50 protein-coding genes, 3 tRNA genes, 2 pseudogenes and 1 riboswitch (1 of these 56 only partly in view) are annotated in these 55,707 nt (G+C 75.1%); of the genes and pseudogenes, 23 read left to right on the top strand and 32 right to left on the bottom strand.

The features are described from left to right. Nucleotides 1-293, top strand: the 3' end of a protein-coding gene (locus AB0K43_RS21785) for a TIGR02452 family protein (RefSeq protein ID WP_363642158.1). The gene continues 535 nt to the left of window position 1, outside the view; the window shows 293 of its 828 coding nt (coding positions 536-828); the start codon falls outside the window, past its left edge; it ends in the stop codon at nt 291-293. A 28-nt stretch (nt 294-321) separates the two neighbouring features. Here the strand turns inward: AB0K43_RS21785 and AB0K43_RS21780 are convergent, their stop codons facing one another. After that, the gene (locus tag AB0K43_RS21780; protein WP_363642156.1) at nt 322-618 is read right to left on the bottom strand and encodes a hypothetical protein; all 297 of its coding nucleotides are present in this window, start codon (nt 616-618) and stop codon (nt 322-324) included. A 139-nt stretch (nt 619-757) separates the two neighbouring features. Between AB0K43_RS21780 and AB0K43_RS21775 the strand changes: the two genes are divergently transcribed. Next, on the top strand, nt 758-1,879 hold the full coding sequence (locus AB0K43_RS21775) for a low temperature requirement protein A (RefSeq protein ID WP_363642154.1): 1,122 nt from the start codon (nt 758-760) through the stop codon (nt 1,877-1,879). Nucleotides 1,880-1,885: 6 nt separating this feature from the next. Here the strand turns inward: AB0K43_RS21775 and AB0K43_RS21770 are convergent, their stop codons facing one another. The 3 genes from AB0K43_RS21770 to AB0K43_RS21760 form a co-directional block, all read right to left on the bottom strand. Then, on the bottom strand, nt 1,886-2,830 hold the full coding sequence (locus tag AB0K43_RS21770) for a restriction endonuclease (RefSeq protein ID WP_363642152.1): 945 nt from the start codon (nt 2,828-2,830) through the stop codon (nt 1,886-1,888). Between the two features lie 126 nt (nt 2,831-2,956). Continuing rightward, the gene (locus tag AB0K43_RS21765) at nt 2,957-3,661 is read right to left on the bottom strand and encodes a tyrosine-protein phosphatase (RefSeq protein ID WP_363642150.1); all 705 of its coding nucleotides are present in this window, start codon (nt 3,659-3,661) and stop codon (nt 2,957-2,959) included. A gap of 133 nt (nt 3,662-3,794) precedes the next feature. Further along, nucleotides 3,795-4,541, bottom strand: coding sequence for an SDR family oxidoreductase (locus AB0K43_RS21760; protein WP_363642148.1), 747 nt, complete (start codon nt 4,539-4,541; stop codon nt 3,795-3,797). A 103-nt stretch (nt 4,542-4,644) separates the two neighbouring features. On the opposite strand from AB0K43_RS21760, the gene AB0K43_RS21755 reads away from it, so the two are divergent. Further along, on the top strand, nt 4,645-5,247 hold the full coding sequence (locus AB0K43_RS21755; protein WP_363642146.1) for a transglutaminase family protein: 603 nt from the start codon (nt 4,645-4,647) through the stop codon (nt 5,245-5,247). Between the two features lie 100 nt (nt 5,248-5,347). Here the strand turns inward: AB0K43_RS21755 and AB0K43_RS21750 are convergent, their stop codons facing one another. After that, nucleotides 5,348-6,583 (bottom strand): crosslink repair DNA glycosylase YcaQ family protein, encoded by a 1,236-nt coding sequence (locus AB0K43_RS21750; protein WP_363642144.1) that lies wholly within the window; start codon nt 6,581-6,583, stop codon nt 5,348-5,350. Between the two features lie 169 nt (nt 6,584-6,752). On the opposite strand from AB0K43_RS21750, the gene AB0K43_RS21745 reads away from it, so the two are divergent. Both AB0K43_RS21745 and AB0K43_RS21740 read left to right on the top strand, forming a co-directional pair. Next, a complete protein-coding gene (locus tag AB0K43_RS21745) occupies nt 6,753-7,445 on the top strand; it encodes a nucleotidyltransferase domain-containing protein (RefSeq protein WP_363642142.1) in 693 nt (230 codons plus the stop codon). A 92-nt stretch (nt 7,446-7,537) separates the two neighbouring features. Next, nucleotides 7,538-7,610, top strand: a tRNA-Lys gene (locus AB0K43_RS21740). An 89-nt stretch (nt 7,611-7,699) separates the two neighbouring features. On the opposite strand, the gene AB0K43_RS21735 is transcribed toward AB0K43_RS21740, so the two are convergent. Then, nucleotides 7,700-9,727 (bottom strand): hypothetical protein, encoded by a 2,028-nt coding sequence (locus tag AB0K43_RS21735; RefSeq protein ID WP_363642140.1) that lies wholly within the window; start codon nt 9,725-9,727, stop codon nt 7,700-7,702. Between the two features lie 284 nt (nt 9,728-10,011). Between AB0K43_RS21735 and AB0K43_RS21730 the strand changes: the two genes are divergently transcribed. The 7 genes from AB0K43_RS21730 (at nt 10,012) to AB0K43_RS21700 (ending at nt 18,362) form a co-directional block, all read left to right on the top strand. Beyond that, nucleotides 10,012-10,794: a VOC family protein gene (locus AB0K43_RS21730; RefSeq protein ID WP_363642138.1), complete on the top strand. Its 783-nt coding sequence runs from the start codon at nt 10,012-10,014 to the stop codon at nt 10,792-10,794. Between the two features lie 91 nt (nt 10,795-10,885). After that, on the top strand, nt 10,886-11,635 hold the full coding sequence (locus AB0K43_RS21725; protein WP_363642136.1) for a beta-phosphoglucomutase family hydrolase: 750 nt from the start codon (nt 10,886-10,888) through the stop codon (nt 11,633-11,635). Beyond that, nucleotides 11,632-14,037: a glycosyl hydrolase family 65 protein gene (locus AB0K43_RS21720; RefSeq protein ID WP_363642134.1), complete on the top strand. Its 2,406-nt coding sequence runs from the start codon at nt 11,632-11,634 to the stop codon at nt 14,035-14,037. Before AB0K43_RS21725 ends, AB0K43_RS21720 begins: the two co-directional genes overlap by 4 nt. Before the next feature lie 266 nt (nt 14,038-14,303). Next, the gene (locus AB0K43_RS21715) at nt 14,304-15,551 is read left to right on the top strand and encodes a peptidase S8 (RefSeq protein ID WP_363642132.1); all 1,248 of its coding nucleotides are present in this window, start codon (nt 14,304-14,306) and stop codon (nt 15,549-15,551) included. Between the two features lie 165 nt (nt 15,552-15,716). Next, on the top strand, nt 15,717-17,450 hold the full coding sequence (locus AB0K43_RS21710; protein ID WP_363642130.1) for a pyruvate dehydrogenase: 1,734 nt from the start codon (nt 15,717-15,719) through the stop codon (nt 17,448-17,450). A gap of 133 nt (nt 17,451-17,583) precedes the next feature. Continuing rightward, nucleotides 17,584-18,174, top strand: coding sequence for an XRE family transcriptional regulator (locus AB0K43_RS21705; protein WP_363642128.1), 591 nt, complete (start codon nt 17,584-17,586; stop codon nt 18,172-18,174). Nucleotides 18,175-18,224: 50 nt separating this feature from the next. Beyond that, nucleotides 18,225-18,362 (top strand): DUF6126 family protein, encoded by a 138-nt coding sequence (locus AB0K43_RS21700; protein ID WP_363642126.1) that lies wholly within the window; start codon nt 18,225-18,227, stop codon nt 18,360-18,362. Nucleotides 18,363-18,406: 44 nt separating this feature from the next. On the opposite strand, the gene AB0K43_RS21695 is transcribed toward AB0K43_RS21700, so the two are convergent. Together AB0K43_RS21695 and AB0K43_RS21690 are read right to left on the bottom strand one after the other, a co-directional pair. Further along, entirely contained in the window at nt 18,407-19,018 is a 612-nt protein-coding gene (locus AB0K43_RS21695) for an NAD(P)-binding domain-containing protein (protein ID WP_363642124.1), read from the bottom strand. Nucleotides 19,019-19,204: 186 nt separating this feature from the next. Further along, the gene (locus AB0K43_RS21690) at nt 19,205-20,626 is read right to left on the bottom strand and encodes a PLP-dependent aminotransferase family protein (RefSeq protein WP_363642122.1); all 1,422 of its coding nucleotides are present in this window, start codon (nt 20,624-20,626) and stop codon (nt 19,205-19,207) included. A gap of 49 nt (nt 20,627-20,675) precedes the next feature. On the opposite strand from AB0K43_RS21690, the gene AB0K43_RS21685 reads away from it, so the two are divergent. Both AB0K43_RS21685 and AB0K43_RS21680 read left to right on the top strand, forming a co-directional pair. Continuing rightward, on the top strand, nt 20,676-21,185 hold the full coding sequence (locus AB0K43_RS21685) for a carboxymuconolactone decarboxylase family protein (protein ID WP_363642120.1): 510 nt from the start codon (nt 20,676-20,678) through the stop codon (nt 21,183-21,185). Nucleotides 21,186-21,286: 101 nt separating this feature from the next. Further along, nucleotides 21,287-22,114, top strand: a complete 828-nt coding sequence (locus AB0K43_RS21680; RefSeq protein ID WP_363642118.1) for an isocitrate lyase/phosphoenolpyruvate mutase family protein — start codon at nt 21,287-21,289, stop codon at nt 22,112-22,114. 12 nt (nt 22,115-22,126) lie between these two features. Here the strand turns inward: AB0K43_RS21680 and AB0K43_RS21675 are convergent, their stop codons facing one another. The 12 genes from AB0K43_RS21675 to AB0K43_RS21620 form a co-directional block, all read right to left on the bottom strand. Beyond that, nucleotides 22,127-22,357, bottom strand: a complete 231-nt coding sequence (locus tag AB0K43_RS21675; RefSeq protein ID WP_363642116.1) for a hypothetical protein — start codon at nt 22,355-22,357, stop codon at nt 22,127-22,129. A gap of 46 nt (nt 22,358-22,403) precedes the next feature. After that, on the bottom strand, nt 22,404-23,516 hold the full coding sequence (locus AB0K43_RS21670) for a cytochrome P450 (protein WP_363642114.1): 1,113 nt from the start codon (nt 23,514-23,516) through the stop codon (nt 22,404-22,406). After that, a complete protein-coding gene (locus tag AB0K43_RS21665) occupies nt 23,480-24,907 on the bottom strand; it encodes a cytochrome P450 (RefSeq protein ID WP_363642112.1) in 1,428 nt (475 codons plus the stop codon). The genes AB0K43_RS21670 and AB0K43_RS21665 overlap by 37 nt, the downstream gene beginning before the upstream one ends. Then, nucleotides 24,904-25,527 (bottom strand): ATP/GTP-binding protein, encoded by a 624-nt coding sequence (locus AB0K43_RS21660; RefSeq protein ID WP_363642110.1) that lies wholly within the window; start codon nt 25,525-25,527, stop codon nt 24,904-24,906. The genes AB0K43_RS21665 and AB0K43_RS21660 overlap by 4 nt, the downstream gene beginning before the upstream one ends. Further along, complete coding sequence (locus AB0K43_RS21655; RefSeq protein WP_363642108.1) at nt 25,505-25,861, bottom strand: DUF742 domain-containing protein; 357 nt, start codon at nt 25,859-25,861, stop codon at nt 25,505-25,507. The genes AB0K43_RS21660 and AB0K43_RS21655 overlap by 23 nt, the downstream gene beginning before the upstream one ends. After that, on the bottom strand, nt 25,858-26,271 hold the full coding sequence (locus tag AB0K43_RS21650; RefSeq protein WP_363642106.1) for a roadblock/LC7 domain-containing protein: 414 nt from the start codon (nt 26,269-26,271) through the stop codon (nt 25,858-25,860). The genes AB0K43_RS21655 and AB0K43_RS21650 overlap by 4 nt, the downstream gene beginning before the upstream one ends. Next, nucleotides 26,255-27,616: an ATP-binding protein gene (locus tag AB0K43_RS21645; protein WP_363642226.1), complete on the bottom strand. Its 1,362-nt coding sequence runs from the start codon at nt 27,614-27,616 to the stop codon at nt 26,255-26,257. The genes AB0K43_RS21650 and AB0K43_RS21645 overlap by 17 nt, the downstream gene beginning before the upstream one ends. A 182-nt stretch (nt 27,617-27,798) precedes the next feature. Then, the gene (locus tag AB0K43_RS21640) at nt 27,799-30,015 is read right to left on the bottom strand and encodes a SpoIIE family protein phosphatase (RefSeq protein ID WP_363642105.1); all 2,217 of its coding nucleotides are present in this window, start codon (nt 30,013-30,015) and stop codon (nt 27,799-27,801) included. Nucleotides 30,016-30,130: 115 nt separating this feature from the next. Next, nucleotides 30,131-30,334, bottom strand: coding sequence for a hypothetical protein (locus AB0K43_RS21635; protein WP_363642104.1), 204 nt, complete (start codon nt 30,332-30,334; stop codon nt 30,131-30,133). A 285-nt stretch (nt 30,335-30,619) separates the two neighbouring features. Then, a complete protein-coding gene (locus AB0K43_RS21630) occupies nt 30,620-30,838 on the bottom strand; it encodes a hypothetical protein (protein WP_363642102.1) in 219 nt (72 codons plus the stop codon). Nucleotides 30,839-30,881: 43 nt separating this feature from the next. Then, nucleotides 30,882-31,457 (bottom strand): TetR-like C-terminal domain-containing protein, encoded by a 576-nt coding sequence (locus tag AB0K43_RS21625; protein WP_363642100.1) that lies wholly within the window; start codon nt 31,455-31,457, stop codon nt 30,882-30,884. Further along, nucleotides 31,457-32,302, bottom strand: a complete 846-nt coding sequence (locus tag AB0K43_RS21620; protein ID WP_363642098.1) for an alpha/beta hydrolase — start codon at nt 32,300-32,302, stop codon at nt 31,457-31,459. Before AB0K43_RS21620 ends, AB0K43_RS21625 begins: the two co-directional genes overlap by 1 nt. A gap of 184 nt (nt 32,303-32,486) precedes the next feature. Here AB0K43_RS21620 and AB0K43_RS21615 point away from each other — a divergent pair, with 184 nt between their 5' ends. Continuing rightward, a complete protein-coding gene (locus tag AB0K43_RS21615) occupies nt 32,487-32,699 on the top strand; it encodes a 4-oxalocrotonate tautomerase family protein (protein WP_363642096.1) in 213 nt (70 codons plus the stop codon). 36 nt (nt 32,700-32,735) lie between these two features. Here the strand turns inward: AB0K43_RS21615 and AB0K43_RS21610 are convergent, their stop codons facing one another. Beyond that, nucleotides 32,736-33,026, bottom strand: a complete 291-nt coding sequence (locus AB0K43_RS21610; RefSeq protein ID WP_363642094.1) for a YiaA/YiaB family inner membrane protein — start codon at nt 33,024-33,026, stop codon at nt 32,736-32,738. Between the two features lie 234 nt (nt 33,027-33,260). Beyond that, nucleotides 33,261-33,406, top strand: a riboswitch (cyclic di-AMP (ydaO/yuaA leader). 11 nt (nt 33,407-33,417) lie between these two features. Between AB0K43_RS21610 and AB0K43_RS21605 the strand changes: the two genes are divergently transcribed. Continuing rightward, entirely contained in the window at nt 33,418-34,230 is an 813-nt protein-coding gene (locus AB0K43_RS21605; protein ID WP_363642092.1) for a M23 family metallopeptidase, read from the top strand. Here the strand turns inward: AB0K43_RS21605 and AB0K43_RS21600 are convergent. Beyond that, the gene (locus AB0K43_RS21600) at nt 34,220-35,179 is read right to left on the bottom strand and encodes a hypothetical protein (protein WP_363642090.1); all 960 of its coding nucleotides are present in this window, start codon (nt 35,177-35,179) and stop codon (nt 34,220-34,222) included. The genes AB0K43_RS21605 and AB0K43_RS21600 overlap by 11 nt on opposite strands. 178 nt (nt 35,180-35,357) lie before the next feature. On the opposite strand from AB0K43_RS21600, the gene AB0K43_RS21595 reads away from it, so the two are divergent. Together AB0K43_RS21595 and AB0K43_RS21590 are read left to right on the top strand one after the other, a co-directional pair. Then, complete coding sequence (locus tag AB0K43_RS21595) at nt 35,358-36,077, top strand: sensor domain-containing protein (protein ID WP_363642088.1); 720 nt, start codon at nt 35,358-35,360, stop codon at nt 36,075-36,077. Nucleotides 36,078-36,173: 96 nt separating this feature from the next. Next, nucleotides 36,174-36,911 (top strand): hypothetical protein, encoded by a 738-nt coding sequence (locus AB0K43_RS21590; RefSeq protein ID WP_363642086.1) that lies wholly within the window; start codon nt 36,174-36,176, stop codon nt 36,909-36,911. Here the strand turns inward: AB0K43_RS21590 and AB0K43_RS21585 are convergent. The 8 genes and pseudogenes from AB0K43_RS21585 to AB0K43_RS21550 all read right to left on the bottom strand — a co-directional run bounded on the left by AB0K43_RS21585 (nt 36,871) and on the right by AB0K43_RS21550 (nt 44,722). Continuing rightward, a complete protein-coding gene (locus AB0K43_RS21585; protein WP_363642084.1) occupies nt 36,871-37,851 on the bottom strand; it encodes a hypothetical protein in 981 nt (326 codons plus the stop codon). The two genes, AB0K43_RS21590 and AB0K43_RS21585, sit on opposite strands and share 41 nt — an antisense overlap. A 464-nt stretch (nt 37,852-38,315) precedes the next feature. Continuing rightward, a tRNA-Met gene (locus AB0K43_RS21580) sits at nt 38,316-38,389 on the bottom strand. 122 nt (nt 38,390-38,511) lie between these two features. Beyond that, nucleotides 38,512-38,585, bottom strand: a tRNA-Met gene (locus tag AB0K43_RS21575). Between the two features lie 26 nt (nt 38,586-38,611). Next, nucleotides 38,612-39,889 (bottom strand): PrsW family intramembrane metalloprotease, encoded by a 1,278-nt coding sequence (locus AB0K43_RS21570; protein ID WP_363642082.1) that lies wholly within the window; start codon nt 39,887-39,889, stop codon nt 38,612-38,614. 130 nt (nt 39,890-40,019) lie between these two features. After that, nucleotides 40,020-40,772 carry a tRNA (guanosine(46)-N7)-methyltransferase TrmB gene (trmB, locus tag AB0K43_RS21565; protein WP_363642224.1) on the bottom strand — a complete coding sequence of 251 codons (753 nt, stop codon included), beginning with the start codon at nt 40,770-40,772 and terminating at the stop codon, nt 40,020-40,022. A 227-nt stretch (nt 40,773-40,999) separates the two neighbouring features. After that, nucleotides 41,000-42,235 carry an L-2-hydroxyglutarate oxidase gene (gene lhgO / locus AB0K43_RS21560; RefSeq protein WP_363642080.1) on the bottom strand — a complete coding sequence of 412 codons (1,236 nt, stop codon included), beginning with the start codon at nt 42,233-42,235 and terminating at the stop codon, nt 41,000-41,002. Between the two features lie 101 nt (nt 42,236-42,336). Next, a pseudogene (locus AB0K43_RS21555) lies at nt 42,337-42,970 on the bottom strand (TROVE domain-containing protein); the annotation flags it as partial. A 330-nt stretch (nt 42,971-43,300) separates the two neighbouring features. Continuing rightward, nucleotides 43,301-44,722, bottom strand: a complete 1,422-nt coding sequence (locus AB0K43_RS21550; RefSeq protein WP_363642078.1) for an MFS transporter — start codon at nt 44,720-44,722, stop codon at nt 43,301-43,303. Nucleotides 44,723-45,418: 696 nt separating this feature from the next. On the opposite strand from AB0K43_RS21550, the gene AB0K43_RS21545 reads away from it, so the two are divergent. The 3 genes from AB0K43_RS21545 (at nt 45,419) to AB0K43_RS21535 (ending at nt 49,006) form a co-directional block, all read left to right on the top strand. After that, complete coding sequence (locus AB0K43_RS21545; RefSeq protein ID WP_363642076.1) at nt 45,419-47,551, top strand: asparagine synthase-related protein; 2,133 nt, start codon at nt 45,419-45,421, stop codon at nt 47,549-47,551. 130 nt (nt 47,552-47,681) lie between these two features. After that, nucleotides 47,682-48,176 (top strand): universal stress protein, encoded by a 495-nt coding sequence (locus AB0K43_RS21540; protein ID WP_363642074.1) that lies wholly within the window; start codon nt 47,682-47,684, stop codon nt 48,174-48,176. Nucleotides 48,177-48,313: 137 nt separating this feature from the next. Then, nucleotides 48,314-49,006, top strand: a complete 693-nt coding sequence (locus AB0K43_RS21535) for a DsbA family oxidoreductase (protein ID WP_363642072.1) — start codon at nt 48,314-48,316, stop codon at nt 49,004-49,006. A gap of 21 nt (nt 49,007-49,027) precedes the next feature. On the opposite strand, the gene AB0K43_RS21530 is transcribed toward AB0K43_RS21535, so the two are convergent. Both AB0K43_RS21530 and AB0K43_RS21525 read right to left on the bottom strand, forming a co-directional pair. Then, nucleotides 49,028-51,046 (bottom strand): sigma-70 family RNA polymerase sigma factor, encoded by a 2,019-nt coding sequence (locus tag AB0K43_RS21530; RefSeq protein ID WP_363642070.1) that lies wholly within the window; start codon nt 51,044-51,046, stop codon nt 49,028-49,030. Nucleotides 51,047-51,288: 242 nt separating this feature from the next. Continuing rightward, nucleotides 51,289-52,161 (bottom strand): helix-turn-helix domain-containing protein, encoded by an 873-nt coding sequence (locus AB0K43_RS21525; RefSeq protein WP_363642068.1) that lies wholly within the window; start codon nt 52,159-52,161, stop codon nt 51,289-51,291. Between the two features lie 326 nt (nt 52,162-52,487). Between AB0K43_RS21525 and AB0K43_RS21520 the strand changes: the two genes are divergently transcribed. Further along, complete coding sequence (locus AB0K43_RS21520; RefSeq protein WP_363642222.1) at nt 52,488-53,873, top strand: FAD-dependent oxidoreductase; 1,386 nt, start codon at nt 52,488-52,490, stop codon at nt 53,871-53,873. 203 nt (nt 53,874-54,076) lie between these two features. Next, nucleotides 54,077-55,297: pseudogene (locus AB0K43_RS21515) on the top strand (SpoIIE family protein phosphatase); the annotation flags it as partial. Nucleotides 55,298-55,707 lie beyond the last annotated feature (410 nt).

The following is a 55,707-nucleotide window of genomic DNA, read 5'->3' as shown; positions in this document are numbered from 1 at the left end:
TGGCGCTGCGTTCGCCGGAGCAGCCGGTCGACGTCCGGGGGGTGCTGGCCGAGCGGGCCGCCCGGGTGCTGGCGGTCGCGGCGCGGCACGGTGCCCGGGAGCTGGTGCTCGGGGCCTGGGGGTGCGGCGTCTTCCGCAACGATCCGGCGGATGTGGCCGAGGCCTTCGAGACCGCGCTGGCCGAGTACGGGGCGGCCTTCGACCGGGTGGTGTTCGCGGTCTGGGACCGGACGCCGGTGTCCGCGAACCGGGCCGCGTTCGAGCAGCGCTTCGCCGCCCGCCGGGCGGGCTGAGGGCCTCCCGGCGGCCGCCTCCCGGCGGTCAGTCCCCGGTGGCGACGGCGGACGCGGCGGCGACCACGCCGGTCACGGCGAACACGGCCGGCCAGGCGCCGATCCGCTTCGCCAGCGGGTGCGAGCCGCCGAAGGCCGCGACGTACAGGCCGGTCAGCGCGGCCGCCGTGGGCGTGCCGGCCAGCCGCTGCCAGCGGACCGCCGCCGCGCCGCCGGCGGCCGCCAGCACCACACCGCCCAGCTCCCGCCGACCGCTCCAGCGAGCCGTACCGTACCCGCCGATCAGGCCGGCTGCGGCGACCGCCGCGGTGGGGATCCTCACCATCGTGCACTCCTCCCGGGACGGCCCTGCTCCTCGGGCCCTCCCCGACCGTAACCCACCCGACCCACGCCACGGCGGCGGCCTGCGGCCGGTTGCCGGGAAGGTGGTGCTCCGGCGGGCCCGCTGATCCATACTCACCCGTGTGACCGCGACCGCCGACCTCGAGCACCCGGCCGAACTCGACCTGCGGGTGAGCCCGCTGGAGTTGTTCTTCGACCTCGTCTTCGTCTGCACGATCACCCAGCTCACGGCCAGCCTCGCGGACCACCTCACGGTCGGTGGCCTGGCGCGGGTCCTGGTGATGCTGGCGGTGATCTGGTGGATGTACGACGCCTTCATCTGGCTCGCCAACGCGATGCCGCCGACCACCCACACCCGGCGCGGGCTGCTGCTGGTGGCCATGGCGGGCTTCCTCGTCGTCGCGCTGAGCATCCCGCACGCCTTCGAGGGCAGCGGGGTGGCGTTCGGGCTGGCCTACCTGCTGGTCATCGCCGTGCACACCGGCATGTTCGCGGCGGCCGAGGTGCCGCTGCGGTCGGTGCTGCGGATGGGGGCGCTCAACCTGCTCAACGCGGCCCTGGTCGTCACCGGCGGCTACCTCGAAGGATCGACCCAACTGCTGTTCTGGGCGGCCTCGGTGGGGCTGCAGTTCGTGATCCCGTACCTGGTCGACCTGCCGCAGTTCCAGCTCCGCGCCCCGCATTTCGTCGAGCGGCACGGGCTGGTGGTGATCGTCGCGTTCGGCGAGTCCGTGATCGCGATCGGGGTGGGGGCCGGGCACACCGAGCTGTCGGTGCCGGTGGTGGGGGCGGCGCTGCTCTCGCTCGGGGTCTGCGTGGCGCTCTGGTGGGCCTACTTCGGCCGCGACGACGACGAGCGGGCAGGCCACTTCATGGCCGACCTCCCGGACGCCCGCCGCAACCAACTGGCCATCCGGCTCTACAACATCGGGCACTACCTGCTGCTGCTCGGCATCCTGCTGCTGGCCACCGGCGCCAAGTCCGCGGTGGCCGACCCGACCGCCCCCGTCGGACCGGCGCCGGCCACCGCGCTGGCCGCCGGCGTCTGCCTCTACCTCCTCGCCAACGCATCCGTCCGCCACACCCTCGCCCTGACCCCGAACACCCCACGCCTGCTCGCAGCCGCCGCCGTCCCGGCCGCCATCCCCCTGGGCACCCACCTCTCGGCACTCGCCCAGCTCGCGGCGACGGCCGCGATCCTGGCAGCGGCCATCGGCTACGAGGAGCGCCGGGCGCTGCGCTAGCTCGCCCTAGCCGGCGGCGGCCTGTGCCGTCGGACTGCTCGTGGTGTGAGCGGTGCTGTGATAGGTGTTCTGATCCGGCCAGATGACCGTGACGCCAGCGCTGGCGCAGAGGTGAAGGAGATCGGGCCGCGGTTGCTGTGGCAGCAGCAGGGCCATGGACGGTACGGGGTCGATGAACCGGCGGTAGTCCAGGAGCTGGCCGATGCCCATCCGGACGGCCTCGCGGGTGATGGTGGCCTTGGCTTCGACCAGTTGGCCGTCGGTGCTGTTGAAGAGGTCGGTGTAGTGGGGGTAGCGCTCGCCGGGCGGAGTGATCTTCTTCCGGGTCACCTGCTTGCCAGCCTGCTCAAGGAACTCGCGATAGCGCTGGACGAGCGGCGCCTCCCGGCGCACCAGCTCCTGCTCGCGCTCCGGGTGGACCACGACTGTGCGCTCGGTGTGGTGGGCCTCGACCGTCACGTCTTCGACCCGGGGTTCGTGCGACGGGGTGTGGTCGATGAGCGGGAACGAGGCCTTGAACTCCCCGAGCGGGGCGAGTCGGAAGAAGATGATGCTGCGCAAGGCTCCAGCGTCCGCGCCCGGCGATTCGGCCAGGTAGTACGGCTCTTGCTCGGCCAGCCTGAATTGACCGAGGTATTCGCGCGGGGCGGATCGATGGCCGAAGAACAGGTGCAGTGTCCTGCCCTGCGCCTGGTGGTTGAGGATGGCTGCGTTCCGAGGGTTGGCCAGTGACTGGTCGCCGGTGGTTCCCTCACCGCAGTAGTGGTAATGCCCGTCGGTGCCCCAGCCGTCTGGATATCCGTGCTCGGCCGCCGCGGCTGGCTTGCTGAACAGCATCATCACGGTGCCTTCAGGGGCGTAGGAGATGCCGGCCTGACGGTTGCCTCCGTAAGCGTCGTGGAGTTCTCGGCGCCAGTAGGACGAGCCGACGATCAGCGGGAGTGAGGGCATCAAGTCTCCAGAGCGGGCTTACCGGTACAGGATTTCCGGATCATCACACAAGAAGCCCTCGGTGTCCGGAGGTTTTGCGCCACCGGCTGGACGTCACGCTCACCTGTCGACCAAGCCCTTCCCCGGTCAAGCGGTGAGCAGTCGCCGGACGGTGTCGAGGTCCTCGGGGGTTGCTCCGTGGGCGAGGAGGTAGTCGGTGATCGAGCCGTGCAGTTCGCGGATGCGGTCCAGTGCCGTGTGCAGGCGGTCGGCCTCGGCGGGGTGGGAGATGTGCTGCTCGCCGTACTCGTCGAGGTAGGGGACCGGGCCGCGGTCGAGGCCGAGGCCGGGGTTGGAGCGGAGGTAGTCGGCGGTGATGTCGGCCTCGGGCAGGCCGGCCAGGTGCTGGATCACGGCGATGGTGAGGCCGGTGCGGTCCTTGCCGACGGCGCAGTGGACCAGGACGGGGCCGCCGCCGGCGGCCAGTCGCCGTACGGTGGCCGCGACGGCCCCGCCGCCGACCTCGGCCATCAGCCGGTAGGTGGCGAACTGGTCGCTCGGCCAAGGGTGTTCGCGGTCGAAGCGCTCCGGGAGCAGCGGGTGGTGGAGGTAGGCGTGGTCCAGGCCGTGGTGCCGGTCGGGGGCGGCGGTGGATTCGGCGCGGGTGCGTAGGTCGATGACGGTGCGGATGCCCAGCGGCTTGAGCCGGCGGGCGCCCTCGGGGGTGAGGCCGGAGAGGGCGGCCGAGCGGTAGAGCAGGCCGGGGCGGAGCACGCCGCAGGCGGCGTCGCGGAAGTTCCGTACGTCGGGGATGTCCAGGAGGGCGGCGGCGTCGAACTCACGGGCGGTCATGGCGGTCACGCTAGCGCGGGCGGCGGGCGCCCCACAGGGCCGTGGGCACGGTCGTTGCCCAGCTGTGCCCCGGCGTCCACGTGCCCGCCACCCGCGCCACCCGTGTTCCTGCCCGCGTTCCCGCCGGAGGGCCTCAGCGGCCGCCCGCGAGGTCGAGGAAGGTGCCGGTGGCGTACGAGGCGGCGGGCGACAGCAGGAAGAGGATGCCCTCGGCGACCTCCTCCGGCCGCCCGCCGCGCCCCATCGGCAGCTGCGGCCCCACCCGGTCCACCCGGCCGGGCTCGCCGCCCAGGGCGTGGATGTCGGTGTGGATCAGCCCGGGCCGCACCGCGTTCACCCGGATGCCCTCGGCCGCGACCTCCAGGGCCAGCCCCAGCGTCATGCTGTCCACGGCGCCCTTGGAGGCGGCGTAGTCCACGTACTCGTTGGGCGAACCGAGCCGGGCGGCGGCGGAGGAGACGTTGACGATGGCGCCGCCCTGGCCGCCGTGCCGGGTGGACATCCGCCGCACGGCGGCGCCGGCGCACAGGAACGGTCCGGTGATGTTGGCTGCCCAGATCCGGGCCAGCCGGTCCTCGTCCAGCTCCTCCAGCCTGGCCTGCCGCTCCAGCGTGCCGGCGTTGTTCACCAGCGCGGTGAGCGTGCCCAGTTGCTCGTCCACGGTGCGGAACAGCCGCTCCACCTCCGCGCTGCGGCTGACGTCGGCCCGCACCGCGATCGCCGTCCCGCCCGCGCCGCGGATGTCCGCCACCACCGCGAGGGCGGCGGCCTCGTCGCTGCGGTAGTTGACGCACACCCGGTAGCCGCGCTGCCCGGCGAGCCGGGCGGTGGCGGCGCCGATGCCCCGGCTGCCGCCGGTGACCAGGACGATCTCGGCCATGCTGCTCCCCCTCCGGACGCCCGGCCCGGGACCTCGCGTCCCGGTCCGGCCCGCATGCTGGAATTGCCGGCCGCCGGCCCGGGCCCGGGCCGATGATGCCGTGATGACCACCGTACCGATCCCCCTGCGGCCCGCCTCCGCGGACCTGGCCGACTACCTGGCGGCCGACGACGTGATCGACCACCACCACCCGCGGATCCGCGCACTGGCGCGGCACCTGCGCGGCGACAGCGCCGAGCGGAGCGCCCGGGCCGCGTTCGAGCACGTCCGCGACCGGGTGGCGCACTCCGCCGACCTCGGCCGGTGGAGCGCCGCCTACCGTGCTTCCGACGTGCTCGCCGCTGGCAACGCGATCTGCCACGGCAAGGCCCACCTGCTGACCGCCCTGCTGCGGGCCCAGGGCATCCCGGCCGGTCTGTGCTACCAGCGGCTGGAGGTGCTGCACGGGCTGATCGCCGTGCACTGGCCGGACGCGGCGGGCGGTGGCCGGTGGGTGCGGCTGGATCCGCGCGGCAACAAGCCCGGGGTGGACGCCCGGTTCGCCACCGATCCGGCCGAGGAGCGGCTGGCCTGGCCGGTCGACCCGGCCAGGGGCGAGTTCGACTACGCCACCGTCCACCCGGCCACCCCGCCCGCGCTGCTCGCCGCCCTCGCCACGGCCCGCCCGGACCGCACCGGCTACGGGTACCTGCCGACCGAGCTCTGACCGGGCGCGGTGCCCGAGCCCGAGCTCTGACCGGGCGCGGTGCCCGAGCCCGAGCTCTGACCGGGCGCGGAGCCCGAGCCCGAGCTGCGACCCGACGGCGTCATCCCCGGTCGGCGGCCGCCCGCATCGCGGCGATCTTCGGGGCGCGGCTCCTCGGCGAGTCCAGGCTGAAGCCGCGCGCGTCGCCCAACTCCTCCCGGACGAAGGCCTCGGTGCGCCCGATCGCCTCCCGCAGCGCGGCGTCGGGCGGGACGAACAGCTGGTGCACGATCTCGCGCTGCTCGCTGTCGTACTCCCAGAAGCCCACGATCCGGCCGCGGTCGACCACGATGTGGGTCTGCGGGTCCGCCTCGGAGCCGAACACCCGGCCGCCCTTGGCCGCGGGGACGGAGCGCCGCGCGTCGGCCGGGTCGACCAGGCGGGACAGGTCGCGGTGCAGCAGGTGGATCCCGTCGATGCCGGCGAGCAGGGCGTACTGCGGGTCGGCCGGGGCGGTGAACCCCTGGAACTCCTCGGCCAGTTCGACCGGCAGCAGCAGATCGGTGCCGGGCAGCGGCGTCAGCTCCAGCGGCGCCAGGGCGGCCTTGGCGGTGGCCGCGGTGAACCCGGAGAACCAGCGGAAGTGCTTGACGGAGGCCGGCGCCGCCCAGGCGAAGTAGCGCTGCGCGAGCTCGGCCGCCGAGCCCTTCACCGGCTGGTCCCAGTCGACGTACCCGTAACGCTGCTGGTCCAGGCGGCCGTTGACCGGCACCCGGCGGATCTGTCCGCGGGCCTGCAGCAGCCCGAGGGCGAGCGGCAGGGTGGTGGACGTGCCGCGCTTCTTGCCGGCCTCGCCCAGGCCGCGGACGGCGCCACCGACCGCCTCCCTGATCGCGGGCGGGTCCAACGGCCGGTCCGGGGAGAGTGCGTCGGTGATGGCCAGGCAGAGCTTCTCCACCTCGTCCCTGGTCACCCCGAGGTGCTTGGCCGCCGAGGTGATGTCCGCCTCGGGCGCGCCCGCGCCGGCCGCCAGCCCGAGCGCGAAGTCGACGGCGGGCAGCAGGTAGGTGCAGCCCCGGGCCGAGGGCAGCTCGTGCACCTCCAGCGCCGCCACGGCCGCGTCCACCGCCGCCCGGCCCAGGCCGGCCCGCGCGAACAGCCCCAGGTACGGCGCCGCGCCGCCGACCGACCGGGCCCAGCCGCTCGCGGCCAGCACCTCACCGGCGGACGCGCCCTGGTGCGCGCCGTCCAGCCACTGCCGGTGCGCCCACCAGGCCCGGAGCTTGGCCGCCAGAGCCGGGTCGAGCACCGCCTCGCGCCCGGGGCCCCGGTCCCCGGAGGTCCCACTGTTTGCCATGCGCCCAGTATCGGCGCTCGGGCCCGTCGGCGGCACGCACCGACCGGCCGACAATTCGTTCGACCCGGCCCGCGTGGCCGGGGGAGACTACCGGGTGTCCGTAGCCCGTTGCGGACCGTCCGGACCGTCCGGACCGTCCGGACCGTCCGGACCGCCGAGGAGGCGACCCATGCACGTCCTGCTCCAGGGCATCGTCGGCTCCACCGCGTACGGACTGGCGCACGCCGGCTCCGACCTCGACCGGCTCGGGCTCTTCGCCGCGCCCACCACCGACCTGCACGGCCTGCACGGCCCCGCCGAGTCGCACGTCAGCACCGCCCCCGACCGCACCCTGCACGAGGCCGCCAAGTGGTGCCGCCTCGCGCTCGGTTGCAATCCGACCGCTTCCGAGCTGGTCTGGCTGCCCGAGGACCTCTACGAGGTGCGCACGCCGCTCGGCGAGGAGTTGATCGCGATGCGGCGCTCGTTCCTCGGCGCTCGCGCCGTCCGGCGCTCCTATCTCGGTTACGCCACCCAGCAGTTCAGGAAACTCTCCAACCGCGACCGCTCGGATGCCGCGGGCCTGGCCCGGGCCGCCAAGCACGCCCGGCACCTGGTCCGGCTGGTGGAGCAGGGGCTCGCCCTGCACGAGACCGGCGAGGTGGTGGTGCGGCTGGCCGACCCCGAGCGGGTGCGTGCCCTGGGCGAGCGCTTCGCGGTCCACCCCGAGCAGGCCGCCGGGCTGCTCGCCGAGGCCGAGACCCGCTTCGACCGGCCCGGCGTGCTGCCCGAGGCACCCGACGAGGCACCCGCCGAAGCCTGGCTGCGACGGGTCCGGGCGGCCCACTACAGCCCCGCCGAGGCCCTCGCCGCGGGCCGGTGACGCGGCCGGGGAATCCATTGGCCAACCGGGCGCGATCACCGGGTAGGATCGCCCCGCGGTGCCGTACCCCCAGGGGGTGCGCGCCGGTCAGCGGGCCGCTAGCTCAATTGGCAGAGCTGCGGACTTTTAATCCGTAGGTTCAGGGTTCGAGCCCCTGGCGGCCCACCGACAACGGGACCGGCCCCCACCGTGCGAGGAGTTCGCGCGGTGGGGGCCGGTCCCGTTCGGTGCCCCCAGGCGGTGGGCCGGGGCGGTCAGTTGCCGAAGTAGCCGAAGATGTCGGCGATCACGTGGGTGGTGCTGTTGACGTAGAGGTTCACCTTGCCGTCGGCGCCGACCGGCACGATCACCTGGTTGGCGATGGTCTGGCCGGCCACCCAGTTGACGTTGGAGCCGGCGGGCGGGCGCGGGGTGCCGTCGGCCCAGGCCTCCAGGAAGCCCGCGCCGCTGTTGTCGGTGACGGTGAGGTTCAGCACCACGGAGGTGATGCCGCTCGGGACGCCGTTCGCGCCGGCGACCTGGAGCGGGAGCGTGCTGCCGCCGGTCACCGGCTTGCCGGTGGTGCGGGTGTCCAGCAGCCGGGCCGGGCCGGTGCTGCTGAACCTGGCGCCGGCGGCGTCGGCGGTGAAGTAGCCGAAGACGTCGGCGACCACGTCGGTGGTGCCGTTGACCTTGATGCTGACGCTGCCGTCGGCACCGACCGGGACGATCGCCAGGCCGGAGATCAGCGCACCGGTGGAGGACCAGTTGACGTTGGAGACGGTCGGCGGGGTGGTGCCCGCCGGGTAGGCCTCCAGGTAGCCCTCGCTGTTGGCGGTGAAGGCGGTGGTCAGGTTGAGCACCACGGCGGTGGCACCGGCCGGGACGCCGTTCTGCCCGTTGATCTTCAGGTCGATGGTGCGGTAGCTGATCGGACCGGCGGTCGGGGTGCCGAGGGCCGTCCGGGTGTCCAGCACGCGGGTGGGCGTCCTGCCGGTGAAGGTCGCGCCGCTGTCGTCGCGGGTGTAGTAGCCCTGGACGTCGGCGATCACCTGGGTGGTGGAGTTGGTAAAGAAGTCCAGCGCCCCGTCGACCGGCACCGGCACGGTGACCAGGTTGGAGATGGTCTGCCCGGCCCGGTCCCAGTTCAGGTTGGAGGTGGTGGGTCGGGCCGTCGCGTCACCCCAGACGGTCACGTGCCCACCGCCCGTGGTGCCGGTGACGGTGACGTTCAGGACCACCGCGCTCACCCCCGAGGACGGGATCCCGGCCAGTCCGGCCACCGGCAGCGTGACGGTGCCGCCGGCCTGCACGGCGCCCGCCGAGGGGCGGCCGAGACCGGAACGGGTGTCGAGCAGCCGGGTCGGCGTGGTGGAGTGGAAGGTGGCCGGGGTGGCCGGGGCGCTCACCGCCGCGGGCTGCTGCTGGACGTCGATCAGGCCGCCCGGGGTGAGGGTGTCGGCCTTGGTGGCGAGCACCAGGCGGTGGCCGACCGTGGTCTGGAAGTCGGTGCCCGGGTTGGCGTTGTAGAACAGCCCGAGCCCGTCCGAGGTCCACTTCGGGCGATCGTGGTTGACGGCGCCGGAGGTCACCTGGGTGGCCGTGCCGGAGCCGTCGGAGGCCTGGACGAAGAGCTGGGTGTTGCCGGCGACGGTCCGCACGAAGGCGACCGTGGCGCCGTCGGGCGACAGGTGCGGCCGGCCGCCGTTGGCGATCAGCAGGCCGGCGGTGTGGTTGCCGTGGTCGGTCCAGATGTCCGAGGAGCCGTTGGCCCCGTGCTGGAACAGCACCGTGCCGGTCGGCGAGACGGTGGGGGAGCTGTCGGAGTCGCCGGTGGAGGCGGCGAACCACGGCTGGAGGTTGCTCTCCCCCTGGTGGTCCATCGGGTTCCAGTCCGCGGGCGACCACTTCAGCTGGAACGCGGGAACGCTGGAGTACGAGGAGGCGATGACCTTCGTCCCGTCCGGGGTGAAGACCGGCTGCCCCTCGATACCGTACGAGATCGGCCGCGGGTCCGTCAGGTCGGGCGCGTAGGTGCCCATCCCGCCCTCCCCGGTCTGCAGGACGATCCGCTTCCCGTCCGGTGACCAGCCGGGGTTCGACCCCTGGTCGGTCCCGCCGCCCATGCTGGTCGCCTCGATGTAGCGCGAGCCGTCCGGGTTCTCGGTCGCGGTCGAGGCGCCGCCGTCGGGGTGGACCTTCGTCCCCACGAGCAGCCCGGCCGACTCGGCGCCCGGGGCGGCGGGAGCCGCCGGAGCGGCCTGGGCCACCGGGGCGGCGAGCGTGGCGAGCGCGACGGACACCGACAGAGCCACTGCAACCGGACCAATCCGGTGCAATCGTGGGCGATTCATTTCAACTCGCTTCGCTCATACGTGCGTTGACGAGCGAGATCCTACGGGTGGTCAGGACCGGGCCGACCCGCACCCCTCCGTCGACGCACGACCCCGGCACAGCGGGCCCGCGGCGGGCCCGGGACCTGCCCACGATCGGCCCGCCCACCGTCGCCACTCGGCCCCGCTCCGGTGGCGGGATCGGGGCCGGGCGGCGATGGTGGGCCGCGGGGGACCACCACCTGGGAGGCGCTATGCCCGAAGTCACCGCCCCGTACAAGCCCGGCACCCCTTGCTGGGTCGACCTGATGGCCAAGGACCAGCAGGCGGCGCTCGACTTCTACCGTGACCTGTTCGGCTGGCAGGGCGAGGTCGGCCCGGCCGAGTTCGGCGGCTACGCGATCTGCACCTTGAACGGCAAGCCGGTGGCCGGCATCGGCCCGGCGATGGCCCCCGAGGGCATGCCGGAACCCCCGGTCGCCTGGACCACCTACCTGTCCTCCGACGACGCGGACGCGACCCTGGCCGCGGTCAGCGCCGCCGGCGGCACCGCGCTGGTGCCGGTGATGGACGTCGGCACGGTCGGCCGGATGCTGGTGGTGGCGGACCCGACCGGCGCCGTGTTCGGCGTCTGGCAGCCGGTCGACTTCGCCGGCGCCCAGGTGGTCAACGAGCCCGGCGCGCTGGTCTGGAACGAGCTGAACACCGCCGATCCGCAGGCCGCCAAGGACTTCTACTCCACCGCCTTCGGGGTGCGGCTGCCGCTGATGGAGGGCGCCACCCACTACTGGTCGCTGGAGGTGGACGGGAAGGCGGTCGGCGGCGTGCAGAAGCTCGGCGGCGCGATGCCGCCCGGCACCCCCTCGCACTGGCTGACCTACTTCGCGGTGGACGACACCGACAGCACGGTGGACGCGCTGGTCCGGGCCGGCGGCACGGTCCTGATGCCGCCCACCGACTCCCCGTGGGGCCGCAACGCGATCGTCCAGGACCCGCAGGGTGCGGTCTTCGCGGTTATCCGGGTCCCGGCCGGGTAGCCGAGCCGGGGACCAGGGCCGCCCGTTCGCGACGCGCCAGCCGCGACGCCAATGGGCGGCCGCTCCATGTGTGCGAGCGAGGATGACAGACATGCTGGGACTCCCCGACCACATCCGCGCCTTCCTCTTCGACCTGGACGGTGTGCTCACCCAGACCGCCAAGGTGCACGCGGCCGCCTGGAAGGACATGTTCGACACCTTCCTGCGCGCCGAGGCCGCCCGGTCCGGGACACCCTTCGTACCCTTCGACCCGGTGGTCGACTACGACCGCTACGTCGACGGCCGGCCACGCCTGGACGGCACCCGGGGCTTCCTGGAATCCCGGAAGATCGACCTGCCCGAGGGCACCGACCGGGACCGGCCCGGCGAGCGCACCGTCCACGGCCTGAGCAGCGCCAAGAACGACACCGTGCTGCGCATGATCAAGGAGCAGGGGGTCCAGCCCTACCCCGGCTCGGTCGCCTACCTGCACCGGCTGCAGGTGCTCGGCCTGCCCCGCGCCGTGGTCTCCTCCAGCGCCAACTGCCGGGACGTGCTGCGCGCGGCCGGGATCGACGGCCTGTTCGAGGTGGTGGTGGACGGCGTGGTGGCCACCCGGGACCACCTGGCCGGCAAGCCCGCCCCGGACACCTACCTGGCCGCCGCGCGGGAGCTGGGCGTGCCGCCCGAGCACGCCGCCGTGTTCGAGGACGCGCTCGCCGGGGTCGCCTCCGGGCGGGCCGGCGGGTTCGGTGCCGTGGTCGGTCTGGACCGCACCGGCCAGGTCCGGGAGCTGCGCGAGCACGGCGCCGACCTGGTGGTGGCCGATCTGGCCGAGCTGATCGAGGGGGATCCGGCATGACCGGCGCGGACGCCTTCACCGTCGACCCGTGGGGGGTCGCCGAGCACGGCCTGGACCTGGACGCCCAGGCCCGGGCCGAGTCGGTGTTCGCCCTCTCCAACGGGCACATCGGCCTGCGCGGCAACCTCGACGAGGGCGAGCCGCACGGCCTGCCCGGCACCTACCTGAACGGCGTGTTCGAGCTGCGCCCGCTGCCGTACGCGGAGAGCGGCTACGGCTACCCGGAGTCCGGCCAGAGCGTCATCAACGTCACCAACGGCAAGGTCATCCGGCTGCTGGTCGACGACGAGCCGTTCGACCTGCGCTACGGCGAACTCCGCGGCCACCAGCGGAGCCTGGACTTCCGGGACGGCCTGCTGCGGCGCCGGGCCGAGTGGACCTCGCCGGCCGGGCGGACGGTCAAGGTGACCTCGGTGCGGCTGGTCTCGCTGACCCAGCGGGCCATCGCCGCCGTCGACTACACGGTCGAGGCGGTGGACGGGCCGGTCCGGATCGTGGTCCAGTCCGAGCTGGTCGCCAACGAGCAACTCCCGGGCGGGGAGCGGGATCCGCGCGCCGCCGCGGTGCTGGAGCAGCCGCTCACCGCGGAGCTGCACCACGCCGCCGCCACCAAGGCGGTGCTGGTGCACCGGACCAGGTACAGCGGCCTGCGGGTGGCGGCCGGTATCGACCACGCGATCGAGGGGCCGGACCAGGTGGACACCACCGCCGAGTCCACCGACGACCAGGGCCGGATCAGCGTCACCACCGTGCTGGAGGCGGGCGAGCGGCTGCGGCTGGTGAAGTTCATCGCGTACGGCTGGTCGGCGACCCGCTCGCTGCCCGCCGTCCGGGACCAGGTCGAGGCCGCGCTGACGGCCGCCCGGCACACCGGCTGGGACGGCCTGGTGGCCGAGCAGCGGCGCTACCTGGAGCGGTTCTGGGCCAGCAACGACATCGAGATCGAGGGCGACGTCGAGCTCCAGCAGGCGGCCAGGTTCGCGCTGTTCCACGTCCTGCAGGCGGGCGCCCGCAGCGAGGAACGGGCGATCCCCGCGAAGGGGTTGACCGGCCCCGGGTACGACGGGCACAGCTTCTGGGACACCGAGATGTTCGTCCTGCCGGTGCTCACCTACTGCCTGCCGGGCGCGGTCGGCCAGGCGCTGCGCTGGCGGCACACCACCCTGCCGATGGCCCGCGACCGCGCGGCCCAACTCGGCCTTCAGGGCGCGGTCTTCCCCTGGCGGACCATCCGCGGCGAGGAGTGCTCCGGGTACTGGCCGGCCGGCACCGCGGCGTTCCACATCGGCGCCGACATCGCGGCCGCCGTGGTCCGCTACGTCCGGGCCACCGGGGACGTCGAGTTCGAGCGCGCCTACGGGCTGGAGCTGCTGGTGGAGACCGCCCGGATGTGGCGCTCGCTCGGGCACCACGACCCGGTCGGCCGGTTCCGGATCGAGGGGGTCACCGGCCCGGACGAGTACAGCGCGGTGGCCGACAACAACGTCTTCACCAACCTGATGGCGCAGTCCAACCTCCGGCACGCCGCCGAGGCGGCCAACCGGCACCCGCTGCAGGCCGCCGAACTCGGGGTGGACACCGAGGAGGCCGCGGCCTGGCGGGACGCGGCCGCGGCGATGTTCATCCCGTACGACGAGAAGCTCGGGGTGCACCCGCAGGCCGACGGCTTCACCGACCACCAGCTCTGGGACTTCGAGGGCACCCCGCGCGAGAAGTACCCGCTGCTGCTGCACTACCCGTACTTCGACCTGTACCGCAAGCAGGTGGTCAAGCAGGCCGACCTGGTGCTGGCCATGCAGGTCCGCGGGGACGCCTTCACCGAGGAGCAGAAGGCCCGCAACTTCGCGTACTACGAGCGCCTGACCGTCCGGGACTCCTCGCTCTCCGCCTGCACCCAGGCGGTGATCGCGGCCGAGGTCGGCCAGCTCGACCTGGCCTACGACTACACCGCCGAGGCCGCCCTGATGGACCTGCGCGACCTCGGCGGCAACACCCGGGACGGCCTGCACATGGCCTCGCTGGCGGGCGCCTGCATCGCGCTGGTGGCGGGCTTCGGCGGCCTGCGCGACCACTCCGAGCACCTGTCCTTCCGCCCTCGGCTGCCGGCCGGGCTGCAGCGCCTGGCGTTCACCCTGCGGATCAGGGAGAGCCTGCTGAGGGTCGACATCACCCACGCCACCACCGTCTACACGGTGCGCGAGGGCGGCCCGCTGACCCTGTTGCACGACGGCGAGCCGGTGCGCCTGGCCGCCAAGGGCGAGGCCACCCGGCGCACGGCGGTCATCGAGGCGCCCGAGCGCTGCTCCCAGCCGCCCGGCCGGGAGCCCGCCCGGCGTGCCGCGCACGCCGGGGTGCAGGGCGTCGTCCAGTCCGGCGGGGTGGAGCACCTGCCCGCCGAGTGACCGCCCGCCGAACCGGACCTTCCCCCGAGCCCTTTACCGTCGCCAACCGGCGGTAAAGGGCTCGTCCAATTTTCTGACGGACCGTTGTTCGACGTGAGCATGTCCGTCTAGCGTCGGCGTCAGTTCCCCTGTCCTGCCCGGTGCGAAGCGGCGGCCCCGAACCGTCCCGCCGCTTCCCGCCCGCCCCGCCGCGCCCCGGACCACCCAGCCCGCGCGCGGCCGGTTCCGCACGGCCCCCGGTCGACCCAGCCACAGGAGGCAGTCCGTTGCGCACCCCCACGCCCCGCACCCGTCGGTCCGTCCTGGCCGCCGCCGGCACCGCGGCGCTCGCGCTGTCCGCGTTCGCCGCCGCCGCGCCCGCCGGCGCCGCCGCCACCCCCACCACCTACTCCCAGGGTGCGACCTCCTGGGTCCGCTCCTGCGCCACCCTGGCCAAGGGCGACACCATGGCCTGCCACGCGCTCAGGGTCACCAGCACCGCCGAGCCGGTGCGGGCGCAGGGCGTCTCCCCGGGCCTGCTGCCGGCCGGCTTCGGCCCGAGCGACCTGCTCGGCGCCTACAAGCTGCCGGCGGGCGGCGGCGCCGGTCTGACGATCGCCATCGTGGACGCCTACGACGACCCGGCCGCCGAGGCGGACCTGGGCGTCTACCGCAGCCAGTACGGCCTGCCGGCCTGCACCACCGCCAACGGCTGCTTCAAGAAGGTGGACCAGAACGGCGGCACCAGCTACCCGGCCAAGAACAGCGGCTGGGCCGGCGAGATCTCGCTCGACCTCGACATGGTCTCGGCGATCGCCCCCAAGGCGAAGATCATCCTGGTCGAGGCCAAGAGCGCCACCATGGCCAACCTCGGAACGAGCGTCAACACCGCGGTCCGGCTGGGTGCCAAGTTCGTCTCCAACAGCTACGGCGGCGGCGAGTCCTCCGCCGACACCTCCTACGACAGCTCCTACTTCAACCACCCGGGCGTGGCCATCACCGTCTCCTCGGGCGACTCCGCGTACGGCGCGCAGTACCCCGCCGCCTCGCGGTACGTCACCGCGGTCGGCGGCACCGCGCTCAAGCGGGACTCCAGCAGCCGCGGCTGGAGCGAGTCGGTCTGGCTCACCAGCTCCTCGGAGGGCGGCGGCTCCGGCTGCTCGGCCTACGACGCCAAGCCCAGCTGGCAGAAGGACACCGGCTGCGCCCGGCGGACCATAGCCGACGTGGCCGCGGTCGCCGACCCGGCCACCGGGGTGGCGGTCTACCAGACCTACGGCGGCAGCGGCTGGGCGGTCTACGGCGGCACCAGCGCCTCCGCGCCGATCATCGCGGGCGTGTACGCGCTCGGCGGCGCCCCGTCCGCGGGCAGCAGCCCGGCCTCCTTCGCGTACGCCCACACCGGCTCGCTGTTCGACGTGACCACCGGCTCCAACGGCAGTTGCTCGCCGGCCTACCTGTGCAAGGCGGGTGCGGGCTACGACGGCCCGACCGGCCTCGGCACCCCGAACGGGACGGCGGCCTTCCACGGCTGACGTCCTGACGAGGGCCCGCCCGCCGGGTGCGGAAGTGCGCGGGCGGGCCCGCCGCCATCCGGAACGGCCGGGTATGGGCACTTTGTCCGGTTCGTCGTGCTAGGCATGGTCCTGAAGGGATCCGGCCGCCGGGCCGCGACGAGCCGAGCCGAGACGAGGTACCCCGTGGGCAGTGTGGCCGAGCAGATGGTGGAGGTGCTCCGGCAGGCCGGCGTGGAGCGGGTCTACGGCGTGGTGGGCGACAGCCTCAACCCGGTGGTGGACGCGATCCGGCGGGCCGAGGGCATCGCCTGGGTGCACGTGCGAAACGAGGAGGCGGGCGCCTTCGCCGCGGCGGCCGAGGCCGAACTGACCGGCCGGCTCGCGGTCTGCGCCGGCTCCTGCGGGCCCGGCAACACCCACCTGATCCAGGGCCTCTACGACGCCCAGCGCAGCGGGGTGCCGGTGCTGGCGCTGGCCTCCCACATCCCGTCCGGGCAGATCGGCACCGGCTTCTTCCAGGAGACCCACCCGGAGCGGGTGTTCACCGACTGCAGCACCTTCTGCGAGCTGGTCTCCACCCCGGCGCAGCTGCCCCGGCTGCTGCGGGTCGCGGTGCAGCACGCGCTCGGCGCCCCCGGGGTCTCCGTGCTGGTCTTCCCCGGCGACATCGCGGCGCTGCCCGCCGCCGGGCCCACCGGCCGGGGCACCTTCCTCACCGAGCAGGCGGTCGCCGCCCCGCCCTGGGCCCAGGTCCGGGCGCTGGCCGAGGCGCTCAACCGGGCCGCCACGGTGGCGGTGTTCGCCGGCGCGGGCACCCGGGGCGCGCACGAGGAGGTGATGAAGCTGGCGGCGACCGTGCACGCCCCGATCGGGCACTCGCTGCGGGGCAAGGAGTGGATCCAGTACGACAACCCGTACGACGTGGGGATGAGCGGCCTGCTCGGCTACGGCGCCTGCCACGAGGCTCTGCAGGAGGCCGAGCTGGTCCTGCTGCTGGGCACCGACTTCCCGTACGACTCCTTCCTGCCGCAGGCCCGCACCGTGCAGGTGGACCACGACGCGACCCGGCTCGGCCGGCGGACCCCGCTGGAGCTGGCGGTGCACGGCGACGTGGCGGCCACCCTGCGGGCGGTGCTGCCGCTGCTGGAGCAGAAGCCGGACCGCACCTTCCTGGACACGATGCTGGACCGGCACGTCAAGGCGCTGGAGAAGGTGGTCGGCGCCTACACCAGGGACATCGAGCACCACCGGCCGATCCACCCCGAGTACGTGGCCGCGGTGCTGGACGAACTGGCCGCCGAGGACGCGGTGTTCACCGTCGACACCGGCATGAACAACGTCTGGGCCGCCCGCTACCTGACCCCGAACGGGCGGCGCCGGGTGATCGGCTCCTTCCTGCACGGCTCGATGGCGAACGCGCTGCCGCACGCGATCGGCGCGCAACTCGCCTTCCCCGGGCGGCAGGTGGTCTCGCTCTCCGGTGACGGCGGGATCGGCATGCTGCTCGGCGAGCTGCTCACGGTGGCCAAGCACCGGCTGCCGGTGAAGACGGTGGTCTTCAACAACGGCGCCCTGGGCATGATCAAGCTGGAGATGCTGGTCAGCGGCTATCCGGAGACGGAGACCGACAACGGCGACGTGGACTACGCGGCGATCGCCCGGGCCTGCGGCATCCCGGCCAAGCGGGTCACCGACCCGGCCGCCGTGGCGGACGCCCTGCGGGAGGCGCTGGAGCGCCCCGGCCCCGCCCTGCTCGACGTGGTGACCGATCCCAACGCGCTGTCCATCCCGCCGCACATCACCGCCGCCCAGCTCAAGGGCTTCGCGCTGGCCGCCGGGCGGACCGTGCTGTCCGGCGGCGTCGGCCGGATGATCGACCTGGCCCGCAGCAACCTGCGCAACATCCCCCGGCCGTAGCGCGCGCGGCGCCAGGGGGCGTGCGCCACCGGAGGCGCGGGGAAGCCGTGGTGCCGCGAGGTGCGTGGTGGCCAGGTTTGCCTCTGGGGCAAGTTTCTTGCCTCAGGGGCATCGCCGGGTGTGCACTGGACGCATGACAGAAGACCCGGAGGTCGCGGGCCTCGGCGCCCGACTGCGCGAGCACCGGCTGGCCGGCCGGCTCACCCTGGAGGCGGCCGCCGCCCGGGTGGGCCTGTCCCCAGCTTACGTGTCACGGCTGGAGAGCGGGCAGCGCCAGCCCTCGCTGCCGGTCCTGCTCGGGCTGGCGCGCGCGTACGGGACCAGCGTCGCCGGGCTGCTCGGCGAGCAGCCCGGCGACGCAGACCCGGTGATCCGCGGCGCCGCCATCGAGCCCGGCCGGGCCGGCGGCTGGGGCTACCGCCGGGCCGGCGCCCCGGGCCGGGCGATGCAGGCGCTGCACGTCCAGGTCCCGCCGAGCCTGCAGGACGCCGTGGTGCGGGTGCACCCCGGGGAGGAGTGGCTGTACGTCACCCGCGGCCGGCTGCGGCTGACCCTCGGCGAGAGCGTCCACCTGCTGGCGGAGGGGGACAGCGCCCACTTCGACTCGCTCACCCCGCACTGCATCGCCGCCGATTCCCCGGACGGGGTCGAACTGCTCTTCCTGCACACCCTGTTGCAGGCCCCGGTCGGCGAACTCTGCCTCGGCGACCCGCCCCGGCTCTGACACCGCCCGAACCCGCCCGACCCACCTGAGCCCACCAGAGAGGTAAGGCCATGTCCAAGCTCACCACCGACGCCGGACGGCGCACCGACCGCCGGGTCTGGATCCGCGCCACCATCTACATGGCGGCCACCCACGCCTTCGCGGGCTTCGTGATCCTGCTGTTCGAGATCGGCAACCGCGGCCGCTGACCGGCGCCGCCCGCTCGGCCCCGCTCGGCCCCGCTCGGCCCCGCTCAGTCCCGGGCGTCGGAGCCGGGCGCGTCGGAATCGGTGAGCAGCCGGAAGCCCGAGTGCCGGCCGTGCCCCTGTGCCACCGCCAGCCGGAACCAGATCCACAGCGCCCGGTCCACCAGCTCGTACTGGTCCGGGCCGAGGTAGACCGGCCGCAGGCCGACCGCCGAGATCAGCTCCTCGACCGCCGCGCGGTCCTCCTCGGCCGCCGAGAACAGGTGGTCCGAGGCCGTCCCGCCGATCAGCGGGTCCGCGAACACCTCGACGCCTTGGCTGCTGAACGCCCGGGCGTACCGGGCGCCGGGGGCCCGCTCGGCCACCTCGGCGGCACTGTTCTGCACCGGGGCGGCCAGCCGGTTGGCCGCGTCGACCACCAGCCGGCCGTCCAGCGCCGGGCCGTGCTCGGCGAGGAACTCGTCGACGGCGGTGCCCGGTTGGGCCAGGACCACGGTGTCGGCACCGGCCAGCGCCTCGGCCACCGTGACGACCTTGACCGGGGCGTCGGCCACGGCGCCCGGATCCCGTGAGCCGAGCACCGTCTCCAGGCCCGCGGCGCCGAACGCCCGGGCCAGGGTGGAGCCGATCTTTCCGGTGCCGATGACGGCGACTGCCATGGTGATCCCCTCTCGTCCCACCGGGCCACCCGGCCCGGGAACCATCCCAAGGCCCCACCCCCGCACGGGAATTCCCGCCGCCGCCGAGACTGTCAGGTCGGCCGCGGCCCGCTCATCGCCGGCCGCTCGCAGGCACCCACAGCCGCCCACAGCCGCTCACGACCGCGCGCGGCCCCTCACAGCCGCTCACAGCCGCACCAGCGTGCACAGCGCGTCCAGCGCCGCCGGGAAGGCCCGGTCGGACGGCGTCCCGTACCCGACCACCAGGGCCGAGGGGGCGTCCGGCACCGCCGGCGCGGCGGGTGACCTGCACCAGGACTTGACGCTCAGCGAGATGCCCAACCATCGCGCCTGCCGGAGCAGTTCCGGCTCGCTCAACGAGCCCGGCGGCAGCTCCAGGACGGCGTTCAGGCCCGCCGACAGGCCGGTCACCCGGACCTCGGGGGCCCGCTCGGCCAGCACCTCGATCAACCGGTCGCGCCGGCGCCGGTACTGCAGCCGGCTGCGCCGGATGTGCCGGTCGTAGTCGCCGGAGGTGATCAACTCGGCCAGGGCGAGCTGCTCCAGGGCGCCCGACTGCCCGTCGGCCAGCCGCTTCTGCCGCATCACCGGCTCCACCAGGGCGGCCGGCAGGGCCAGCCAGCCGAGCCGCAGCCCCGGGGCCAGGCTCTTGGCCGCCGTCCCCGCGTACACCACCCGCTCCGGATCCAGCGCCTGCATCGCGCCCAGCGGCTGGCGGTCGTAGCGGAACTCGCCGTCGTAGTCGTCCTCGACCAGCACGCCCCCGGTGGCCCGCGCCCAGGCCACCGCGGTCGCCCGCCGGGTCGCCCGCAGCGCCACCCCGGTCGGGAACTGGTGCGCCGGGGTGAGCACCGCCGCCCCCGCCGCCGAGCCGAGCAGCGCCTCGGTGCGGGCGCCGCCCTCGTCCAGCGGCAGCGGCACGGTGGCCAGGCCGACCGCGTCCACCACCGCGCGCTGCGGCGGCAGCCCGTACTCCTCCACCGCCAGCGTCCGCACACCCTGCTCGTACAGCGCCCGGCAGACCAGCCCCAGGCCCTGGGTGTACCCGGAGCAGACCAGCAGCCGCTCCGGGTCGGTGCGCACGCCCCGGACCCGGGCCAGATAGTCGGCCAGCGCCCGGCGCAGCTCGATCCGGCCGCGCGGGTCGCCGAGCCCGAAGGCCTCGTGCGGGGCGGTGGCCAGCGCCCGCCGGGTCGCGGCCAGCCACGCCGAGCGCGGGAACCGGGACAGGTCGGGGCTGCCCGGCATCAGGTTGTGCCGCACCGCGGGCTCGGGCCGGACCCCGGGCGGCGGTGCGGCCGGCTGCGGGGCGCCGCGCTCGGCCACCACCGTGCCCGAGCCCTGCCGGGAGGTCAGCCAGCCCTCGGCGCTGAGCTGGGTGTACGCCTCCGCGACGGTGTTGCGCGCGATCCCCAGGTCGGCCGCCAGCGCTCGGGAGGAGAGCAGCCGGGTGCCGGCGGCCAGCCGCCCGTCCCGGACGGCCGAGCGCAGCGCGTCCTCCAGGGCGGCCCGCAGGCCGAGCCCGCGGGCCCGCCCGGCGGACAGGTCGAGATGCAGGTCGCCACCGAAAGTGGCCCAGGATTCCATGGGTCAAATGAACCACAGCACCGGGCCATCGGGCACCTAGGGTAGAGCCATGACGACGAACGAGAACACTGCCGCCACCACCGCCACCAGCCCCGACGCGCTCGTCCCGGCCCCCGTCCAGCGCCTGTCGATGCCCGAGCAGGCCGCCGAGTTCTACCGCTCGATGATCAAGCTGGACCGGGCCGCCAACCTCGGCGTCGACCCGATCGTCGCCGAACTGGTGAAGATTCGCGCCTCGCAGATCAACGGCTGCGCCTTCTGCCTCGACATGCACACCACGGACGCCCGCAAGCTCGGTGAGCAGGAGCACCGGCTGTACTCGCTGCCGGCCTGGCGCGAGACCCCGTGGTTCACCGCCCGCGAGCGCGCCGCACTGGCGCTCACCGAGGCCGTCACCCTGGTGACCGAGGGGCACGTCCCGGACGCGGTCTACGACGAGGCCGCCAAGCAGTTCGACCAGCAGGAACTGGCCCAGCTGATCGCGCTGATCATCGCCATCAACTCCTGGAACCGGATCGCCATCGCCACCCGGCTGAGCCCGGCCCCCCGCCAGGCCTGACCCACCCACCCGGCCGGCCCCCGGCACCGATCGGGGGCCCCGCCGGGTCCAGGTCCGATTTCCGCCGGACGGCGACCCCCAGCGACCGACAGGCTGTCACCATGACCACGCAGCACCACAAGGCCGAACTCCTGCACACCCTGCACCGCCCCGGCGCACCACTCGTGCTGGCCAACGTCTGGGACGCCGCGAGCGCCCGCCTGGTGGCCGACGCCGGCGCCCCGGCGATCGCCACCGCCAGCGCCAGCGTCTCCTGGACCCTCGGCGTGCCCGACGGGCACCGGCTCGACAAGGCCCGGGCACTGGCCCAGACCGCGCTGATCGCCGGCGCCGTCGACCTGCCGGTCACCGCCGACCTGGAGCACGGCTTCGCGGACACCCCGGCCGGCGTCGCCGACACCGTCACCGAGCTGCTCGCCACCGGCGCCGTCGGCGTCAACCTGGAGGACAGCTGGTCCGGCCCCGGCCCGCTGCGGCCGGTGGCCGACGCGGCCGAGCGGATCGCCGCCGCCCGCCGGGCCGCCGACGCCGCGGGCATCCCGCTGTTCCTCAACGCCCGCACCGACGTCTTCCTGCTCGGCGTCGGCGACCCCGCCGACCGTCTGGACGAGGCCCTCACCCGGGCCCGGGCCTTCGTCGCGGCGGGCGCCGACGGAATCTTCGTCCCCGGCGTCACCGATCCGGCCACCGTCGCCGCCCTCGCCCGGGCCCTGCCCGTCCCGCTGAACGTGCTGGCCGGCCCCGGCGCCCCGACCGTCGCCGAACTCGCCGCCCTCGGCGTCGGCCGGATCAGCCTCGGCCCCGGCCTCGCCAAGGCCGCCTACGCCGCGGTCCGCCGGGCCGCCCGCGAGGTGTACACGGACGGCGGCTACCTGGCCCTGGCGGACGGCCTCGGCTTCGACGAGATGAACGCCCTGTTCGAGGACTGAGCGGGCTCAGGCTCAGGCCACCGACACCGGCGGCCGGTCCAGCACCCGCCCGAGCGTCCCGCACACCCCGGTGGTGCGCTCCGCCGCAGACCCCACCACCGGGTACTGGGCCAGCTCCTGGTGGCACACCTCGGCCGCCGTCGCCCCCTGCGCGTAGTCGCGGACCTGCTCCGCCTGCGCGGGGGCGGCGGCCGCCGCGAGAGCGGCGAGGGACAGTGCGGCGAGCGCCGGGATCTCTCTCATGCCCTCCCCAACGAGCCCCGCCCCGGATGGTTGCTGCCCCGGAGCGTCAGCGCGTCCGTACGGGCAGGGTGCGCACGCTGTTGCTGACGAACGAGGCGATCGGCTCCGGCGCCGGCCCGCCCTCGGCGAGGGCCAGCCCCGGGAAGCGGGTGAACAGCCCACGCAGCGCCGTCTCCGCCTCCAGCCGGGCCAGCCCCGCCCCCAGGCAGAAGTGCGGCCCGTGGCCCAGCGACAGGTGCTTGACCGGCTGCCGGGTCAGATCGAAGCGGTCCGCGTCCGGGTAGTGCCCCTCGTCCCGCCCGGCCGACGCGTACGAGGCCAGCAGCGCCTCCCCGCGCCGGATCAGCACCGCACCGACCTCGATGTCCTCCACCGCGTACCGCAGCGGGAACTGCCCGACCGGGGAGTCGTAGCGCAGCGTCTCCTCGACCACCGCGGACCACGGCTGCTCGCCCGACAGCACCAGCGCCAGCTGCTCCGGGTGGGTCAGCAGGGCGCGCACCGCGTTGGTGATCAGGTTCAGCGTGGTCTCGTGCCCGGCCACCAGCATCAGCAGCAGCGTGCCGACCAGCTCCTGCTCGGTCAGCCGGTCGTCCGCCGCCCGGGCCGCGATCAGGTCGGTGGTCAGGTCGTCACCCGGCTCGGCCCGCTTGGCCGCGACCACCGAGCCCAGCAGGGCGAACAGCCCCTGCTGCGCCGCCAGCGCCGCCTGTGGTGTCGCCGAGCTGCTGACCAGCGTGTCGGACAGCTCGTGCAGCCGGTCCTGCTGCTCCACCGCGAGCCCGAGCAGCTCGCCGATCACCTGCATCGGCAGCGGGTACGCGAAGTGCTCGCGCAGGTCGAACTCGCCCTCCAGGGCGGCCACCGCGTCCAGCAGCCGGTTGCTGCGGGCCTCCACGGCAGGCGCCAGCTCGGCGATCCGGCGCGGGGTGAAGGCCTGGGTGACCAGACCGCGCAGCCGCCGGTGGTCGGCGCCGTCCACGGTGATCATGCCCGGCACGGTGACGAAGTTCAGCAGCGGCCAGCCCTTGGGCAGCCGCCCCTCCCGGAAGGTGTTCCACAGCTGCGGGTTCTTGCCCACCCGGGGATCGGCCAGCAGCTCCTGCAGCGTGTCGTGGTGGGCTATCGCCCAGACCACCACCCCGCCAGGGAGTTCCACCAGGACCGCAGGGCCTGCCGCCCGGAGTCGGCCGTTCTCCCCGTGCTGGTCCCCTCCGAAGGCGTCGAGTCGGACCGGGGCGAGGGTGTCGGAAGTGTCCATGACGGCCTTTCGGGAGCGGGGCTTCGGGGCGGGGTGAAGGCGCTGTACAGCACCGGCAGCGACACCAGCGCGCGCGACCACGGGGACTGCCGCCAGCTCAACTCGTGTGCGGGCACCGCGAGCTGGAGGTCCGGCAGCCGGTGCAGCAGGGTTTCCAGCGCGGTCTCGACGATCAGCCGGGCCGGCTGCTGGGCCGGACAGACGTGCCGCCCCGCCCCCCAGGCCAGGTGCGCCCGGTTGCCGGCGATGCCGTCCCCGGCGTGCACCGCGGGATCGGCGTTGGCGGCGGCCAGCCCGAGCACCAGCATGTCCCCGGCGCTGATGTACTGGCCGCCGAGCACGGTGTCGCCGGTGGCCCAGCGGCCGGGGAAGTTCTGCGTCGGCGGATCCCGCCAGAGCACCTCCTCCAGCGCGTCCGCCACGGTCAGCCGCCCGCCGGTCAGGGTCGAGCGGAACCGGCGGTCGGTGAGCAGCAGCCGCAGCGTGTTGCCGGTCCAGTTGATCGTGGTCTCGTTCCCCGCGACCAGGATCACCACCAGGTGGTGCAGCGCCTCCTCGTCGGTCAGCTGCGCCCGGTGGGCCAGCAGCCAGGAGGTCAGGTCCGCGCCCGGCTCGGCCCGGCTGCGGCGGACCAGGTCGGTCAGGATCTCCTGGAACTCCGCGTTGGCCCGGACCGACTTCTCGCTGCTGTCCACGAAGTGGCTGATCAGCTCGATCAGATGCGGCCCCATCTCGGGCGGCAGGCCCAGCAGTTGGGTGAAGACCAGGAGCGGCAGCCGGCGCGCGTACTGGGCGATCAGGTCGGCGGTGCCGTCCGGGCCCCAGCTGTCGATCAGCGCGTTGGCGGCGGCCTCGGTGGTCTCGCGCAGCTGCCGCTGGTCGATCCGCCCCAGGGTCTGCGCCACCGCGCCGCGCAGCCGCTGGTGCTCGGCCCCGTCCAGGCTGAGCAGGGTGGGCCGCCAGGCGGTCATCGGCAGCAGCCGGGAGTCGGACTTCAGCCGGCCCTCGGCCGGCACCCGCCAGCGCCGCGAATCCTTGGAGAACAGCTGCTCGTTGCGGGTCAGTTCGAGGAGCTCGGGGTAGCCCAGCACCAGCCAGGCCTCCACCCCCGGCTCCAGCTCGATCGGCGCGACCGGCCCGTGCTGCTCGCGCAGCCGGGCGTACAGGCCGTGCGGGTCGTCCGCGACCGCGGCCCCGTACAGCTGCGCGGCGGGGCCGGCCGCGCCGGTGCCCCGGTGCATCGGACAGCCGGGCGGCGGCACGGCGGCCTCGGGCTGGGGAGTCGTCATCGCTGGAGCTCCAGTGCGGCGGTGGAGAGCAGATGGTCCACGAAGTCGATCAGCACGTCGTAGGCGGCCTGCCGGTCCCGGGCGTCGCAGCGCAGGATCGGCACCTCGGGCAGCAGGTCGAGCGCCGCCCGCAGGTCGTCCTCCGGGTGCTCGGGGGTGTCGGGGAAGACGTTCACGGCCACCGCGAACGGGATCCGCTGCTCCTCCAACTGCCCCAGCACGTCGAAGCTCTCGTCGAGGCGGCGGGTGTCGACCAGGGCGATCGCACCGAGCGCGCCGCGCGAGAGGTCGTCCCACAGCGGCCAGAACCGCTGCTGCCCGGGCGTCCCGAAGAGGTACAGCGCGAGCTGCGGGTTGAGCGTGATCCGGCCGAAGTCCATCGCCACCGTGGTGGTGGTCTTGTCCGGGCGGCCGGTCAGGTCGTCCACCTCGGCACCGGCTGAGGTCATCACCTCCTCGGTGCGCAGCGGCGCGATCTCGCTCAGCGCCCCGACCAGGGTGGTCTTGCCGACCCCGAAGGGACCGGTGACCAGGATCTTGACCGCACCCTGCACGGTGGCCGGCAGGTAGGACGGCCCGGCGGGCGGGCCCGCGGTGTCAGCGGAGCTGGCGGAGGCCAACGAGCACTTCCTCTAGGAGTGTGGTGGGCAGGAGGTCGGCCTGCGGCGCGGGCGGGCGGACCTGGACGGCGCCCAGGTCCCACAGGTCGTCGACCAGCACCCGCACCACGCTGACCGGCAGGCCGAGGTAGGCGGCGATCTCGGCCACCGACAGCAGGTCGCGGCAGAGCGTCAGGATCCGCTGGTGCTCCCGGTTGAGCGTGTCCCCGGGCAGCAGGTCCGGGTCGAGGGCGGCCGCCGGCACCGCGCTGACCAGGCTCTCGATGGCGAGGGCCGGCCGACCGGGCCGGCTGCGGCCACCGGTGATCACATACGGCCGGACCGGCCCGCTCACCGGGCTTCCCCGGCCGCCTGCTCGAACCGGGGCGGGCTGGTCAGGTGGGTGCCGATCCGCTCCACCAGCACCTGCATCTGGTACGCGACCAGCCCGGCGTCCACCGCCTCGCCGGTCACCACCGCCAGGTGCGCGCCGGCCCCGGCCGCCACCACGAACAGGTAGCCGCCGCCGTACTCGACCACGATCTGGCGGGTGCTGCTGCCGCGGCCGCCGAAGCCCTGGGCCACCCCGCGGGCCAGGGACTGCAGACCGGAGCAGGCGGCGGCCAGCCGCTCGGCGTCGTCCCGGCCGATCTGCTCGCTGCGGCCGATCTCCAGGCCGTCGTTGGACACCACGACGGCGTGCCGGACGTCGGGCACGGCCACGATGTCCGAGAGCAGCCAGCCGAGATCAGGATTGGTGGTCATCGAAGTCTCCGGAGCGCTGGGGGAGTTGGGGGGAGTCACCGGCCGGGTCGGCCGGTCCGGTCGACGGGTCGGGAGCGTCCGAGGGCAGGCCCTCGCGGGCGGCCGAGCGACCGCTCGCGGTGCCGGCCTGGAACATCGCCATGAAGGCCTGGGCCTGGTCCGCGGAGCGGGTCGCCACCTGGTCGGTGGTCCGCTCCCCGGCCGTGGCCGGCGCCTGGTCGGTGGCCGGCGCCTTCGCCGGCCCGGTGCTCCGGCGGTTGGCCCGCCGGGGGAGCTCGCCGGTCGGCGGGGTGCCGGCCGCCCGCGCCGCGGCGGTGCTGCGGGGCTGTGCGGTGCCGGCGCGGCCCGGCGCGGTGCCGGCGCTGGTGCCGGCGCTGGTGCGGGGCTGGGTCGGGACCCGCGACGGCGGCCCGGGCGGCAGCGCCGGCGCGCTGCTCGCGGACGGCGGCAGCACGGTCGGCAGCGGCTCGGTGAGCAGCACGTTGGGCAGCAGCACCACCACCCGCACGCCGCCGTAGGGCGAGGGCGCCGAGCTGAGCGTGACCCGGAAGCCGTACTGCTCGGCCAGCCGGCCGACCGCGGCCAGGCCCAACTGCGGTACCTCGCCCAGCCGGGAGACCTCCAGCGAGCCGCCGCCGGCGAGCGCGGCGGCGGCCTTCTCCACCGCGTGCTCGGGCATGCCGACGCCGCAGTCGTCGATCTCCACGACGGCGCCGTTGTGCACCGACATCAGCGTGACGAACACCTGGGTGGAGGGCGGCGAGTAGCGGGTCGCGTTGTCCAGCAGCTCGGCCACCGCGTGGATCAGCGCCTCGGCGGCGGCGCCGACCACCGCGGTCTCCAGCCGGCTGCGGACCACCACCCGCTGGAACGGCAGGATCCGGGACTGCGCGCCGCGCACCACGTCCTCCAGGGCGACCGGCTCGGGCCAGTGCCGCCCGGCCCGCGCACCGCAGAGCACCGCCAGCGTCTGGGCCAGCCGGGCCTGTTGGGCCGCCGCGTGGTCGGCCTTGAGCAGCCCGTCGAGCAGCGCGGGGTCGTCGTGGGTGCGCTCCATCTCGTCCAGGCCGGCCTGCTGGTCGTGCGCCATCACCAGGATCCGCCGGGCCACGCTCAGGAAGGCCCGCCGGGTGGCCGAGTTGAGGTCCTGCTCCTGCTGCACCGCCGCGTTCTCGGCGGTGCGCCGGGCCAGTTCGTCCGCCAGGGCGGCGCGCAGGCGGTCGAGTTCCTGCTCCTGCCCGGCCAGCCGGCCGCGCAGGGTGACGGTGACGGCTCGCAACCTCGCGGCTGCCACCAACGCGAGAACGGCGAGGACGCCGGCTGCTGCTCCGCACCACTGAGTCATCGTCACGCGGCGAATTCTAGGGCGATGATCCTATGTTCGTGTGAACCGATCGATCGTCAATTGAACTGATTCAGTCAAAGTTTCACAGCTTCAACGATTTCCCAACATGCTGTCGTGGACACATCGATGCTGGTCGTTCCCGGCGCCGGGGTGGTCCGCCGGCCGGTGACGGACAGCCGGAACTACTCCTCCTCGCCGGCCGCCCTGCGGTGCAGCAGGAGCAGTGCGACGTCGTCCGGTCGCGAGTCGCGCTCGGTCACGTTCAGGGTGAGCAGCTCGGCGAGCCGCTCCAGATCGGGGTCGAAGCCGTTGGGGCCCGGGCCGGCGGCCTGCCGGGCCCACAGTTCCAGGCTGCCCAGCATCCGCCGCACCGAGTCGTCGTAGTCCTCGTCGCGGTCCTCGACCAGGCCGTCGGTGTAGACCAGCAGGGTCTCCCCGGGTGCGAGGTCGTGCCCGGCCAACTCGTAGGCCCAGTGCGGGTCGACGCCGAGCGGCGGGCCGCCGGGCAGCTCCAGTTCGGCGGCCCGGCCGCCGGCGATCCGGATCGGCGGCGGGTGGCCGGCCCGGGCGCCGCGCAGGGTGCCGGTGGCCGGGTCGAGGGTCAGGTACAGGCAGGTGGCGAACAGCTCGGTGTCCAGCTCGGCCAGCAGCCGGCTGGTCCGCGCCAGCGTGGCGGCCGGGTCGTGGCCGTCGGTGGCGTACGCCCGCAGCCCGCTGCGGAGCTGGCCCATCACCGCGCTGGCCTCCGCGTTGTGGCCCTGGACGTCGCCGATCACCAGGCCGACCCGGCCGCCCGGCAGCCTCAGCAGGTCGTACCAGTCGCCGCCGATCTGCATGCCCTCGGTGCCGGGCAGGTAGCGGGCGGCCGAGCTGATCCCGGCCACCTGCGGCAGGCTGCGCGGCAGCATCGCGCGCTGCAGCTCGGTGGCCCGGTGGTGGTGGATGTCGTAGAGCCGGGCCCGCTCCAGCGACTGGGCGAGGATGCCGGCGAAGGCCGAGTACATGGTGCGGTCCGCGCGGCTGAAGGCCCGGCCGGTGTCGAAGGTGATCAGGCAGGAGCCGACCTGCCGCCCGGAGGCGACCAGCGGCAGCACGGCCCAGGCGGAGGGGGCCGGCCGGCTCCCGCCGGGCCGGGGCTCGCGGGCCTCGCTGAACAGCGGGGTGGCCCGGGCCAGCGCGTGCTCCATCACGCCGACCGACAGCTCGTGCAGCCGGTTCAGCTCGCTGCGGTACGGGCCGCCGAAGACGGCCGGGGAGACCGGCAGAAGCCGCCCCTCGTCGACCAGGTCCAGCACCACGCCGGCCGCGCCGAGGGCCGGCCTGGCTATGTCGGTCAGGGTGGTGGTGACGTCCCGGACGGTGATCGCCCGGGAGAGCGCCCGGGTGAGCGAGAGCAGCAGCGAGGCCCTGGCCTCGGCCTTGGGCGAGGCGGGCGCCGGGTCGCCCCCGGGCCGGGCCGGCCGGTCGGTGTGGTCCGGCCGGTCCCGGCCGGTCAGCAGGCCGGCGATGCGCACCGGGCGGCCGTGCAGGTCGAGCATCACCTCGCCCGCCTCGTCCACCAAGGTGATGCCGCCGTCGGCGCGCACCACCCGGTAGCCGAGCCGGTACGGGCCGCCCGCCGCCAGCGCGTCGGCGATCCCGGCCTGCAGGTCGGGCAGGTCCTCCGGGTGCACCACCAGGCTCAGGTCCGGGGCGGGCGAGGTGCCCCGGTCGGTCGGCGGGGTCAGCCCGAGCACCTGGTAGGCCCGGCTGTCCCAGGCGGTCTCACCGGTGACCAGATCGCGCTCGAAGGCGCCCGCCCCGGCCGCCCGGACGGCCAGCGAGAGCAGCGGCTGGTCACCCTGGTACGGCTCGGTCCGGATCCCCTCGGGCACCGGCCCGGCGGCCTGGACGTGGTCGATCAGGTGGGAGAGCCGGTGGGCGCAGGCCTCGGCGATGGTCTCCAGGGTCTCGATCTCGCGCTTGGGCACGGTGCCGCGGTGGGCCAGTGCCAGCGCCAGTGCGCCGAGCGGGAGGCCGTCCACCACCAGCGGCATGACGGCCAGCGCGACCAGCCCGGTGCCGCGTCCGACATTGGTCCCCGGGTAGTCGGCCCGGGTCCGCTCGGGGCTGAGCAGGACGGTCTCGCGGCGGCGCAGGGCCAGTGCGGCCGGCAGGTCGCCGGCCGGGTCGACCAGGCTGTAGCGCTCGTGCGCCCAGGCGGGCAGCCCGTGCGAGGCGGCCAGCCGGAGCATCCCGTCGGAGTCCAGCAGGTAGAGGGCCGAGCCCTCCCCGGTGATCCAGGTCGGGCCCTCGGCGAGCACGGTGGCGAGCAGTTCGGCGGCGCTGGTGCAGCGCAGCACCAACCGGACGCAGCGCAGCTCGGTACGGGTGGCGGGGCGGGACGAGGTGAGGTCCATCGAGGCTACCCGGCCCTTCCGCTCGTCGAACCGCCCTTGCCTGGTGTGAACATCTTATGGACGTCCTGCGTGCCCGGCTGGTTGCGCCGACCGCCTCCGCGGCCGGGACGGGTGGCTACTGCCCGTCGGACTCGCCGTACGGCTCCTGCGGGCGGGCCGGGACGGGGCGCAGCGCCCGCAGGCCCCGGACCACGGCGAAGGCCCGGCCGAGGTGGCCGCGGACGGTGACCTCGGGGTGGCCGGGGGCCGGGTGGTGGGCGCCGCGCTGGGCGGGGAGGAGGCCGGTGGCGGTCCGGTCGGGCTGCACGGTCTGGGTCATCTGTCCACGTCCTCCGTGATGCCGGTGTCGCGCCGCCGCCGAGGCGGGCGCGGACCGGCCGGTTCCCCCCGAACCGCAGGAGACGTTCGGGTACCAGCCAGTGTCACCCGGGGACTGTGACGGAACGGTCTCGAAACTCACCCGAACCTATACCGGCAACCGGTCGTCCGAGGTCAAGTGCCGGTCAACTCCGGTCGGGCGCAGGCGGAAGCGGAACAGGAGGACGGAGCCGGACAGCACGAGGGCCACCCGGCGGCCCGGGTGGCCCTGGCGGTGTGCGGCGGATCAGGCCGGGAGCTGCCCCGGCAGGGCGTTCAGGCCGTCCAGGTCGGGGCTGCCGCCGGAGACCGTGCCGAGCAGGTCGACGGGTACGTCGGGGGCGGTGACGGCGTCCGGCACCAGGCCGCGGTCGCCGGCCGGGGCCGCGTGCGCGCTGGGGGCGGTCAGGGAGGCCACCACACCGACGGCGAGGGAGGCGACGGCGAGCATGCTTCGCTTCTTCATATCCTGCCCAACGCCGACCGGGGCCCGCAGGACACGGGTGGGGTCAGGACCGCCCCGGCCAGTTGCGCAGCCCCGCGGTCAGCACCCCGGTCAGCCGCTGCCGGGTGACCGCCAGGTCCTCCGCGCGCCGGAAGCCCCCGCCGGTGGTCAGCGAGGCGAACCCGTGCGCCATCGCCCGGACGGTCCGGGTCGCGTGCACCGCCTCCGAGCCCGTCAGGCCGTACCCGCGCAGGATCGCCATGATCACCTCGACCAGCCGCTCGCCCGCGGCCACCAGCTCGGGGTCGGCCGGCGTGGGGGACTGCGGCAGCGCCGCGTACCGCTCGGGGTACTGCAGGGCGTACTCCAGGTACGCCGACAGCAGCGCCGCCACGGCCTCGTCCGTGCTGAGCCCGAGCACCGCGGCGGTCAGCCGGTCGGCCAGTTCCTCGGTGACCCGGACGGCGATCAGCCGGCGCAGTTCGGCCAGCCCGCCGGGGACGTGCTTGTAGAGGGAGGGGGTGGCCACCGTGGCCCGGGCGGCGACCGCGGCGAGGGTGAGGGCCTCGCCGCCCTGGTCGTCGAGCAGGGCCAGGGCGTGGCCCACGACGGCGGCGGGGGTGAGTCCGGCCCGGGGCATCAGGCGACCTCGGCCAGGAAGGGGAGCAGGGCATCGGCGGTGGCCTGCGGGAACTCCGCCATCGGGTAGTGGCCGCCGCCGTCGATCATCACCTTGCGGGCCTTCAGCGCGGCCGCCTGGCGGTCGGCCACCCGTTCCGGCTTCGGGAAGTCGGGGTCCTTGGCGCCCATGACCACCAGTGCCGGGCAGCCGACCGCGGCCGTCCAGCCGACCGGGGCCGAGTCGCCCGCGACGTACCCGCGGACGGCCGCCCGGCGGGCCGGCTCGCGGAGCATCGCGACCAGGGCGGCCCGGTACGCGTCGAAGTCGGCCGGGCGGGCGGTGGGGAAGTAGAGCTTCTGCGCCGCGCCCCACAGCGCGGGGAAGTGCACCACGGCGCTGCCGAGCGTCTTGACCAGCAGCTTCTGGAAGGCGTTCGGCGGAAGGTTCTCGACGAAGGCGTCGATCAGCACGATGCCGGCCACCCGCTCGGGCCGGTCGCCGGCCGCCTTGACCACGCTGGCGCCGGTGTAGGAGTTGCCGACCAGGACGGCCCGGTCGATGCCCAGGTGGTCGAGGAGCGCGAGCACGTCCTCGGCGATCGCGGCCGGCGAGTGGTCGGTGAAGCCGGTCGAGGACTCGCCGAGCCCGCGCAGGTCCATGGTGATCACCCGGTGGCCGGCGGCGGTCAGCAGCGGGCGCAGGTACCGGTAGGCGGCGCGCTTGTCGAGCATCCCGGGGAGCAGGACGACGGGGTGGCCGGCGGGCTGCGCCGCGGTGCCGGTGGCCGAGTCGTCGAAGGCGATCCGGCCGCCGGGCACGGTGACGTACCGGGTGCTGGCGCTGTGCATCACTGGCTCGTTCATCGCTGCCTCCTGGGCTCCTGGCGGGTGCCCGGCCGATCCGGTGGGCTCCCATAGCCATAAAGCTACGGCTAATAGCCTTAGCTGTCAAGGGGTGCCCCGGACGGGGCGCCGCAGGCCCTGGGGTAGCGTGCGGTCGGACCGCAGTCCCCGGTCCCCAGTGCCCGTGCGAGCGGCAGGAGTCGTCGTGCCCTTCATCAACGTCAAGCAGCTGTCCGGCCGGAGCGAGGAGCAGAACGCGCAGATCGTCCGCGCGCTCACCGAGGCCTACGCGGGGATCACCGGGGTGGATCCGGAGAAGATCTGGGTCGCGGTCGAGGAGATCCCGCCGACCCACTGGTCGATCGCCGGTGAGACCTTCGCCGCCAAGAAGGCGAAGGCCGCCGCCGAGGACCGCTAGGGCCTGTCCCAACCCGGACCGCGATGCCGGCCCGGCTCAGGCGCCCTCCACCCGGAACGGGTCGTGCTCCGCGAGCAGCTTGTCCAGCCGGGCCTGGTCCACCCGGCTGGTCAGCTCGTCGGCCTCCTGCCGGTCCCGGATCACCTTGGCCAGCGTGAACGCCGAGGTGATCTCGTAGAGCAGGCCGACCGCGAGGAACCCCCGCATCCAGGCGTTCACCGGGAGATAGGCGATGCCGATCGCGAGGGCCGAGCTGGCGAGGGCGAAGGAGAGGACGGCCTGGGCGTAGTACGCGGCCGTGGTTCTGGTCTGCATCTTTGCGCTCATGCCGGAAGGGTCTCCAACTCCCCTTCCGGACACATGAGTACGGATACTCATCCGCCCGGTCGCGGTCCGTCACCGCCGGGCCCGCCGATCCGGCCGAACCGCCCCGGGGGCCCCAGCGGGCCGCCAAAGTCTCGGCCTAGGCGCTTGGAATCATGGGGCTCATAGGATTAACTTTCGATAACGCAGCGCGGTACGCAACGCCGTACCCAGACGGCACCGCGCGCCATCGCTCAATCCGCGGGCACGCCTTCACCGGTGGGCCCGGGGAGCCGGGGAACCACGTTCCTTGGGGTGAATCGGCCGGGCCCCGAACCCGGCCGTAGGAGACCTTCCTGCTCCGAACCCGTCAGCTAACCCGGTCGGCGAGAAGGAAGGAAAGGAGCACGCCTCAGTGGCGTCGACGCACCCGCTCCAGGCCCCGGCCGCAGGCACCCAGCTGCTCGACCACCCGGTGGAGCAGCACCACCCGGTGGACCACGGCGCCGACGGCGCCCGGCACCGGATGCCCCGTCAGGCCAGGAGCGGCGCCCCGCTGCTCGGCGTCACCGCGATGACCGCCGCCCTCGGCGCCACCGGCTTCGCCGCCGCCGGCCAGGCCCACGCGGCCCCGACGGCGCCCGTCGTCGCCCCCGACACCACCGACCGGACCACCGGGGCCGCGCCCGCCGCCGACCCCGGCCTGGCCCTCGCCGCCCGGATCCAGCAGCAGGCCGACGGGCAGCCCACCTCGGTCGAGGAGAGCGCCCGGCTCGCCGCCGCCCAGGAGGCCGAGGCCAAGCGGGCCGACCGGCAGGCCGCGCCACGCCCCGCCGCCCTGGCCCTGCCCGTCGCGGCCTACACGCTGAGCGCGCACCACGGGCAGACCGGCTCGCTCTGGGCGCACCTGCACACCGGCGTCGACTTCGCCGCCCCGACCGGCACCCCGGTCGGCGCGGTCGCCGCCGGCACCGTGACCTCGGCCGGCTGGTCCGGCGCCTACGGCTACCGGGTCATCCAGACGCTGCCCGACGGCACCGAGATCTGGTACTGCCACCTCGCCCGGATCGCCACCGCCGGCGGCGAGGTCGCCCCCGGCACCCTGCTCGGCGCGGTCGGCGCCACCGGCAACGTGACCGCGCCCCACCTGCACCTGGAGGTCCGCCCCGGCGGCGGCGCCCCGGTCGACCCGCTCGGCTGGCTGCAGGCGCACGGCCTCAACCCGTAACGCCGTCCTCCGGCCCGGGCTCGTCTTCCGGCCCGGGCTCGTCCTCCGGCCCGGGCTCGTCCTCCGGCTCCGGCTCCGGCTCCGATTCCCGCTCCGCCAGGTACGCCTCGATCTCCTCGGTGCCCGGCTCCGGCGCCAGGTCCGGATACTCCTCGACCAGCAGCGCCGGCAGCCCGGGCACCGTCCAGTGCCCGTACAGCCGCAGCGCCTCGACGCCGACCGCCGCCTCGAAGCCCTCGAAGTCCCCGGCCAGCTCCGGCGGCATCGGCCGGCCGAGCGCCGTCAGCTCGGCCAGGTTCCGGTAACTGCGCTGCATCAGGCCCTGCTCCAGCAGCAGGCGCGCGCCGTCCGTGGCCATCCCGATCATCAGCAGCCGGGTCGGGCCCCAGCCGCCGTCCCGCTCCTCCGGCTCCAGCCCCGGTACCGCCGCGTACGCCGCCAGCCGCTGCTCCGCCGACAGCTCCCGGAAGCCGTCCAGCCAGTCGCGCACGGCGTCGAGGTCGGCCGTGTCCACGCCGTCCGCCCGCAGCAGCAGGGTGTACAGCCGGGGCCAGGTCACCAGATCGGCCCGCCGCAGCAGCCCGCACAGCACCTCGCCCTGCCACTCGGCCTCCTCCCGCAGCCGCTCGTGGCGCTTCGCGTTCAGCCGCCGCGCGGCCCGCTGGTGCTCGATCAGCGCCAGCACCGCCGCGCCGTACGCGGCCGGCTCCCCGGCCGGCTGCACGTACAGGTACAGCCGCTCGTAGAGCAGTTGCTCCAGCAGCGCCGAGTTCAGCTCGGGGAAGCCGTCGTGCATCCGGGCCCCGCTCAGCTCCAGCAGGGCCAGCACCGTCCGCAGCGCCTCCTCGGGCACGGGGGCCCCGCCCCCGTCGGCCGCCGGGGCGAGCAGGTCGGCGGCCCGGGTGGGCGGGATGAGCGGCAGGTCTTCGTCGTTCACGGGCACGTTCACCCACAAACCGTAGCCGGTGCCCGCCGGGCCGGCCGCCGCGGTGCGAACGGCCCGGGGCCGCGGGGCGGAGCCCGGAGATGGGCCCCGGGGGTGGGCCCCGGGGGTGGGGACAACCCCACCCCGGATCCGGCAGCGGACCGGATACCCGGCCGGGCCCGGCTACGGCAGATTTGAGACTGTGAGCACGGACGACTTCAAGGGGCCCGAGATGACCGCCAGCACCTCCCCGTACGGCTACCGCGACCTGGACCGCCCGGCGTTCTGGAAGGCGCCGTTCAGCGCCACCACCTACCGCGAGGTGGGCTTCGTGCTCACCGGGCTCCCGATCGCGCTGCTCGGCTTCGCCACCGTCGTCACCCTCTTTTCGGCCGGCCTCGCCCTGGCGGTCACCGCCCTCGGCCTGCCGGTGCTCGCCCTGCTGATGGTCTCCGCCCGCGGACTGGGCGCCCTGGACCGCGAGCGCACCCGCACCCTGCTGGACACCGAGGTCACCGCCCCCGCCCCGGTGCGGCCCGCCCGCCGGGGCTTCTGGGGCGCGGTCACCGCCCGGCTGGGGGACGCGGCCGGCTGGCGGGCCGCCCTCTACCAGGTGCTGATGCTGCCCTGGACGATCGCCAGCTTCGTGATCACCGTGGTCTTCCTGGTGGTCGGCTGGGTCGTCGCGCTCTACCCGCTCTACCACTGGGTCTTCAAGCGCTACCTGGACTGGCCCGGCTACCGGCTCTTCGAGTACACCGGCAGCAAGGGCGACTACCACACCTACTACATCACCTCGCCCTACCAGATCGCCGGCGTCTCGCTGATCGGCATCGCCCTGGTGCTGCTCACCCCGAAGATCGTCCATGCCCTCACCGGCGTCCACCGGCTGGCGGTCCGCGGACTGCTCGGCGCCCGCTGAGCCGCCCGGCCCCGTTCGGCGGCCACCGACGGGCGGTCCGGCGCACCCCGTGATCGGCTGGAACGGCCTTCGCGTCCGAGCCAGGAGCCCGCCGCCATGTCCGTACTGGTCACCTCCCGCCCGCTGGACGAGTACTGCGGACTGTTCGGCCTCACCCGGGCCGAACTGAGCGCCGTCCCGGGCCCGGTGCTGGACTGCCCCGGCGGCGCCGCCGGCCTGGTGGCGGAGGCCCGTACGCTCGGCTGCCGGGCGATCGCGGTCGACCCCGGCTACGCCGTACCGCCGCACGAGCTGGCCACTCGGGCCCGGGCCGGACAGGCGGTGATGGCCGCCGCCATCCGGGCCGACCCGGCGCGCCACCTCCCCCGGTACCACCGGGCCGACGGCTACCTGCGCAGCTGGGACCGGGCCCGCCGGCTGTTCGCCGCCGACGCGGCCGCGCACCCGGAGCGCTACGTGGCCGCCGCGCTGCCGCACCTGCCCTTCGCCGACGGCACCTTCGCGCTCACCCTGAGCAGCTACCTGCTGTTCGCCTACCCCGACCTGTTCTCCCCGCGGCAGCAGCTCGCCGCCCTGCTCGAACTGGTCCGGGTCACCGACCCGGCCGGCGAGGTCCGGATCCACCCGCTGCACGACAGCGCCGGCGCCCGCTGCCCGCGGCTGGACGAGCTGCGCGCCGAGTTGGGCCGGCGGCAGGTCTCCAGCGAGGTCCGGCGCTACGGCCGGCCGACCACCCACCGGGTCCTGGTGCTGCGTGCGGCGGACCACCGCCGCCGGGGCGGCGCGGGGCGGGTCAGCGCGGGCCGGGAACGGACGGATCGGTCGGTGCCGTGACGGCGGGCCCGGCCGGCTCGCCCGGGGTGGCCGGGGCGGCGGGTTGCTCCGGCAGCCGCCTGAGCACCTCCTCCGCCACCGACCTGCGCCGCGAGTACGGCGGCACGGTCCGGGAGTTGCGCATCTTGTAGCGGACGGCGTCGCGCAGCGTGCCGCGCTGCTCCGGGGTCAGGTCGGGCAGATCGGCCGCGGCCCGCGCCGCCAGCAGGGCCTGGAGCAGCTCGAAGGGCGACAGGTGGCGGTCGATCGCGGTCACGATCAGATCCAGGTTGCGGGCGTCCGGTGCGCCCTGCAGCAGGGCCAGCGCCTGCACCCGCAGCCCCTCCACCCCGGTCTCGAAGAGGTCCCGGACCTGCTGCGGTCCGAAGCCGAGCCCGGGTGCGGCGATCACGGTCTGGTTCACCGAGTCGGCCAGCGTCTGCCGGTCGGCGGCGGACAGTGCCCGGGCCAGCAGCAGCCGGGTGAGCAGCCAGCCGGTCAGGAAGCCGACCACGGTGAAGTACACGCCGAGCGCCGCGGCGAAGCCGGACGCCCCGGGGCCGCCGCCGACCACCGGCGCGAGCGCCCGGCCGAGCTCTCGCAGCCGCTCGGGGACGGTGCCGATCTGGGTCAGCCCGGCACCGAGGAGGATCTTGGTCAGCCAGTCGGAGACCTGCTCCAGATTGGTGTTGGGCGCGTAGCTCGCGGTCGAGGTGGCCGACTCGTCGGCCGGATGCGCGGCGCCGCCGCTGGTCAGCAGCTTGGGCACGCCGAACAGGAACCCCAGCAGCCCCCCGGCCACCGAGAAGGTGGCGGCCACCATCAGCCCGCCCCCGAGCGCCGCGGCCCAGTGCGCCGACGCCACGGCGAACAGCACCAGCCCCAGCAGCCCGGCCGTCAGCACCCCGCCCAGCGCGATCTTCACCGCCGGCACCGGCTCGCCACCGCGTTCCAGCTCCACCGCTCCACCCCCGTCACGGTCCGTCAGGTCGCAGCGACTGTAGCGGATCGCGGTTCCCCGCAGACGGCCCGCCGACCTGGCCGAGGTGGGGCGCCGCCCGGCGGTCGGCCGGGCGGCGTATGCCTCGCGGTGCCGGGCATGCAGACGGCCCGTGGGCGCTCTCCTCGGCGCCGGGCCCCTAGGGGCCGGGCGGCCGAGGCGCCGGGGATGTATCCGGTGAGCCCACGGGCCGGGTGACTGCTTGGGTCTACGCCTGCCGCCGGAGGCCGTAGGGCCTCGGTTGCCACAGGCAGGGGCGGCTCTAGCGAGCAGCCACCTCACGCATCCTGGTGGTACTCAACTCAGGATCACCTCCTTTCAGTGTGCCGCCACTGTAGGCACGCACCCGAGCGGGGGGCAACGGATTTATGCGGGGAACGGCGAAGGCCCGGCAGAGTGATCTGCCGGGCCTTCGTGCTACTGAGTAGCGGGGACAGGATTTGAACCTGCGACCTCTGGGTTATGAGCCCAGCGAGCTACCGAGCTGCTCCACCCCGCGTCGGTGAACCTGACAGTACGGGAGTGCGGCGCGGAAGGGAAATCGGGTGCCCCGGTCCCGCCGGAGACCCGGGAACGGCGAAGGCCCGGCAGAGTGATCTGCCGGGCCTTCGTGCTACTGAGTAGCGGGGACAGGATTTGAACCTGCGACCTCTGGGTTATGAGCCCAGCGAGCTACCGAGCTGCTCCACCCCGCGTCGGTGAACCCAACAGTACGGGACGGTCATCCGGAAGGGAAATCGGTTTCCCGCCCGGGCGTCGCCGCAGGCCGGACGGGCTGCCGGGAGGCCCGGGTGCGGGCCCAGACGGCGAAGCACACCAGCGCCGCGAAGCAGGGCACCATCACCAGCGCGTACACCAGCAGGAAGCCGTCCGTGCCCAGCCCGGCCGCCGCGTTCCAGCTGCCGTGCAGGGTGATCGCCAGCAGCAGGCCGCCGGGTGCCGCGAGCCGGGCGGGCCAGCGGCGGGCGGTGGTCAGGGCGACCGCGATGCCCAGCCCGGTGAGGGCGGTGAACAGCGGGTGGGCGAACGGGGAGAGCAGGCCGCGCAGTACGAAGGTGTGCACGGTGCTGTCGAAGTCGCGCAGGCTCGGGGTCTCGCCGAGGCCGATCGAGTCCAGCCGGGCCTGCTGGTCGTCGGTGAAGGCGCGGCCCAGGTAGAGGGCGTTCTCGGTGAAGGCGAACCCGCAGGCGGTGATCGAGCCCAGCAGGGTGCCCGCGGCCAGGGTGCGCGGGCTGGAGCGGGCCCGCCGCCCGGGCGGCGCCGGGCGGAAGTACGGCAGCGGCCGCAGCCTGGCCCTGGCCCGGCGCGGCGGCACCGCGGGCCGGGGGAGGCCGTCCGGCCGGATCGCGGAGAACTGCCGGGCCAGCACCGCGCAGGTCCGCTCGGTGCGGCAGCGCAGCCGGCGGTGGAACGGCAGCAGGAGCAGCAGCAGCGCCGCGGCCTTGGCGCTCTCCTCGATCAGCGGGGTGGCGAACTCGGCGACCAGGGTCTCCCCGCGCACCGGCCCCTGGTGGGCGATCAGGAAGTCGCTGGCCCACCCGTTGGCCATGATCGCCACCGTGGTCGCCGCGCAGGCGCCCCAGGCCAGGCAGAACAGGATGTGCCGCAGTGGCACCCGGGCGGTCCGGTTCAGCCAGGCCAGCGACCCCAGCACGAACGGCAGCGGCAGTATCGCCAGGGCCAGGCCCACCAGCAGCCCGGTGGTGCCGGTCTGCCGCTGCACCAGGTGCAGGATCAGGACCCCGCAGCCGGCCAGCGCGCACGCGGCCAGGGCGGAGGAGAGCGCGGGGCGGCGCAGTGAGGTCAGCCGGCGCAGCAGCCGGCCGGCCCGTGGTGGCAGCGGTGGCAGCGCGGGCAGCGCTACGGCGGCCCGCCGCAGCCGCGGCCCCGGGATGCGCCGGGTGCCGGTGGGCAGCGTGGGCGGCTCGGCGGTGGCGGTGGCGGTCGCGGTGGCTGGGGACGCCGTGGCGGACGCGCTGCCGCCGGGCGGACAGCTCACGCCGAAAGAGTAGGCGACCCGGTCCGCTCGGCGGGAGAGTGCGGGACTATCCGTGTCGATCTGCTCACCTGTGGTAACGGAGCGTCCCCGGTCGGGCGGGCCGGCCCGGCGGCCCGCCCAGGTCAGCGGCTCAGCGGCGGCGGAACAGCAGGTCGTGCACCACGTGGCCCTTGGCCAGCCCGGTCCGCTCGAACTTGGTCATCGGCCGCCAGCCGGGCCGGGGCGCGTAGCCGGGCACGCTGTCGGCCGGGTGCTCGGCGGGCTCCAGCCAGCCGGTGCCGTCGCCCTCGGGGTGCAGGTTCACCAGCTCGGGGGAGGCGGACAGGACCCGGAGCATCTGCTCGGCGTACTCCTCCCAGTCCGTCGCGCAGTGCACCAGCGCACCGGGGGCCAGCCGCGGCAGCACCAGCTCCAGGAAGGACTCCTGGATCAGCCGGCGCTTGTGGTGCTTGGGCTTGGGCCACGGGTCCGGGAAGTACACCCGCAGGCCGGCCAGCGAGGCGTCGGGGAGCATGTCGCGCAGCAGGATCACCGCGTCCCCGGCGGCCAGCCGGACGTTCTCGGAGCCGTCCCGCTCCAGGAACTGGAGCAGGTTGCCGTGGCCGGGGGTGTGCACGTCGGCGGCCAGGATGCCGGCGGTCGGGTCGGCGGCGGCCATGGTCGCGGTGGTGTCACCCATCCCGAAGCCGATCTCCAGGGTGACCGGACGGCCGCCGAACAGCTCCGCCAGGTCCAGCGGAGTGCCGTCGATCGCCAGACCGAACCGCTCCCAGCCCCGGTCCAGCGCACCGGCCTGGGCCTTGGTCATCCGGCCGCGGCGCGGCTGGAAGCTGCGGATGCGGTGCTCGCGGTGCTGCTCCTCGGTGGCCTTGTGCGGGTACATCGGGGCCGGGTACCCCGCCGGAGCGGCGGAGAGCCGGGCCGAGGGGCGCAGCTCGCTCTCGGCGGTCGCGGTCTCGGTCAGCTGGGGGGTGGAGGCAGTGGCAGTCACAATCGGCCAAGTCTAAAGGGGCGTGCGAGGGCTCGGACCGGCGCGTGACGGATTCCTCACCTCGATCGGGAGCGGCCCCGACCCGAACGATCGGCCGCTGCCGGGGGGTCGCCCGGCGGTCAGCCGCCGGCGTCGAGCGCGGCCAGCGCCCGCCGGGCGACCTCGCGGCCGATCGCCAGCGAGGCGGTGGCGGCGGGGGAGGGCGCGTTGAGCACGTGCACCGTGCGGCGGGCTCGGCCCGGGGCGTCGGGGTCGAAGCCCGCGAACGCGAAGTCGTCCAGCAGCGAGCCGTCCCGGGCCACGGCCTGGGCGCGCACGCCGGCGGTGGCCGGGACCAGGTCGGCGGCGGTGACGGCGGGCAGCAGGCGCTGGACGGCGGTGGTGAAGGCGCGCTTGGACAGCGAGCGGTGCAGCTCGCCGATCTCGTACCGCCAGTGCCGCCGGGCGATCTGCCAGGTGCCGGGGAAGGCGGCGGTCTCGGCCAGGTCGCGGACCTTCAGGGTGCGCCAGTCGTAGCCCTCCCTGGCGAGCGCCGGGACGGCGTTCGGGCCGACGTGCACATCGCCGTGCACGCCGCGGGTGAGGTGCACCCCGAGGAACGGGAAGGCCGGGTCGGGCACCGGGTAGACCAGGCCGCGGACCAGGCCGCGGCGGGCCTCGGTGAGCTCGTAGTACTCGCCGCGGAACGGGACGATCCGCACCCCGGGGTCGTCCCCGGCCAGCCGGGCCACCCGGTCGCTGTGCAGGCCGGCGCAGTTCACCAGCACCCCGCAGCGCAGCTCGCCGGCCGAGGTCTGCACCGTCACGCCGTCGGCCCGGCGCGCGATCGAGCGCAGCTCGGTGCCGGTGCGCAGTTCGGCGCCCTTCTCCTCGGCCAGCCGCGCGTAGGTGCGGGCCACGGCCGGGAAGTCGCAGATGCCGGTGGTGGCGAGGTGCAGGCCGGCGATGCCGGTCACCTCGGGCTCGTGCTCCCGGATGCCCTCGGGCCCGAGCTCGGTGACCGGGATGCCGTTCGCCCGGCCGCGCTCGGCGAGGGCCGCCAGCCGGGGGAGTTCGGCGGCGCCGGTGGCCACGATCAGCTTGCCGGTGACCTGGTGCGCGATCCCGTGCTCACGGCAGAACTCCACCATCTCGGCGGCGCCGCCGGTCGCGTACCGCGCCTTGAGCGACCCCGGGCGGTAGTAGACGCCGCTGTGGATGACTCCGCTGTTGCGGCCGGTCTGGTGCGCGGCGAAACCGGGCTCCTTCTCCACCAGCGCGACCGCCAGCCCGGGCCGGGCCCGGGTCAGCGCGTAGGCCGTCGACAACCCGACGATGCCGCCGCCGACCACCAGCACATCGACCTCGTACCCCACCGCAGCCCCTTCCGCCGGCTCCCCTGGCGATGCTTTCACGCCGGGGAGCCGGGGGTGAGGGTTTCGCCGGCGCGGGCCCATCCGGCGCCGGCCGACCTGCCCTAGCCCACCGAGCGCCGCCCCACCCACGGCCAGTCGGCCGAGCGGCCGGCCTCCAGCAACGGGATCAGCCGGAAGGCGGCGTCGCCCAGGCCGCCGAAGGTGTGCCGGTGCGCGGTGCCGGACGGCCCGTGGCCGGTGCGGTAGCCGGCCAGGTTCCAGGTGTACACCGGGACCCGGGCCGGCACCGGGGCGAGCGGGTCCCCGCCCGGGCGGCCGTACGCCTGCTCGTCGGTGACGACCACCACCCGGTCGTGGCCGTGGAAGTGGGTCCGCACGGCGGTGGCGGTGTCGGTGCCGCCGAGGCTGTCGAAGCGGTCGAGGGTCCTCAGCACCGAGTCGCCGCGGTCGAGTTCCAGCCGCGCGCTGGTGGAGCCGAACTGCACCAGGTCGGCGTCGGCCGCCCGCAGGGCCAGCGCGGTGCCGAACAGGGCGGCGGAGTCGGCCCGGTTGAGCTCGGTCCGCGCGCTCGGGCGGTCGAACATCGAGCCCGAGCGGTCCACCAGGACCAGCGTGCGTCCGGGTAGCGCGGGCACGCCGGCCAGCGAGTGGCCGAGCGCCCGCTCCAGCGCGTACCTCCCTCGCGCAGGTACCCGGCGCCGCCCTGGTGGTTGCGCACCACCTGCCCGGTGGTCGCCACCGGCGAGGTCGAGGCCGCGCTGCTGCGGCGGAGGTTGAACCGGGACACGCGGAGCTCCCCTGCTGGCGGCTCCCGAGGTCGAAGAGCGGTGGGCGGCCTGGTCGGGTGTCCAGAGGACAGCGGCGGCGGAGGCGAAAGTCAGGAGCTCTGTCCGCTGAGCTACACCGGCCGTGGCCGGCGACGGGACTCGAACCCGCGCGCGCCTGATCCGAAGGAGCCCCCACCTGCGCACCTGGACGGGAACGACGGTAGCCGCGCCGCCGCCGCGCCCGCATCCGATTAATCCGGTGACCCGGGCACCCGACCAGGCCTCCCGGCCCGGCGGTTCAGCCCGAGGCCGTCAGCACCAGCCGGGCCCGCTCCGCCAGCTCCCGCACCCGCCGCTCGTCGTGGTACGGCTCCAGCAGGCGGAGCATCTCCACCACGTACTCGCGGCTGCGGTGCGAGGAGATCCGGCCGGCCACCTCCACCGCCCGCTCCCCGGCCGCCACCGCCGCGTCCAGGTCGCCGGCCTCGGCCTCGGCCATCGCCGAGACGAACAGCCGCAGCCCGTGCGAGCGCACGTACCCCTCGGTCGGCCGGGCCAGCGCCTCCCGGGTGAAGTGCCGCACCTTGGCGGGCACGCCGAGGTCGCGGAAGCACTCGGCGGCGTCCGCGGCCAACCGGTCGTAGGCGTAGAAGTCGATCCAGGTCGGGTCGGGATCCCCCGGCCGGGAGCGGTCCAGCGCCGTCTCGGCCGCCGCCAGCGCCGCCGAACAGGCCGTCGCAGAACCGGCCTTGGCCTGCGCCCGGGCCTCCACCAGGTGGAAGAAGCTCATCGTGCGCGCCGTCGCCAGCCCCCGGTTGCGCTCCAGCGCGGCCTGTGCCAGGTCGATCGCCTCGTCCGGGAAGTTCCGGTACGCCGCCTGCAGGCTCATCGAGGCCAGCACGTACCCGCCCAGCGGCACGTCGCCGGCCGCCCGGGCGAGCCGCAGCGCCTGGATGTAGTACCGCTGCGCCGCCTCGTGCTGGCCGGTGTCGAAGGCCATCCAGCCCGCCAGCCTGGTCAGTTCGGCGGTCGCGCCGAACAGCGCCCGGCCCACCGCGTCGCTGTACGAGGCGAGCAGCAGCGGCGCCGCCTCGACCCGCAGGCACTCCGGCACCATCGACGAACGCCAGTCCCCGCCACCGTACTTGGAGTCCCAGCGGCGGGCCTCCTGGGCCGCCTCGCGGAGCTTGGCCGCGTCCGAGTGCCCCACCCGGTACCCCGAGAGGTCCGGCACCGGCGTCTCCCGGGCCACCGAGCCGTCGGCCGGCGTGATCAGCCAGCGCGAGACCGGCGTGGCGTACGCCGCGACCGAGAACGTCCCCGCCAGGCTGTCGCTCCACCGCCCGCCGCCCGGGCCGCGCCGCAGGTCCAGATCGACCCGCCACAGCTCGGTCGCCGAGCGCACCGCCTCCGGGACCTCGCGCGGGAACTCCAGGCCCAGCTCCGGCGTCGGGTGCGAGTCGGCCAGGCCGATCTCCTCCAGCGGCACCGGCCGGCCGAGCTTGTTGCCCAGCGCCGTCGCGATCAGGTGCGGCACCGGACGTTGCGGCACCATCCCCTTGGTGACCCAGCGGGCCACCGAGGTCTTGTCGTAGCGGAGCGTCAGGCCGCGCTGCGCGCCGAGGTCGTTGACCCGGCGGGCCAGGCCGGCGTTGCTGATCTGGGCAAGCGACAGGAGCGCGCCGAGCCGTTCGTTCGGCCCTCGTGAGCTGACGGTCATGGTGGCGGTGGCACCCCCGGGCGACGTCGTGCGCGGATGGCGGACGAGCGGCAGGGCGGCGGCCCGTCGTGCGGGTGTCCGCTCCCGTACTGCTGCACCTAGCGTAGTCGTCCGGGTTCCGAGGGTTAAGAGGCTGCATTCCGGATGGCGGGATCGCGCGCCCGCGCGGCCGGCGGGCGCCCGGCGGCAGACCCGGCCGATGCGCCCGCCCGGGCCGCCGCGGCCGGCTCCCGGAAGGGCGTGCTCCGGTCCTGTGTCGATGTGCGCCATCTGTGCCCCCTGGCTCGCAGGGGCAGGTCGGCGATTCGCTGGACGCCGTGGAACGGCCCGCCGTCGAGGACCCGGCGGGCCGGGGGAAACCGCTGCCTACGTCCCCGCGGGCGGCGGTGGGTCCGGGAGGGCATGCGGATGCCCTCCCGGCCTGTGCGGCGCCTTTCGGCCATCCGGCGATGTCCATGCCACGGACGGGCCGATGACGGGCCGACGACGGGCCGACGGGTCGACGGGCCGGCCGCGCCGCGCCGGGGGCGGTGCGGGCCGAGGAGGGGGAGGCCCGGACCACCCCGGCGCGGCAGTTCTCCCGATTCGCCCCCGCAACACGGGTCACCACCGGCCCGTCCAGTGGCACGATGTCTCCTGACGGCGTGCCAGTCCGTACCCCCTCAGCGCGCCCGATACCCGTCAGGCGGAGGCGCGATGCGGTGGCTCACCGGCTGGAGCGGTTCCCCCGGCAGCGCGGACCCGGCCCTCGCGGCCGTCCGCCCGCTAGCCGGCACCACCCTGTGGGGTGGCCCCAACCCGCTCTGGGCCGTGGGCGATTGGCGCCCGGACGAGATCCGGCTGGCCACCCTGCGCCCCGGCGGCCCCGCCACCGTCGCCACCGGGGCCCGGCCGGCCGACCCGGCCGACCGCGACACCCCCGCCACCCTGCGGATGGCCGTGATCGGCCACTGCGGCGCCTCGGACGGCGAACTCGCCGCCGGCCTGGCCGCCGCCCGCGGCGGCGCCGTCCGCCACCTCACCAACTGGCCCGGCAGCTACACGGTGGTGCTGCGCACCGGCGTGCGCAGCACCGTCCTGATCACCGACCTCGCCGGGGTCCAGCAGGTCTTCCACACCCCCTGGTGCGGCGGCACCGCCTACGCCACCGCCGCCCTGCCGCTGGCCGACCTGGTCGCCGCGCCGCTGGACCCCGACCACCTCGCCGCCGTGCTGGCCGCCCCGGAGGCCCCCGAGGTGCTGGGCACCGGCACCCCGTACGCCGGAGTCCACCGGGTGCCGCCCGGCCACACCCTCGGCATCCGCAGCGGCCGCCCGTACACCGCCGGGTACGAATCGGAGACCTCGCCCGGCCGCTGGAGCCGCGAGGAGGCACCCGCCGTCCGCGAGCTCACCCGGGCGCTGCTGGAGGCCGTCCGCTGCCGGGTCAGGACCGCCGCCCCCGCCGGGCCGGCGGACGCCCAGGAGCGGGCCAGGCTGGGCGTCGACCTCTCGTACGGCACCGCCTCGGCCACCGTCGCGCTGCTCGCCGCCGCGGTGCCGATCGGGCCGGCCGCCCGCGCCGCCGACCCCCGTCCGCCCGCGCCCGCCGTCCGGTCCGGCGCGGTGAAGGGCTCCTGGGCCCGGCGCCCGGCGGCGCCGGAGCAGGCGCCCACCGAGGCGCTGACCGCCGTCACCCTCGGCGAGAGCCGCCGCCCCGCGCTCGCCGTCGAGGTGCCCCGGCTGCGGCACGTGGTGCTGCCGCCCGCCCTGCCGTACGCCGCGCTCGCCGACCCGCCCGCCGATCCGCCGGCCGGCCCGCTCACCGACGAACCCGGCGCCGCCCTGCTGGCCGCGGACGCCCTCGGCGCCCGCTTCCGGGCCGGCGGGACGGACCACCTCACCGGGTACGGCGCCCGGCACGTCCTGGACGGCCATCCGGCCCGGCTCGCCGACCTGATCCGGCTCGGGCGCTCCCGCGAACTGCTCGGCCCGCTCGCCGCCCTGGCCGGCGCGGACCGGGTCACCGCCGGGGCGCTCACCGGCGCCGTGCGCACCCCGGTGACGGTGCTGCGGGCCGCCCACCGGCTGGCCCGCTCCGGGTACGCCGAGGCGCTGGACGACCTCGCCGTCACCCTGACGCTGCGGCGGGCCGCCGAGCCCGGGCCGACCGCCGGGGCCGGCTCGGCCGCCGCGCTCGCCTGGGCGGTGCCGGGCCCGGCCGCCCGCTGGCTCTCCGACCAGGCGCTCGCCGGCATCGCCCAGCGGCTGCGGATCGCGGCCCGCGGCGGGCCGCCCACCGAACTCCCGGGCGCCCGGCGGGCCCGGCTGGCCCTGCACCGGCACGCCGCCGGCTACCGCACCCTGGTGCAGGCCGCCGAGCAGCACGGCCAGCGCCTGCACGCGCCGTTCCTGGACAACCAGGTGGTCCGCGCGGCCCGGCTGCTGCCCGAGGAGGTCCGGCTCCAGCCGGGCGCCCGACCGGCCCTGCTGCACGCCGTGCTGACCGGCGCCGGCCGGACCGACCTGCCCGCCGACTGGGGCCGCGGCCCGCGCCCCGACCGGGCCGGGCCCGCCCGCACCGGCCTGCGGCTGGCCGCCGACGCGCTGGCCGAGCTGTTCGACCGCCCGCTGCTCGCGGAGGCCGGTCTGATCGACCCCGGGGCGGTCCGCCGCTCGCTGGCGCTGGCCGCCGACGGTACGGCGGAGCTGGCCCCGGGCACCCTGGCGGGGCTGGCCGATCTGATCGCCACCGAGCTGTGGCTGCGCCGGGTGGCGGCCCGCCGGCACGGCTCCTGCTGGACCGGACTGCCGCCGGCCGAGCGGCGCGCGCTGGCCCGCCCGGCCTGAGCCGGCGGGGCGGTGCGGCGGGCCCGGGCGGTGCGGCGGCCCCGGTGGTGCTGCGGCCCGGGCGCGTCCTGCGGCCCGGGCGCCGCGGATCGGTGATCATGGCCTGGTGGTCCGACCCGCGGAGGCCGCTGTGCGAGAACCCTTCCCCGTGCTCGGTGAGCCGCCCGCCGCCGGGCGCCCCGGCATCCTGGCCGCCTGCGACGGCTCGGACGGCTCGCTGTGGGCGCTGGACCGGGCGATGACCGAGGCCGAACTGTTCCGGCTGCCGCTGCACGTGCTCGCGGTCGTCAACCCCTCACCCTCCGGCTACCCCCCGGGGATGGCCGAGCTGGTGCACGAGAGCGTCGAGCGGCTCACCGAGAGCATGGCGGACGGCCTGCGCCGGGCCGTCGCCACCGTCCAGGCCGCCCGCGAGCGCCCGTACGGCGGCGAGCTCGCGCTGCACGTGGTGCTGGGCAACGTGGTGGAGGTGCTGCTCGCCTGCACCGTCGGGCAGCACACCCTGGTGCTCGGCACCCGGGGCAACGGCGGTTTCACCCGGCTGCTGCTGGGCTCGGTCAGTACCGCGGCGGTGCACCACGCGGCCTGCCCGGTCCTGGTGGTCCCGGCCCCGCCGGCCGGCTGACCGGGTCGTCCGGTCGCCGGGTCGCCGGGTCGCCGGGCCCGTCCGGAGGCGGTTCGTGGACGTCCGGGAATGCCCGGCGGATGGTTGAGCGTTCACCTTCCCCGTCAGCCACCCCCGCGAACGGAGCCACTTCCCCGATGAAGGTCGAGATCTACAGCGACATCGCCTGCCCCTGGTGCTACCTCGGCAAGCGCCGCTTCGAGCAGGCCCTGGACCGCTTCGCGGGCAAGGCCGAGGTCGAGGTGGTCTACCGCCCGTACCAGCTGGTGCCCGACGCCCCCGAGAGCGCGAGCCCGCACCGCGCCTGGCTGGCCGAGCGCTACGGCCCGCAGTCGGTCGCCATGGACGACCGGGTCACCCGGCTGGGGGAGGCCGAGGGGGTCGTCTTCGACTTCGACACCGCGCTGCACGTGAACACCTTCCTCGGCCACCGGCTGCTCCACCTCGCCGGCACCGAGTACGGCGCGCCCGTCCAGTCCGCGCTCAAGGAGCTGCTGCTGAAGGCGCACTTCAGCGACGGCGTCGACGTCGGCGATCGGGCGCAGCTGGTCGAGGTGGCGGCGGCCGCCGGGCTGGACCGCGACCGGGCGGCGGCCTACCTGGCCGGCGAGGAGGGGGTGGCCGAGGTCCGCGCCCAGCTGGCCGAGGCCCGCGAGCTCGGCATCAGCGCCGTGCCGACCTTCGTCTTCGAGGGCCAGTGGGCGGTGCAGGGCGGCCAGGAGGCCGAGACCTTCCTGCGGGTCCTGGAGCAGGTGGCCGCCGAGACGGCCGAGCGGCCGTCCGTGCCGGGCGAGGACGCGGCCTGCGCGGACGGCGCCTGCGCGGTCTGACCCTGGGCCCGCGGGCCCGGCTCAGGTGCAGGTGAACCGGGCCTGGGCCCAGTCGGCCACGTTGATCAGCGACCACCGGCCACCGGACGGGGCGACCACCAGCCGGATGGTGCGCTGCCCGTCCAGCGGGGCCTGCACCCGCACCGGCCGGTCCCACGGGCCGACCTGGCCGGAGTGCCAGAGCGTGCGGCCGTCCCCGCCCACGACGCTGAGCACCACCGGGCCACCGCCCGCCCCGAGGTCGTCCAGCCCCGCCACCGCCTCGAAGGCGGAGCACCTGCGGTTCAGGTCGACGGACACCTGGGAGGGCACCGGCACGGAGAGCGCGTGCCGGTACGAGGAGCCGCGCATCCAGACCGACGGCCGCTGCACCACCGCGCCGCCGGGCCGGATCACCGGCCCGACCGGCGGATCCCGGTGCTCGGCGCCGATCGGCAGCTGGTCCAGCCAGAACTGGGTCGGCGTCGGCGGGGGCGTGGGAGTGGGCACCGGCGGGGTCGGGACGGGGGGCGGCTGGACCACCGGCGGAGCCGGGACGCTCGGGGTCGCCTGCACCGGGGGCAAGGGCGTGGCGGACGGACTCGGTGTCGGGGTGGGCTTCGGCGCCGGCGTCGGGGTGGGCGCCGGTGCGGGGGTCCGGCTCGGTACGGCCGAGGGCTCCGGTTCCGGAGCCGGCTCCGGCGCCGCCGGAGCCGTCGTGGTCGGCGGGGCCACCGGGGCCACCGGGGCGGCCGGCGGCTGCGCCGGCGAGGAGGCCGCCGCCGCCGTGACCGGCGGCTTGGGGTCGGGCCCGCCCGCCAGCGCGTAGGCCACGACCGCGGCGGTGGCGACCGCGACGCCGGCCGCGATACCGGCCTTGGCGGCCACGCCCAGCCCCTCCCCGACGACCGCGCCGGCCGTCGAACCGGAGGACCCGGCCGCGCCGGCACCCGCGGCGCCGGCCGCACCCGAAGCACCCGCGGAGCCCGCGGCACCCGCGCCGCCGATCGCCGCGCCGCCCACGGCGGCACCCGCGCCGACCGCGGCCGCCGCGACCGTGAAGTACCCGGCGCCGACCCACAGCAGCGCGCCCCCGGGCAGCACCGCCCGCAGGCTGGTGTTGATGTCGGTGAGCTCCAGGTACGCCGCGGTGCAGCGGGCGCAGCCCTGGATGTGCCGGCCGACCTCGCCGGAGGCCCGCTTGCGCAGCGAACCCCGGGCGTAGGCCCCCAGCCGGTTGGCGTACGCCGTGCAGCCGGACTCCTGGCTGCCCGAGACGTGCGCCTGGAGGAAGGCCGCGGCCAGCCGGTCCCGGGCCCGGTGCGCCTGGACGGCGGTGGCGTTGGCGGTCTTGCCCAGCAGCACGGCGACGGTCTTCGGCGACTCCCGCTCCACCTCGGTGTGCCAGAGCACCACCCGGTCGTCCTCGGGCAGTTCGACGAAGGCCTGCATCACCATCCGCTGGTCGGCCAGCGCCATCGCCCAGGCGTCCGCCCCGGGGTCGGCCAGGTCGAACTCGACGGCGGCCGCCGAGGTCCGGGCGAAGTCGCTGAAGTCGTCGACCAGTTGCTCGCGCCGCTCGGAGCGGGCCCAGGCGGCCGCCACGTTGCGCACCGCCGTCAGCAGGTAGGCGCGGACCGCGAACTCCGGCCCCTTGCCCGCCCGCAGCGCCTGCAGGGTGCGCGCGAAGACCTCACCCGCCAGGTCCTCCGCGGTGAAGCTGTCGCGGCAGCAGGTCCGGGCGTAGCGGCGCACCGAGTCGGCGTGCCGGCGGTAGATCTCCTCGTACGCGAGGTCGTCGCCGGCCCGCACCCGGGCGGTCAACTCCGCGTCGGACGGCGGGCGTTCACCGTCGACCGGGTCGGCAGGGGCGGGCACCACCGGCCGACCGGGCGCGACCGGGGCGACGAACGCCTCCGGCGTCACCCCGCCCTGGCCGGCGGCGGCCTGGCCCGGCACCCGGCCGGCCAGCGACTCCCTGGCCGGCGCCCCGGCCTGGTCCGGTACCTGCCCCGGAAAGCCCAGGCCGGAGCCGGAGTCGTTCTGCTCGTCAGTGCTCAACGCGGCCCCCGTGTGCCGAACCCGGGTGGCCGCAACCGGGCTTGTGCTGTGCGGACGTGGCCGGGGCGGCTGCGGCCCGCGCTCGGCGCAGCCCGCCGAGCGGAACGGCACGCAACGGGACAATGGCTCCAACCACGGGCAAAGAATGGCATAGCGCAGCGGCCATCGGTAACCGGGCCGGCCGCCACCCACTCTTCCGGGCACCTGGTCGAGGGTGTGTTCGGCGCCCGGTGGTCAAGGCGTCAGCGCGCCCGCAGCCCTTGGAGCAGGATCTGCAGCAGCCGGTCGGCCGGCGCGTCGTCGGGCTCACCGGCCGAGGTCCGGACCGGGACGGCGTGCACCGGGACGGCCGCGGTCAGCACCAGCACCACGTCCGAGACCGTCACGCCCTGGCGCAGCTCCCCGGCGGCGCCGGCCCGGGCCACCAGTGCGGCCAGCAGGTGGAGCAGCAGCCGGGGGTCGGCATCGGGCGCGCTCTCCCCGGCCCCGCCGCCCCCCTCCAGCGCCCCGGCCTGGGCCCGGGGCCGGCCGAGCGCGCCGCCGAGGTCGCCGAACTCCCCGCCGAGCGGGGCGTCCAGCCGGCCGTCGAAGGCGGCCTCCACCGACCGACGCTGCTCGGGTACCCGGCCGATGTCCTCGGCGTACCGGAAGGACTCGGGCGGCAGCAGCCGTCCGGCGCCGGACTCGACCGCCCGGGCCAGGAATCCCGACAGCGCCTCCCACGGCTGCGCGTCCCCGTACAGCGACTCCCTGGCCTGCGCCGTCAGCCAGCCGACCTCCTCGGCGGCGATCCGCTGGACCAGCACCTCCTTGCTCGGGAAGCGCCGGTAGACGGTGCCCACCCCGACCCCGGCCCGCCGGGCGACCTCCTCCATCGGCGCGCCGTAACCGAGCTCCCCGAACACCTGGCGGGCGGCCCGCAGCACGCTCTCCAGATTGCGCCGGGCGTCCACCCGCAGCCGGGACGCGGCCGAGCGGCTGCCCGGCGATTCGTACCCGGTGCCGCCCCCGAACTCGCCGAGCCGTTCGGTCCCGCCCGGTCCGCGCTGCTCGGGTACCGCACCGCGGCCGATCGGAGGCAGCGTCCGCCCCGTCACCTGTTCCTGATCAGTCATTTCAACCCTCCCCCGCAGGCACCCTCCCAGGCGCCTGTGCGGACCGCGCACCCCCCGGTGCTCACACCGACGCCCGCGTCGTCCGCCCGATGTCTGCGCACTACCCTTCCCCGGATCGCCCCGCCACAGTCCAGGAGGTGAGCCGGGTGGTCCGGGATCGACCGAACCAATCGTTGGCCCAGCGCACAATCCGACCATAGTTCAGGGAAGTTCGCGGCAGAAGTGGCCGAAACTCGGCCACTGCCGCAAACCTGAGGCCATTCCGCCACATCAGTCCCACCCGATCCGGTCGGCACTGTGGACAAGAGGGCCTTCGGCAGGGCGTCATATGGGGACGTGAACCGGATCACAGTGGCCGGAGGTGCCCCATCAAGATCCTGATCATCGGTGGCGGATGCGCCGGCCTGACCGTCGCGCTCCGGCTCCAGCACAAGCTCCGCACCCGGCTCCGCTCGGGCCAGGACGAGATCACGGTGGTCGAGCCGCAGCCGTACCTCACCTACCACCCGCTGCTCGCCGAGGTGGCGGCCGGCACCATCGACCCCCGGCACGTGGTGGTGCCGCTGCGCCGCACGCTGCCCGACTGCCGGGTGCTCACCGCGCGGGTCACCCGGGTCGACCACGCCGGCCACCGGGCCTGGGTCGACGCCGCCGGACCGGGCGAGGCCGGGCTGACCAGCGAACTGCGCTACGACCTGCTGGTGGTGGCCCCCGGCTCGGTCTCCCGGACCGCCCCCGTGCCGGGCCTGGCAGAGCACGGCCTCGGCTTCGGCAGCGTCGGCGAGGCGGTCGCCCTGCGCAACCACGTGCTGGAACAGCTCGACCTCGCCTCCACCACCCGCGACCCCGAACTCCGCCAGGCAGCGCTGACATTCGTCTTCGTCGGCGCCGGATACGCGGGCGTCGGCGCGCTGGCCGAGCTGGAGGACATGGCCAGGTACGCGGCCAAGGGCTACCACAACCTGCAGGCCGACGACCTGCGCTGGGTGCTGGTCGAGGCGACCGACCGGATCCTCCCCGAGGAATCGCCCGAGCTCGCCGCCCACACCCTCGGTGAACTGCGCGAACGCAATGTGGACGTGCGCCTGGGGACCACCCTGGAGTCGGCCGCCGACCGCCTGATCACCCTCTCCGACGGCAGCAGGTTCGCCGCCCGCACCCTGGTCTGGACGGCCGGCACCCGCCCGGCGCCGCTGCTGAACGACACGGACCTCCCGCTGGACGGAAACGGCCGGATCCGGTGCCTGCCGACGCTGCGGATCGCCACCGCGGACGGCCGGCCGCTGCCCGACGCCTGGGCCGCCGGGGACTGCGCCGCGGTGCCCGACCCGACCGCGGCCGGCGCGCCCTGCGCCCCCAACGCCCAGCACGCGCTGGCCCAGGCCGACCTCCTCGCGGCCAACCTCGTCGCCGACCTGGCCGGACAGCCGCTGCGCGACTACCGGCCCGACCACCCGGCCTGCTCCACCTCGCTCGGGGTCGGCCGCGCGGTCGCCCACACCCGGCGCGGCCAGCTCACCGGCCGCCGCGCCTGGTGGCTGCACCGGGCCCGCCACCTGCGCCGGATGCCGAGCGCCGAGCGCCGGGTCCGGATCCTCACCGACTGGCTGCTGGCCGGCCTGTTCCGTAGGGAGGCGGTCTCCCTGGGGTCGGTCGAGCACCCGCGCGCCGAGTTCGAGGCGGGCTTCATCGAGGACCGTTTCCACCCCTGACCGGGGCCGGCGAACCGCCGCGACGAGGGCGCGACTTCCGTAACCATGACCCGGCCTGACAGGATCTGCCCGACCGGGTCATCACGTCCAGTACCCGGACGTACGCGAAAAGTGATGATCCGAAGAATGCCCGCCGAGTGAAGACCGCCCCCGAACCACCCCGACCCGCCCCGAACACCCCGAACCGAGGAAGCGGCCGACGTTTGAACCTGATGCGCTGGAGCGCCCGGCTCACCGGAGCCCCGCGGCGCGCCGCTCCACCCAGCACCACCGACGAGCCGGTCACCGTGCCCGGCCCACGAGACCCCGCCGCCCCGGCCGGTCTCCTCGACCAGCGTGCCCTGGACCAGCTCTACGACCTGCGCGACGTACTGCGCCGGCTGCCCGCCCCGGTCGCCGTCACCTACGGGCCGCAGCACCAGCTCGGCTACGCCAACCGCGCCTACCGCGAGCTCTTCGGCGCCCGCACCAACGGCCCACCGGCGGCCGAGGCACTGCCCGAGCTCGCCGCCCTCGGCGTGCTGCCGCTGCTGGACCAGGTGCTCCGCAGCGGCCGCCCGCGCAGCGTGAAGTCCCGGGCGATCCTCAGCCTCGGCGGCAACCGGTACTACAACATCTCCTGCGTGCCGCTCGGCGCGGAGGAGGACGGCTCCGCCCCGGTCGGCGTGCTGATCTTCGCCGCCGAGGTGACCGACCAGGTCCAGGTCGCCCTCCGGCTGCGCGAGGCCGAGCGCCGCCAGCGCCAGGCCGCCGTCACCCTGCAGCGCAGCCTCCTCCCGCAGAAGCTCGAACAGCCCGCCGACCTCCGGGTCGCCGCCACCTACCAGCCCGGCGGGGCCGACGCGGCGGTCGGCGGCGACTGGTACGACGTCATCGGCCTCGGCGGCGGCCGGACCGCCCTGGTGATCGGCGACGTGATGGGGCGCGGCATGCGGGCCGCCGCCGTCATGGGCCAGCTGCGCACCGCCGTCCGGGCCTACGCCCGCCTCGACCTCGCGCCGCACGAGGTGATGCGCCTGCTCGACGGGCTCGCCATGGAGATCGACGCCAACCAGATCGCCACCTGCGCCTACGCCGTCTGGGACCCGGAGACCCGAAACCTCACCTACGCATCGGCCGGCCACCTCCCGATCCTGCTGCGCTGCCCCGAGGGCGTCGTCCTGCAGAGCGAGGAGCAGAACGGCCCCCCGCTGGGCACCGGCAGCGGCACGCACGTCTCGCACACCCTGCGCCTGCTTCCCGGCACCACCGGCGTCCTCTACACCGACGGCCTGGTCGAGCGCCGGGAGGAGGACATCGACAACGGCATCGAACTGCTCGCCCGCACCCTGGGCGGCGCGGCCGGCGCCCCCGACGTCATCTGCTCCCGGTTGCTGCGGGCGATGGGGGTCACCGCCGAGCACGACGACGACGTGGCCGTCCTCGCCTTCCAGGTGCCACTTGACTCTCCCGCTCCGGATGCCTAAAGTTCTTCGAGCTGCCCGTCTCAGGGAGCACCGGACACGTGTTGACGCGGACGGTCCCGAGGCAGCCAATCCCTTGAAACACCACTTCTCGTCCCACTGGGTCGTGCTCTGTCGCGTCCCGGTGCGAATTGGCGTGCGCGTTTATATGGATTGCGGTCGGATTCGCTTTTCGGAGCGGGGATCGGCTAAGGTTTGAAACGTCGGACAGGCCGTCAGGTCGGGCCGACAGAAGGCGAGTTGGATGAGGAAGACCCGGAAACGGGGCGGAAAACGTCTGATAAGCTGGAAACACGAAGGACCGGCCGGCTGGTGAGTGAAACTCCGGAAAACGGAGCGGAAAACATCTGCTAGGCTGGGAAACACGAAAG

Source organism: Kitasatospora sp. NPDC049258 (assembly GCF_040678895.1).
Lineage (GTDB): Bacteria > Actinomycetota > Actinomycetes > Streptomycetales > Streptomycetaceae > Kitasatospora.
Note: the sequence above shows the minus strand (reverse complement) of the source record. Positions and strands in the feature narration are given on the sequence as shown.

Bases quoted from the DNA above. Each gene is read 5' to 3' on its own strand.
- AB0K43_RS21755 (WP_363642146.1), top strand. From the start codon at position 4,645: ATGACCACCGTACCGATCCCCCTGCGGCCCGCCTCCGCGGACCTGGCC.
- AB0K43_RS21645 (WP_363642226.1), bottom strand. From the start codon at position 27,616: ATGACTCAGTGGTGCGGAGCAGCAGCCGGCGTCCTCGCCGTTCTCGCG.
- AB0K43_RS21545 (WP_363642076.1), top strand. From the start codon at position 45,419: ATGCGGTGGCTCACCGGCTGGAGCGGTTCCCCCGGCAGCGCGGACCCG.
- AB0K43_RS21535 (WP_363642072.1), top strand. From the start codon at position 48,314: ATGAAGGTCGAGATCTACAGCGACATCGCCTGCCCCTGGTGCTACCTC.
- AB0K43_RS21765 (WP_363642150.1), bottom strand. From the start codon at position 3,661: ATGACCGCCCGTGAGTTCGACGCCGCCGCCCTCCTGGACATCCCCGAC.
- AB0K43_RS21690 (WP_363642122.1), bottom strand. From the start codon at position 20,626: ATGGAATCCTGGGCCACTTTCGGTGGCGACCTGCATCTCGACCTGTCC.
- trmB (WP_363642224.1), bottom strand. From the start codon at position 40,772: ATGTACCCGCACAAGGCCACCGAGGAGCAGCACCGCGAGCACCGCATC.
- AB0K43_RS21635 (WP_363642104.1), bottom strand. From the start codon at position 30,334: ATGACCCAGACCGTGCAGCCCGACCGGACCGCCACCGGCCTCCTCCCC.
- AB0K43_RS21695 (WP_363642124.1), bottom strand. From the start codon at position 19,018: ATGGCAGTCGCCGTCATCGGCACCGGAAAGATCGGCTCCACCCTGGCC.
- AB0K43_RS21750 (WP_363642144.1), bottom strand. From the start codon at position 6,583: ATGGCAAACAGTGGGACCTCCGGGGACCGGGGCCCCGGGCGCGAGGCG.
- AB0K43_RS21700 (WP_363642126.1), top strand. From the start codon at position 18,225: ATGTCCAAGCTCACCACCGACGCCGGACGGCGCACCGACCGCCGGGTC.
- AB0K43_RS21625 (WP_363642100.1), bottom strand. From the start codon at position 31,457: ATGCCCCGGGCCGGACTCACCCCCGCCGCCGTCGTGGGCCACGCCCTG.
- AB0K43_RS21590 (WP_363642086.1), top strand. From the start codon at position 36,174: ATGTCCGTACTGGTCACCTCCCGCCCGCTGGACGAGTACTGCGGACTG.
- AB0K43_RS21610 (WP_363642094.1), bottom strand. From the start codon at position 33,026: ATGAGCGCAAAGATGCAGACCAGAACCACGGCCGCGTACTACGCCCAG.
- AB0K43_RS21745 (WP_363642142.1), top strand. From the start codon at position 6,753: ATGCACGTCCTGCTCCAGGGCATCGTCGGCTCCACCGCGTACGGACTG.
- AB0K43_RS21705 (WP_363642128.1), top strand. From the start codon at position 17,584: ATGACAGAAGACCCGGAGGTCGCGGGCCTCGGCGCCCGACTGCGCGAG.
- AB0K43_RS21650 (WP_363642106.1), bottom strand. From the start codon at position 26,271: ATGACCACCAATCCTGATCTCGGCTGGCTGCTCTCGGACATCGTGGCC.
- AB0K43_RS21725 (WP_363642136.1), top strand. From the start codon at position 10,886: ATGCTGGGACTCCCCGACCACATCCGCGCCTTCCTCTTCGACCTGGAC.
- AB0K43_RS21685 (WP_363642120.1), top strand. From the start codon at position 20,676: ATGACGACGAACGAGAACACTGCCGCCACCACCGCCACCAGCCCCGAC.
- AB0K43_RS21730 (WP_363642138.1), top strand. From the start codon at position 10,012: ATGCCCGAAGTCACCGCCCCGTACAAGCCCGGCACCCCTTGCTGGGTC.
- AB0K43_RS21675 (WP_363642116.1), bottom strand. From the start codon at position 22,357: ATGAGAGAGATCCCGGCGCTCGCCGCACTGTCCCTCGCCGCTCTCGCG.
- AB0K43_RS21640 (WP_363642105.1), bottom strand. From the start codon at position 30,015: ATGGACCTCACCTCGTCCCGCCCCGCCACCCGTACCGAGCTGCGCTGC.
- AB0K43_RS21525 (WP_363642068.1), bottom strand. From the start codon at position 52,161: ATGACTGATCAGGAACAGGTGACGGGGCGGACGCTGCCTCCGATCGGC.
- AB0K43_RS21720 (WP_363642134.1), top strand. From the start codon at position 11,632: ATGACCGGCGCGGACGCCTTCACCGTCGACCCGTGGGGGGTCGCCGAG.
- AB0K43_RS21620 (WP_363642098.1), bottom strand. From the start codon at position 32,302: ATGAACGAGCCAGTGATGCACAGCGCCAGCACCCGGTACGTCACCGTG.
- AB0K43_RS21550 (WP_363642078.1), bottom strand. From the start codon at position 44,722: ATGACCGTCAGCTCACGAGGGCCGAACGAACGGCTCGGCGCGCTCCTG.
- AB0K43_RS21665 (WP_363642112.1), bottom strand. From the start codon at position 24,907: ATGACGACTCCCCAGCCCGAGGCCGCCGTGCCGCCGCCCGGCTGTCCG.
- AB0K43_RS21770 (WP_363642152.1), bottom strand. From the start codon at position 2,830: ATGCCCTCACTCCCGCTGATCGTCGGCTCGTCCTACTGGCGCCGAGAA.
- AB0K43_RS21760 (WP_363642148.1), bottom strand. From the start codon at position 4,541: ATGGCCGAGATCGTCCTGGTCACCGGCGGCAGCCGGGGCATCGGCGCC.
- AB0K43_RS21780 (WP_363642156.1), bottom strand. From the start codon at position 618: ATGGTGAGGATCCCCACCGCGGCGGTCGCCGCAGCCGGCCTGATCGGC.
- AB0K43_RS21630 (WP_363642102.1), bottom strand. From the start codon at position 30,838: ATGAAGAAGCGAAGCATGCTCGCCGTCGCCTCCCTCGCCGTCGGTGTG.
- AB0K43_RS21680 (WP_363642118.1), top strand. From the start codon at position 21,287: ATGACCACGCAGCACCACAAGGCCGAACTCCTGCACACCCTGCACCGC.